At 65.8% G+C, this 56,755-nt stretch carries 49 protein-coding genes, 2 tRNA genes and 2 pseudogenes (2 of these 53 running past the window's edge); 27 read left to right on the top strand and 26 right to left on the bottom strand.

Annotated elements, in window-relative coordinates:
* On the bottom strand, positions 1 to 55 hold the beginning of the coding sequence (locus ACP694_RS15260; protein WP_426013717.1) for a TetR/AcrR family transcriptional regulator. 629 nt of this gene lie to the left of the window's left edge; the window shows 55 of its 684 coding nt (coding positions 1–55); it begins with the start codon at positions 53 to 55; its stop codon lies off the left edge, out of view.
* A 108-nt stretch (positions 56 to 163) separates the two neighbouring features.
* On the opposite strand from ACP694_RS15260, the gene ACP694_RS15255 reads away from it, so the two are divergent.
* On the top strand, positions 164 to 1,663 hold the full coding sequence (locus ACP694_RS15255) for an AAA family ATPase (RefSeq protein WP_426013715.1): 1,500 nt from the start codon (positions 164 to 166) through the stop codon (positions 1,661 to 1,663).
* A 1-nt stretch (position 1,664) separates the two neighbouring features.
* Here the strand turns inward: ACP694_RS15255 and ACP694_RS15250 are convergent, their stop codons facing one another.
* Complete coding sequence (locus tag ACP694_RS15250; RefSeq protein ID WP_426013713.1) at positions 1,665 to 3,431, bottom strand: response regulator; 1,767 nt, start codon at positions 3,429 to 3,431, stop codon at positions 1,665 to 1,667.
* Between the two features lie 205 nt (positions 3,432 to 3,636).
* Here ACP694_RS15250 and ACP694_RS15245 point away from each other — a divergent pair, with 205 nt between their 5' ends.
* Entirely contained in the window at positions 3,637 to 6,651 is a 3,015-nt protein-coding gene (locus tag ACP694_RS15245; RefSeq protein ID WP_426013711.1) for a long-chain-fatty-acid--CoA ligase, read from the top strand.
* A gap of 10 nt (positions 6,652 to 6,661) precedes the next feature.
* Here the strand turns inward: ACP694_RS15245 and ACP694_RS15240 are convergent, their stop codons facing one another.
* A complete protein-coding gene (locus tag ACP694_RS15240) occupies positions 6,662 to 7,555 on the bottom strand; it encodes an MBL fold metallo-hydrolase (RefSeq protein WP_426013709.1) in 894 nt (297 codons plus the stop codon).
* 70 nt (positions 7,556 to 7,625) lie between these two features.
* Between ACP694_RS15240 and ACP694_RS15235 the strand changes: the two genes are divergently transcribed.
* Entirely contained in the window at positions 7,626 to 7,778 is a 153-nt protein-coding gene (locus ACP694_RS15235; RefSeq protein ID WP_426013707.1) for a hypothetical protein, read from the top strand.
* 2 nt (positions 7,779 to 7,780) lie between these two features.
* Here the strand turns inward: ACP694_RS15235 and ACP694_RS15230 are convergent, their stop codons facing one another.
* On the bottom strand, positions 7,781 to 8,191 hold the full coding sequence (locus tag ACP694_RS15230; RefSeq protein ID WP_426013705.1) for a TIGR01244 family sulfur transferase: 411 nt from the start codon (positions 8,189 to 8,191) through the stop codon (positions 7,781 to 7,783).
* A 599-nt stretch (positions 8,192 to 8,790) separates the two neighbouring features.
* Here ACP694_RS15230 and ACP694_RS15225 point away from each other — a divergent pair.
* Positions 8,791 to 11,985, top strand: coding sequence for a TonB-dependent receptor (locus ACP694_RS15225; protein ID WP_426013703.1), 3,195 nt, complete (start codon positions 8,791 to 8,793; stop codon positions 11,983 to 11,985).
* 795 nt (positions 11,986 to 12,780) lie between these two features.
* On the opposite strand, the gene sppA is transcribed toward ACP694_RS15225, so the two are convergent.
* Positions 12,781 to 14,568, bottom strand: coding sequence for a signal peptide peptidase SppA (sppA, locus tag ACP694_RS15220; RefSeq protein ID WP_426013701.1), 1,788 nt, complete (start codon positions 14,566 to 14,568; stop codon positions 12,781 to 12,783).
* 150 nt (positions 14,569 to 14,718) lie between these two features.
* Positions 14,719 to 14,795, bottom strand: a tRNA-Pro gene (locus tag ACP694_RS15215).
* Between the two features lie 151 nt (positions 14,796 to 14,946).
* Here ACP694_RS15215 and ACP694_RS15210 point away from each other — a divergent pair.
* Both ACP694_RS15210 and ACP694_RS15205 read left to right on the top strand, forming a co-directional pair.
* Positions 14,947 to 15,020, top strand: a tRNA-Gln gene (locus ACP694_RS15210).
* A 593-nt stretch (positions 15,021 to 15,613) separates the two neighbouring features.
* Positions 15,614 to 16,042 (top strand): MucR family transcriptional regulator, encoded by a 429-nt coding sequence (locus tag ACP694_RS15205; RefSeq protein ID WP_426013699.1) that lies wholly within the window; start codon positions 15,614 to 15,616, stop codon positions 16,040 to 16,042.
* 65 nt (positions 16,043 to 16,107) lie between these two features.
* Here the strand turns inward: ACP694_RS15205 and ACP694_RS15200 are convergent, their stop codons facing one another.
* From ACP694_RS15200 to ACP694_RS15190, 3 genes are all read right to left on the bottom strand, one after another.
* Positions 16,108 to 16,959 (bottom strand): hypothetical protein, encoded by an 852-nt coding sequence (locus ACP694_RS15200; protein WP_426013698.1) that lies wholly within the window; start codon positions 16,957 to 16,959, stop codon positions 16,108 to 16,110.
* A gap of 22 nt (positions 16,960 to 16,981) precedes the next feature.
* The gene (locus ACP694_RS15195) at positions 16,982 to 17,533 is read right to left on the bottom strand and encodes a GNAT family N-acetyltransferase (RefSeq protein ID WP_426013696.1); all 552 of its coding nucleotides are present in this window, start codon (positions 17,531 to 17,533) and stop codon (positions 16,982 to 16,984) included.
* A gap of 136 nt (positions 17,534 to 17,669) precedes the next feature.
* Complete coding sequence (locus tag ACP694_RS15190) at positions 17,670 to 19,916, bottom strand: S9 family peptidase (RefSeq protein WP_426013694.1); 2,247 nt, start codon at positions 19,914 to 19,916, stop codon at positions 17,670 to 17,672.
* Between the two features lie 105 nt (positions 19,917 to 20,021).
* Between ACP694_RS15190 and ACP694_RS15185 the strand changes: the two genes are divergently transcribed.
* Both ACP694_RS15185 and ACP694_RS15180 read left to right on the top strand, forming a co-directional pair.
* On the top strand, positions 20,022 to 20,888 hold the full coding sequence (locus ACP694_RS15185; protein WP_426013692.1) for a trypsin-like serine peptidase: 867 nt from the start codon (positions 20,022 to 20,024) through the stop codon (positions 20,886 to 20,888).
* Positions 20,889 to 20,973: 85 nt separating this feature from the next.
* A pseudogene (locus ACP694_RS15180) lies at positions 20,974 to 21,161 on the top strand (CsbD family protein).
* Between the two features lie 61 nt (positions 21,162 to 21,222).
* On the opposite strand, the gene ACP694_RS15175 reads toward ACP694_RS15180, so the two are convergent.
* The 3 genes from ACP694_RS15175 to ACP694_RS15165 all read right to left on the bottom strand — a co-directional run bounded on the left by ACP694_RS15175 (position 21,223) and on the right by ACP694_RS15165 (position 23,679).
* Positions 21,223 to 21,669, bottom strand: a complete 447-nt coding sequence (locus tag ACP694_RS15175; RefSeq protein WP_426013691.1) for a MaoC family dehydratase — start codon at positions 21,667 to 21,669, stop codon at positions 21,223 to 21,225.
* 112 nt (positions 21,670 to 21,781) lie between these two features.
* Entirely contained in the window at positions 21,782 to 22,063 is a 282-nt protein-coding gene (locus ACP694_RS15170) for a hypothetical protein (protein ID WP_426013689.1), read from the bottom strand.
* Positions 22,064 to 22,140: 77 nt separating this feature from the next.
* Positions 22,141 to 23,679, bottom strand: coding sequence for an acyl-CoA synthetase (locus ACP694_RS15165; RefSeq protein ID WP_426013687.1), 1,539 nt, complete (start codon positions 23,677 to 23,679; stop codon positions 22,141 to 22,143).
* 65 nt (positions 23,680 to 23,744) lie between these two features.
* Between ACP694_RS15165 and ACP694_RS15160 the strand changes: the two genes are divergently transcribed.
* Both ACP694_RS15160 and ACP694_RS15155 read left to right on the top strand, forming a co-directional pair.
* On the top strand, positions 23,745 to 24,035 hold the full coding sequence (locus ACP694_RS15160) for a type II toxin-antitoxin system VapB family antitoxin (protein WP_426013686.1): 291 nt from the start codon (positions 23,745 to 23,747) through the stop codon (positions 24,033 to 24,035).
* Complete coding sequence (locus ACP694_RS15155; RefSeq protein WP_426013684.1) at positions 24,032 to 24,424, top strand: type II toxin-antitoxin system VapC family toxin; 393 nt, start codon at positions 24,032 to 24,034, stop codon at positions 24,422 to 24,424. Before ACP694_RS15160 ends, ACP694_RS15155 begins: the two co-directional genes overlap by 4 nt.
* A 5-nt stretch (positions 24,425 to 24,429) precedes the next feature.
* Here the strand turns inward: ACP694_RS15155 and ACP694_RS15150 are convergent, their stop codons facing one another.
* The gene (locus tag ACP694_RS15150) at positions 24,430 to 26,097 is read right to left on the bottom strand and encodes a GMC family oxidoreductase (RefSeq protein ID WP_426013682.1); all 1,668 of its coding nucleotides are present in this window, start codon (positions 26,095 to 26,097) and stop codon (positions 24,430 to 24,432) included.
* A gap of 181 nt (positions 26,098 to 26,278) precedes the next feature.
* Between ACP694_RS15150 and ACP694_RS15145 the strand changes: the two genes are divergently transcribed.
* From ACP694_RS15145 to ACP694_RS15110, 8 genes are all read left to right on the top strand, one after another.
* A complete protein-coding gene (locus ACP694_RS15145) occupies positions 26,279 to 27,163 on the top strand; it encodes a crotonase/enoyl-CoA hydratase family protein (RefSeq protein ID WP_426013680.1) in 885 nt (294 codons plus the stop codon).
* Between the two features lie 42 nt (positions 27,164 to 27,205).
* Positions 27,206 to 27,700, top strand: coding sequence for a GAF domain-containing protein (locus tag ACP694_RS15140; RefSeq protein ID WP_426013679.1), 495 nt, complete (start codon positions 27,206 to 27,208; stop codon positions 27,698 to 27,700).
* A gap of 85 nt (positions 27,701 to 27,785) precedes the next feature.
* On the top strand, positions 27,786 to 28,916 hold the full coding sequence (locus ACP694_RS15135) for a GNAT family N-acetyltransferase (RefSeq protein WP_426013677.1): 1,131 nt from the start codon (positions 27,786 to 27,788) through the stop codon (positions 28,914 to 28,916).
* Positions 28,917 to 28,941: 25 nt separating this feature from the next.
* Entirely contained in the window at positions 28,942 to 29,862 is a 921-nt protein-coding gene (locus ACP694_RS15130) for a glycosyltransferase family 2 protein (protein WP_426013675.1), read from the top strand.
* Positions 29,745 to 30,776 carry a hypothetical protein gene (locus ACP694_RS15125; protein WP_426013673.1) on the top strand — a complete coding sequence of 344 codons (1,032 nt, stop codon included), beginning with the start codon at positions 29,745 to 29,747 and terminating at the stop codon, positions 30,774 to 30,776. Before ACP694_RS15130 ends, ACP694_RS15125 begins: the two co-directional genes overlap by 118 nt.
* Before the next feature lie 187 nt (positions 30,777 to 30,963).
* On the top strand, positions 30,964 to 31,488 hold the full coding sequence (locus ACP694_RS15120; RefSeq protein WP_426013671.1) for a flavin reductase family protein: 525 nt from the start codon (positions 30,964 to 30,966) through the stop codon (positions 31,486 to 31,488).
* Positions 31,489 to 31,562: 74 nt separating this feature from the next.
* The gene (locus tag ACP694_RS15115) at positions 31,563 to 33,059 is read left to right on the top strand and encodes a CoA-acylating methylmalonate-semialdehyde dehydrogenase (protein ID WP_426013669.1); all 1,497 of its coding nucleotides are present in this window, start codon (positions 31,563 to 31,565) and stop codon (positions 33,057 to 33,059) included.
* Positions 33,060 to 33,086: 27 nt separating this feature from the next.
* Positions 33,087 to 34,061 (top strand): M15 family metallopeptidase, encoded by a 975-nt coding sequence (locus ACP694_RS15110; RefSeq protein ID WP_426013667.1) that lies wholly within the window; start codon positions 33,087 to 33,089, stop codon positions 34,059 to 34,061.
* On the opposite strand, the pseudogene ACP694_RS15105 reads toward ACP694_RS15110, so the two are convergent.
* The 3 genes and pseudogenes from ACP694_RS15105 to ACP694_RS15095 form a co-directional block, all read right to left on the bottom strand.
* A pseudogene (locus ACP694_RS15105) lies at positions 34,036 to 34,590 on the bottom strand (DUF72 domain-containing protein); the annotation flags it as partial. The gene ACP694_RS15110 and the pseudogene ACP694_RS15105 sit on opposite strands and share 26 nt — an antisense overlap.
* A gap of 116 nt (positions 34,591 to 34,706) precedes the next feature.
* Positions 34,707 to 35,435, bottom strand: a complete 729-nt coding sequence (locus tag ACP694_RS15100; protein WP_426013665.1) for an endonuclease III domain-containing protein — start codon at positions 35,433 to 35,435, stop codon at positions 34,707 to 34,709.
* 69 nt (positions 35,436 to 35,504) lie between these two features.
* A complete protein-coding gene (locus ACP694_RS15095; RefSeq protein WP_426013663.1) occupies positions 35,505 to 36,068 on the bottom strand; it encodes an NUDIX hydrolase in 564 nt (187 codons plus the stop codon).
* 523 nt (positions 36,069 to 36,591) lie between these two features.
* On the opposite strand from ACP694_RS15095, the gene ACP694_RS15090 reads away from it, so the two are divergent.
* Both ACP694_RS15090 and ACP694_RS15085 read left to right on the top strand, forming a co-directional pair.
* Entirely contained in the window at positions 36,592 to 37,941 is a 1,350-nt protein-coding gene (locus ACP694_RS15090; RefSeq protein WP_426013661.1) for an FAD-dependent oxidoreductase, read from the top strand.
* A gap of 305 nt (positions 37,942 to 38,246) precedes the next feature.
* The gene (locus ACP694_RS15085) at positions 38,247 to 39,620 is read left to right on the top strand and encodes a sugar MFS transporter (RefSeq protein ID WP_426013804.1); all 1,374 of its coding nucleotides are present in this window, start codon (positions 38,247 to 38,249) and stop codon (positions 39,618 to 39,620) included.
* A 152-nt stretch (positions 39,621 to 39,772) separates the two neighbouring features.
* Here the strand turns inward: ACP694_RS15085 and ACP694_RS15080 are convergent, their stop codons facing one another.
* The 5 genes from ACP694_RS15080 to ACP694_RS15060 all read right to left on the bottom strand — a co-directional run bounded on the left by ACP694_RS15080 (position 39,773) and on the right by ACP694_RS15060 (position 44,655).
* Entirely contained in the window at positions 39,773 to 40,030 is a 258-nt protein-coding gene (locus ACP694_RS15080; RefSeq protein WP_426013659.1) for a GlsB/YeaQ/YmgE family stress response membrane protein, read from the bottom strand.
* Between the two features lie 369 nt (positions 40,031 to 40,399).
* The gene (locus ACP694_RS15075; RefSeq protein ID WP_426013657.1) at positions 40,400 to 41,758 is read right to left on the bottom strand and encodes a PQQ-dependent sugar dehydrogenase; all 1,359 of its coding nucleotides are present in this window, start codon (positions 41,756 to 41,758) and stop codon (positions 40,400 to 40,402) included.
* A 66-nt stretch (positions 41,759 to 41,824) separates the two neighbouring features.
* Positions 41,825 to 42,271 (bottom strand): thioredoxin TrxC, encoded by a 447-nt coding sequence (trxC, locus tag ACP694_RS15070; protein WP_426013656.1) that lies wholly within the window; start codon positions 42,269 to 42,271, stop codon positions 41,825 to 41,827.
* A 159-nt stretch (positions 42,272 to 42,430) separates the two neighbouring features.
* Positions 42,431 to 43,585, bottom strand: coding sequence for a glycoside hydrolase family 88/105 protein (locus ACP694_RS15065; RefSeq protein ID WP_426013655.1), 1,155 nt, complete (start codon positions 43,583 to 43,585; stop codon positions 42,431 to 42,433).
* A gap of 308 nt (positions 43,586 to 43,893) precedes the next feature.
* On the bottom strand, positions 43,894 to 44,655 hold the full coding sequence (locus ACP694_RS15060; protein WP_426013653.1) for a FadR/GntR family transcriptional regulator: 762 nt from the start codon (positions 44,653 to 44,655) through the stop codon (positions 43,894 to 43,896).
* A 149-nt stretch (positions 44,656 to 44,804) separates the two neighbouring features.
* On the opposite strand from ACP694_RS15060, the gene manD reads away from it, so the two are divergent.
* Positions 44,805 to 46,016, top strand: coding sequence for a D-mannonate dehydratase ManD (gene manD / locus ACP694_RS15055; RefSeq protein WP_426013651.1), 1,212 nt, complete (start codon positions 44,805 to 44,807; stop codon positions 46,014 to 46,016).
* Positions 46,017 to 46,266: 250 nt separating this feature from the next.
* Positions 46,267 to 48,099 (top strand): hypothetical protein, encoded by a 1,833-nt coding sequence (locus tag ACP694_RS15050; protein ID WP_426013650.1) that lies wholly within the window; start codon positions 46,267 to 46,269, stop codon positions 48,097 to 48,099.
* 31 nt (positions 48,100 to 48,130) lie between these two features.
* Here ACP694_RS15050 and ACP694_RS15045 read toward each other — a convergent pair whose 3' ends face one another.
* The 5 genes from ACP694_RS15045 to flgF form a co-directional block, all read right to left on the bottom strand.
* Positions 48,131 to 48,631, bottom strand: a complete 501-nt coding sequence (locus ACP694_RS15045) for a hypothetical protein (RefSeq protein WP_426013649.1) — start codon at positions 48,629 to 48,631, stop codon at positions 48,131 to 48,133.
* A gap of 105 nt (positions 48,632 to 48,736) precedes the next feature.
* The gene (flgH, locus tag ACP694_RS15040; protein ID WP_426013648.1) at positions 48,737 to 49,456 is read right to left on the bottom strand and encodes a flagellar basal body L-ring protein FlgH; all 720 of its coding nucleotides are present in this window, start codon (positions 49,454 to 49,456) and stop codon (positions 48,737 to 48,739) included.
* 116 nt (positions 49,457 to 49,572) lie between these two features.
* Positions 49,573 to 50,325: a flagellar basal body P-ring formation chaperone FlgA gene (gene flgA, locus ACP694_RS15035; RefSeq protein ID WP_426013646.1), complete on the bottom strand. Its 753-nt coding sequence runs from the start codon at positions 50,323 to 50,325 to the stop codon at positions 49,573 to 49,575.
* Between the two features lie 4 nt (positions 50,326 to 50,329).
* Entirely contained in the window at positions 50,330 to 51,118 is a 789-nt protein-coding gene (gene flgG, locus ACP694_RS15030) for a flagellar basal-body rod protein FlgG (protein ID WP_426013644.1), read from the bottom strand.
* A gap of 13 nt (positions 51,119 to 51,131) precedes the next feature.
* Positions 51,132 to 51,869: a flagellar basal-body rod protein FlgF gene (gene flgF / locus ACP694_RS15025; protein WP_426013642.1), complete on the bottom strand. Its 738-nt coding sequence runs from the start codon at positions 51,867 to 51,869 to the stop codon at positions 51,132 to 51,134.
* A gap of 224 nt (positions 51,870 to 52,093) precedes the next feature.
* Between flgF and fliL the strand changes: the two genes are divergently transcribed.
* The 5 genes in view from fliL to ACP694_RS15000 are tightly spaced (at most 26 nt apart) and all read left to right on the top strand, a layout consistent with a single transcriptional unit that may run on beyond the window.
* On the top strand, positions 52,094 to 52,705 hold the full coding sequence (fliL, locus tag ACP694_RS15020; protein ID WP_426013641.1) for a flagellar basal body-associated protein FliL: 612 nt from the start codon (positions 52,094 to 52,096) through the stop codon (positions 52,703 to 52,705).
* Between the two features lie 26 nt (positions 52,706 to 52,731).
* Positions 52,732 to 53,862 carry a flagellar motor switch protein FliM gene (gene fliM, locus ACP694_RS15015; RefSeq protein WP_426013639.1) on the top strand — a complete coding sequence of 377 codons (1,131 nt, stop codon included), beginning with the start codon at positions 52,732 to 52,734 and terminating at the stop codon, positions 53,860 to 53,862.
* Complete coding sequence (locus ACP694_RS15010) at positions 53,859 to 54,443, top strand: DUF6468 domain-containing protein (protein WP_426013637.1); 585 nt, start codon at positions 53,859 to 53,861, stop codon at positions 54,441 to 54,443. The genes fliM and ACP694_RS15010 overlap by 4 nt, the downstream gene beginning before the upstream one ends.
* The gene (locus ACP694_RS15005) at positions 54,440 to 55,222 is read left to right on the top strand and encodes a MotE family protein (protein WP_426013635.1); all 783 of its coding nucleotides are present in this window, start codon (positions 54,440 to 54,442) and stop codon (positions 55,220 to 55,222) included. The genes ACP694_RS15010 and ACP694_RS15005 overlap by 4 nt, the downstream gene beginning before the upstream one ends.
* Positions 55,223 to 55,230: 8 nt before the next feature.
* Positions 55,231 to 56,755, top strand: partial view of a tetratricopeptide repeat protein gene (locus tag ACP694_RS15000; RefSeq protein ID WP_426013633.1) — the 5' portion only. Its footprint extends 1,358 nt past the window's final position; only the first 1,525 of its 2,883 coding nucleotides appear in the window; the start codon lies at positions 55,231 to 55,233; the stop codon falls past the right edge of the window.

Raw genomic sequence — 56,755 nt, 5'->3', positions numbered from 1 at the left:
TATTTAGTCCAGCGCCCATCAGCATGCGTTGCACTCGATCCAGGGTTAACTTCACCTTAGACGCTCAACTCACGCGCAAGCAAGCGTCGGGCGGCGACGTCGGCGGAAGTTTCCGCTATGGGACGCCGGCGCCGGCGTCGTGGCGCGAGAGACGGGGTACGGCGTGATCAAGGACGCGGAAACGGTTCGCGAGCAGGAAGTGGCCGCCTGGATGGGCGAGCGGGCCGATCGGGTGATCGAGACCTCCTGCGCCCGGGTCTTCCTGGTCGGCGAAGCGGCCTTCAAGGTCAAGCGGCCGGTCAATTTCGGCTTTCTGGATTATTCGACGCTGGAACTGCGCCGCTGGTCGCTGGAGCGCGAGCTCAGCTTCAACCGTTCGGCCGCGCCGGACATCTACCGGGCCGTGCGTCGCTTGACCCGCACCGAAGCCGGCGGGGTCGAGATCGACGGCGCGGGCGAGACGATCGAGTATGCGCTGGAGATGCGCCGCTTCGACGAGGAGGGCGTGCTGGCTTCGCAGCCCTGGGCGATCGACGACGCGCTTGAAGAGGCCCTGGGCCGAACCATCGCCCAGTTCCACGCCGTGGCGCCGCTGCGTCCGCAAGGCGGCGGGGTGGGGGCCCTGGGTTACACCATCGCGTCCAACGCCAAGCTGCTGCGCGGCCTGGCCCTGCGCCTTGGCTCGCTGGCCGTCGAGCGCTTGATCGCCGAGACCGACCTGGCGCTGGAAAGGCTGGGTCCGTTGCTCAACGGTCGGGCGGGGCAAGGCTTCGCGCGCCACTGTCACGGCGACCTGCATCTCGGCAACATCCTGATCGAGGACAGCAAGCCGATCCTGTTCGACTGCATCGAGTTCAACGACGCCCTGTCGGACATCGATATCCAGTACGACTTGGCCTTCCTGCTGATGGACCTGGATTTCCGCCGTCGCCGCGACGCGGCCGGCCGAGTGCTGAACGCCTATCTGGACGAGGCCGCTCGCACCTTCGACACCGGCCTGTGGACCGGGCTGGCCGCCTTGCCGCTAATGCTCAGCGTCCGCGCCGCCGTTCGCACCCACGTCTGGGCCTACAGCAATGACGACGAGGCCGCGCGGGCCTATCTGGCCACGGCGCTGGAGCACCTGGCCCCGCGGCCTGTCAGCCTGGTGGCGACGGGCGGGCTATCGGGCTCGGGCAAGTCGACCTTCGCGCGGGTCTGCGCGCCTGGCCTGGGCAGCGCGCCCGGCGCGGTGGTGCTGCGCACCGACGAGATCCGCAAGCGCCTGCTGGGCGTGCCGTCTCTGCAGCGCCTGCCCAAGGAGGCCTACACGCCGCAGATGAGCGAGCGGGTCTATGACGAGCTGTTCCGTGACGCGGGCCTGACCCTGGCGGCCGGCCGCTCGGTGGTGGTCGATGCGGTGTTCCTCAAGCCCGAGCAGCGCGCGCGCGCCGAGGCCTTGGCCAAGTCAGCCGACGTCGCCTTCCAGGGTGTGTGGCTCGATGCCCCGCCCGAGGTGCTGCGCGGTCGCGTCGCCGCCCGCGTCAACGACGCCTCGGACGCCGACGTCGCCGTGCTGGAGAGCCAACTGGCCCGCGACACAGGAGAAATCAGATGGCGCCGGGTCGATACGGTCAGCGCCTTCGAGGATGAGGCCCGCGCCCTGGCGGAGACGATGGGGTGAGTTAGGAACGCGCCGCTTCGGCCGGTCTGGCCCTGGGGCGCACCGCCGCGAGGATCGCCGTCAGCAGTTGAATCGGGCGGACGGGCTTGCCCAGATGATCGTCGAAGCCCATCGCCAGGAAGCGCTCGCGATCGCCTGACATCGCCGAGGCGGTAAGGGCGATGACCGGGATGGCCGGGTCGCCGGTCGCGCCGGCCCGGATGGCGGCCAGGGCGGTGATGCCGTCCATGACCGGCATGTTGATGTCCATCAGCACGGCGTCGAAGGTCCCGACCTGCAGCGCGGCCAGCGCCGCCTGGCCATCATCGACGATGGTCAGGGCCACGCCGGTCGCCTCAAGCATCGTGCGCACCACCACCTGGTTGATCGCGTTGTCCTCGGCCATCAGTATCCGCAACGAGTCCAGGTTCGGCATGTCGTCGTCGCGCTCGGTCTCGCACGGCGAAGAGGGCGACGCGATCGGCGTGGCCACCAGGGTGAAGGCGAAGGTCGCGCCGTCCAGGCCGCTTTCCAGCGCCAGGTCGCCGTCCATCTGACGCGCCAGGGCGCGCGCGATCGTCAGGCCCAGGCCCGTGCCGCCGTGGCTTCGGGAGACGGCGTCGTCGGCCTGGGTGAAGCTGTCGAAGATGCGTTCTTGGAAATGCTTGGCCACGCCGATGCCGCTGTCGATCACGCGTATCCGCACCAGCAGCGCGCCGTCGGGGCGGGGTGTAGCGGCGGCGAGCTGGAGGGTGACGCCGCCTTGCTGGGTGAACTTCAGCCCGTTGGAAATCAGGTTCATCACCACCTGGCGAATGCGCTGGGGGTCGGCCAGGACCCAGACCGGCGCGGACGGATCGATCTCGGTCTTGAGCCACAGGCCCTTTTCGGTGGCGGCGTCGCGCCAAGCGTCGCCCGCCGCCAACACCAGTTCGTGCAGGTTGGTGGCGGTGTGGTCGAGGTCGACCTTGCCAGCTTCGATCTTCGATAGGTCGAGCACGTCGTTTAGCACCTGCATCAGGCTGTCGCCCGACTTGATCATCAAGCGCACGTGACGGCGCTGGCTTTCGTTGAGGTTGCTGCGGTCCAGGGCGTAGGCCATGCCCAGCAGGCCGTTCATTGGGGTGCGCAGCTCATGGCTGGTGACGGCCACGAAGGTGGACTTGGCGCGGTTGGCCTCCAGGGCCCGCTCGCGTTCCTCGCGCAGGCTGCGGGTCAGGTCGTCCATGCGTCGGGCGGCGGCGCGGTTGCCGCGCATGACGTTGACCGTGGTCAGCACGACCATCAACAGGCCCCAGCGGGCGATATTGGGGCCGACGCCGTGGGCCTGGAAGAAGAACAGGGGAAAGACCACGAGGCTGAGCATCGGCGCGAAGGCGCTGACGATCAGCAGGGCGGCCGGTTGATGGCGGAAGTTCTGGGTGTAGACGATCTGCCCGACCCAGATGGAAACGGCCGCCAGCTTGAGTTCCGGGATTGGCGAGAGCCAAATCATCGCCGCTAGCCAGGCCCAGGTCAGGTTGATTGGCAGCGTCATCAGCACGAAGGCCGCGCGCTCGGCCGGAGAGGCGTCGACGCCCAACTTGAACCGACGGGTCGCCAGTCGCGCCAAGCCCTCGCTCAGGATGAAGCCCGCCAGCCAGGTCAAGGCCGTCATGGCGCCCAGCACCATTGACGTGATCGCCGTCGCCGCGATGGCCGGGATCAGGCGAGAGGGCAGCAGGCGGTGGGTGTCCAGCGCTACCTCGTCCAGCCGGTTATCGGCCCATGGCGCTTGGAACCATCGCACGTAAATTCGCCTTGCCCGTCGATCAGCGTCTGTGCGGACAAACCTAGCGGATCGCGACTACCAGCGGCTGAACGCAATCTGCGACGGATCAGCGCGGTTGGCTTTTAGACTTAAGGTTCGCTCAAAGCGCGCGCCGCGTTGCGTGGGCGTCGCGAGGCCGCTAGCCTTGGCTGAACAACGTTAACGAAGCGGGAGTGCGGGGCCGATGCAAGGCTTGATGCAACACGGGGCCTTGACGGTCGACAAGATCATCGACCACGCCGCCCAGTGGCACGGCGCGCGCGAGGTCGTCACCCGCTCCGTCGAAGGTCCCATCGTCCGCACGACCTACGCGGCCATTCACAACCGCGCCAAGCGCGTCTCCAACGCTCTGCTCGGCATGGGGATCAAGCCAGGCGATCGGGTCGGCACCCTGGCCTGGAACACCGCCCGCCATATGGAGGCCTGGTACGGCATCATGGGCATCGGGGCTGTGTGCCACACGCTGAACCCGCGCCTGTTTCCCGAGCAGATCGCGTGGATCGCCAATCACGGCGGCGACAGGGTGATCTTCACCGACCTGACCTTCCTGCCGATCATCGCCGGCATCGTCCAGCACCTGCCCAGTGTCGAGCATGTGGTGGTGTTCACCGATCGCGGGCACATGCCGGCCAACTTCCAGGTCGCCGGCGACGCCCCACACTTCAAGGGCCTTCTTTGCTTCGAAGACTTGGTCGCCGAGCACCATGCCGACTGCGCCTGGGGCGGCTTCGACGAGGGCACGGCTGCTGGTCTTTGCTACACTTCCGGCACGACGGGCGACCCCAAGGGGGTGATGTATTCGCACCGCTCCAACGTCCTGCACACCCTGATCACCCTTCAACCGGACGTGATGGGCCTGTCGCAGAAGGACGTGATCCTGCCGGTGGTGCCGATGTTCCACGCCAACGCCTGGGGCGTGGCCTTCTCGGCGCCCGGGACTGGGGCCAAGATGGTCATGCCCGGCGCCAAGATGGACGGGGCCTCGATCTACGAACTGCTCGACAGCGAGGGCGTCACCTTCTCGGCCGCCGTGCCCACCGTCTGGCAGATGCTGCTGCAGCACCTGCGCGAGACCGGGCTGAAGCTGCCGGTTCTAAAGAAGGTGGTCGTCGGCGGGGCGGCCTGTCCCGAGCACATCATCCGCGCTTTCCACGAGGACTACGACGTCGAGGTGGTCCATGCCTGGGGCATGACCGAGACCTCGCCGCTCGGCACCCTGTCGGTGATGACCGAGGACCTGGAAAAGCTGCCCTACGACCAGCAGATGCCCTACCGCCTGAAGCAGGGCCGGCCGCCGCTGGGCGTCGAGCTGAAGCTGACGGACGACGCGGGGAACCGCCTGCCGCACGACGGCAAGAGCTTCGGCAATCTCAAGATCCGCGGCCCGATCATCGCCGCCGAATATTTCCGGGGGGCCGGCGGCAAGATCCTCGACGAGGAAGGCTTCTTCGACACCGGCGACGTGGCGACGATCGATGACCACGGCTTTATGCAGATCACCGACCGGGCCAAGGACGTGGTCAAGTCGGGCGGCGAGTGGATCAGCACCATCGACATCGAGAACATCGCCCTGGGCCATCCCAAGGCGGCGATGACGGCGGTGATCGGCGTGGCCCATCCCAAGTGGGACGAGCGGCCGATCCTGCTGGTCAAGCTGAAGGAGGGCGAGACCGCCACCAAGCAGGAGTTCCTCGACTTCCTGCAGGGCAAGATCGCCAAGTGGTGGACGCCCGACGACGTGGTCTTCGTCGATGACATCCCGCTGGGCGCGACGGGCAAGATCGACAAGAAGCTGATCCGCCAGCGGATGAAGGACTATGTCCTGCCGAGCCTGGTCGCCGAGACCGTGGCGGAGGTCGCGCCTGGGCCGCAGGCCGGCCCGCCGGCCGGCGCCCCTACCCTGGCCGCCGCCGACGGCGCCCTGGCTGCGCGGATCTACGCCCCTGAACCCGAAGATTCGATCTCGGAACCGCCGCCCCTGCTTGAGCCCCTGGTCACCGAGGCGCTAGCTCAAGCGCCGGCCGAATCGGTGGCGCCGCCCGAACCCATCTTCGTCGCCGTCCACCTCGCCGAGGCCCAGCCAGCCGTGCTCGACACGCCCGAGACGGTCGAATCCCCCGTCGCGGAAGTCGTCGTCGAACCCGAGACCATCGCGCCGACCCAGGTCGCTGAGGCCGCTGTCGCGCCGATGGTGGTCGACCCTGTGGTGGCGCCGGCCTTCGAGGCCCGGGGCGAGACCGAGCCCTTCCCGGTCGGCCCCTTGCCGCCGGTCGCGGAGCCCGTGTTGGCCATGGTGCCCGAGGCGGCGTTCCACGCCGAGCCGACCTTCGTGACCGATGAGCCGCCTCTCGCCATGCCGCTGATCCCGCCGACCAAGAAGGCGCGCAAGAAGGCGGCGGCCAAGGTCAATGCCAAGGCCAAGTCCGGCGGCGGCGGAGGCGGCGTGCTGCTCGACCTGGCGGTGCTGATCGCCCTGGCGCCGGCCCTGCTGGTCGCCGCTGGCGCGGTGGGTGTGAAGCTTGGCCTGTTCGACCAGGCGATCGGCTACGACCTGATGACCCGCGACTGGGCGTCGAAGGTCGCGATGCTGGGCGTCGCCACCGGCGTCCTGGGTCTGATCGTGGCCCTGTTCGGCGGCTTCTCGAAGCTGTGGAAGAAGGCGCTGCTGGCCCTGGCGATCACCATCGCCACCCTGGGCGTGATGGTCGCCGCCAACGCCATCGGCGGCCGCGCCCCTCCCGTCCACGAGGTCTCCACCGACTGGAAGACCCCGTTGATGCCGTCCGACGCCGGCTTGGCCGCGCGAGGCGGCGACGCCCAGACGATTGAGGCGGACCCCAGCCTGCCGGTCGGTTCGCTGGCCTTCGCTGGCCGCCGCGTGGCCGACGTCAACGCCGAGACCTGCGCCGCGGCCAAGCCCTTGATCCTGGAACGCTCGCCCGCCGACGCCTACGAGGCGGCCAAGGCCGCCGTGCAGTCCGCCGGCCTGTCCATCGTCACTGACGATCCGATGGACGGCCGACTGGAGGCCACGGGCCAGAGCTTCTGGTACGGGCTGAAGGACGACCTGGTGGTGCGGGTGCGCCCCGACGCGGCCGGCGCCCGCGTGGACATGCGCTCGATCGGCCGCACGGCCGGCGGCGACATGGGCCGCAACTGCCGCCGGCTGGGCGGGTTGCTGGCGGCGGTGAAGGGGTAGGGGAAAGGCCTCAGGCCAGCCGATACACGCTGTCCAGCCCCGCCACGCCCGCGCAGGCCACGCGCCCCTGCTTCACCAGCAGCAGCATGTGGGCCAGCACCGACATGGCCGCCGCCGCGTGCAGGCGCGGATCCACGGCGGCGTAGAGAGTGGGGACCATGGCCTTGATCGTGATCGGCCCCTGCGACAGGGCCGCCAGCACCTGGGCCTCGCGCGCGCGCCGATGGTCGGCATAGGCCCGGATGAAGGGCTCGACCTCGCGAACCGGTGAGCCGTGGGTCGGCCACAGAGTGTCGAACCCCATCGCCTTCACCTTCTCCAGGCTGGCGAAATAGTCGCCCATGTCGCCGTCGGGCGGGGTGATCACCGTGGTCGACCAGCCCATCACGTGGTCGCCGCTGAACAGAGCGTTCTCCTCCGCCAGGGCGAAACAGACATGGTTGGAGGTGTGGCCCGGGGTGGTCACCGCCCGCAGCGTCCAGCCCGGACCCTCGAACACGGCGCCGTCGGTGATCTCGACATCGGGCCGGAAGCCCTCGTCGTCGCCAGCCTCGACCATCACGTCCGGCGAGACCTCGGCCAGATGCGGCGCGCGGCGGCCGTGGATGGTCGCACCGGTGACCTTGGCCAGCGGGCGGGCGAGGGGAGAGTGGTCGCTGTGATGGTGGGTGACCAGGATGTGGCTGACGATCTCGCCATCCAGCGCCGCCAGCAGAGCCTGCAAATGCCCGTCCTGGTCCGGCCCGGGATCGATCACCGCCACGGTCCCGCGCCCGACAACATAGGTGCCCGTGCCGGTATAGGTGAACGGCCCCGGATTGTCGGCGATCACCCGCCGGATCAGCGGCGAAACCTGGTCGCAGCGGCCGTATTCGAACTCGATCTCGCGAACGAAGGGGATCATCTGCACCTCTGGGCCTGTCACGGCGCCGGTCTTGCGATTAACGAGACGTAAACCAAACGGAGCACGGATCATGGCCGCCGACACAGCGATTTTTGTCTCAAAACGGCTCCAGCGCGCGGCCTTCGCCATCCTGTGTCTCATCACGGCCCAGTTCGTGCTGGCCAGTTGCGAACCCGAGCCTTCGGCGATGGCCGCCCGGGTGGCCCTGACCCACAACAACTGAGCCTAGCGGCCGAGCACGCCCGACAGGTCGTACCCGGCTTCAGCGCCTTGCCGCACCAGCACGTCGCGATCCGCAGCGCCGGATGTGGCCTGGCCGATCGACCAGGTGATGATCGAGCGCGTGCCCGAGCGGCAGAAGGCCAGCACCGGCCCCTCGACCGAGGCCACCGCCCGCCGAACCGCCTCGACCTGGTCCGGCGTGGGTCCGCCGTGCACGGGAATGTGGACATAGGCCAGGCCAACGGCCTGGGCGGCCGCCTCGACTTCGGCGCTGGACGGCTGGCCCGGCTCCTCGCCGTCGGGCCGATTATTGATCACCAGAACGAATCCCTCGTCCGCCACGCGGCTCAAATCCTCCAGGCCGATCTGCGGGCTGACCGAAAGCGAGTCGGTTACGCGTCGAAAGCTGGTCATAGGTGTCACTTTGCAACTGCGCCGAGGCGTCTTTGAAGGGCGCATCATCCCGGCTCGCGGGCCCCTGCGCAACGACCGTTGGCGGCAAAACCTGTCCGAACTTTAGACGATCTGCGAGAAAAAATTCTGATTCACACTGACATACGACAATTATAAACTAACGTTACCAACGAATGCCGGATGACTTTCGCGAAAGTCAATCAATCGCGGGGTGTTTTACCCGATTGAACGCTCGACCTCGCGGCGGAGGTTCGCGCGACGGCGTGTGGGTCGAATTTGCCTGTCCAACCAAGGGTCTATGGGGGGTGGGGGCCATGTTTTGGATCGCTTTGCGGAAAATCTGAGCGGTGTTCGTCAGAAATGCGGCGTTCGTGTTGCGATAATGCGACAGCCTGAGGCGATGTTATTACGGAATAGTAATGGCAATTGACCCATCGGCGGCGCGGCTCCTAACGTCAGACCAACCGGGGAAATGTTTTCCGGGACACCTAAGTTCTCGTGGTGGAGTTGGGGCGAAAATCCAGATTGACCGAACGTAACGTCCCCTTTCGGGGGTTCGTGCGGGCGGCAGGATGCTCCGCCGCGCTAGAGGGGATAATATGAAGATGATTTCCACCCAAGGCAGCGCTCGCGCGCGTCTCTTGGCGTCGACGCTGCTGGCCGGCCTGGCCACGATCGCCGCGCCGCTCGCCGTCACGGCGATCGCCACGGCCGTCCCGACCCTGGCCTCGGCGCAGGACTACACGAGCGGTACGCTGAGCGGCACCGTCCGCGACGCAAGCGGCGCGCCAGTTGCCGGCGCCGCCGTCACCGTCAAGTCACTCGGTCAAGGCTTCACCCGCGCCCTGACCACCGACGACAGCGGCCAGTTCCGCGTCCCGTTGGTGCCGCAAGGTGGCTACTCGGTCGCGATCGCGAAAGATGGCTTCCAGCCGACGAGCGACGGCTCGGTCGCCGTGCGTCCGGGTGGCGACAGCGCCTACAGCTTCACGCTGACCTCGGCTGACGCTTCGGTTTCGGAAGTGGTGGTGACCGCCACCGCCAACCCGCAGCTCGACTTTGCCGGCACCACCACCGGCCTATCGGTCGATCTGGAAACCCTGACTAAGCAGGTCCCGATCACCCGCAACATCACCAGCGTCGTGCTGCTGGCGCCGGGCGCGGTTCAGGGCAGCAACGCCAACTTCCGCGGCCAGCCGGCCATCGGCGGTTCGTCGGTCGCTGAAAACGCATTTTACGTTAACGGCCTGAACATCACCAACTTCGACAACTATCTCGGTGGTTCGACGGTTCCGTTCGACTTCTACAAGTCGGTTGACGTGAAGACCGGCGGCTATCCAGCCGAATTCGGTCGCTCCACCGGCGGCATCATCAGCGCCGTCACCAAGGCCGGCACCAACGAGTTCAAGTTCGCCATTCGTGGCCAATATGAGCCCGACGGCCTTCAGGAAGACCAAAAAGACACCTTTCTGCGTCGCGGCAAGCTAGCCAAGACCGACAACAAGTCGCTGACCCTGGAAGCTGGCGGTCCGATCATCAAGGACCGGCTGTTCTTCTTCGCCCTGGCTCAGCTGCGCGACCAAGAAAACCGCTTCGGCAACATCACCGGCGGGTCGTACAACGTTGACACCCAGCGCGACCCCTTCTACGGCGTCAAGCTGGACGGCTACATCACCGACCGTCAGCACCTTGAATTCACCTATTTCGACACCAAGGGCTCGCTCAAGCGCAAGACCCGCGACTACAACTTCGACGGCACCACCGACACCATCGGTGATCGCCTCGACGGCACGCTGTTCTCGCTAGGCGGCGCCAACTATGTCGGCAAGTACACGGGCACCTTCACCGATTGGTTCACCCTGTCGGCCGCCTATGGCGTGACCAAGGATGACTATCGCATCACCCCGCAAAACCTGTCGGGCAACTATGTGACGAACACCGCTGATCCGGCTCACCCCGGTGAAACCACGGTCATCAGCCGTCAAAAGACCAGCTCTTACGACTCAAGCTACGGTACCAAGCGCGAATTTTACCGCGTAGACGCTGACTTCTATTTCAGCCTGTTCGGCAAGCACCACATTCGCGTAGGCATGGACCACGAAGACCTGACGCTGGATCACGTGAACAAGTATCCCGGCCTGGGCACGGACTGGGACTTCCTCGCGGGCGGCGCGACTGACTCGCGTGGCGTTCCCGCAGGGCAGATCTACGTCAAGGGCCGGACGTTCAACACCGGCGGCGTTTTCGAGGGCCAGAACGAAGCCTATTACATCCAGGATTCGTGGGACGTGACCTCGAACCTGACCCTCAACCTGGGCGTCCGTAAGGACAAGTTCCAAAACAGCGGCGCTCGGACCTCAAAGGGCAGCGAAACCTTCATCGAGTTCAAAAACGAGATCGGTCCGCGTATCGGGTTCACCTACGATCCGTTCAGCACCGGCAACGACAAGGTGTTTGGCAACTTCGGCCGCTACTATTTGCCGGTTGCGTCGAACACGGCCTTTCGCCAGGCGACCGCCAGCTACGACATCGACACCTTCTTCACCGCGCCTCAAGGCGCGAAGTTGGGCGCTGACGGTACGCCGATCCGGGGCACCCAGATCACCGTCACGACCAATCCGGGCTTCACCTCGGCCGCCGCCTGCCCGGCGCCGGTCAATGGCGTGACGCCTCCCGGTATCACGGACGCGGTCGGCTGCGCCGTTCGTGGCGACGGTTCGCTGCAGCCGTTCGCGGCCAACACCAGCCACAACCTGAAGTCGACTCAGGAAGACGAATATATCATCGGGTACGAACACCAGTTCGACTCCCTGTGGAAGGCGAGTGCCACCCTGACCTACCGCAACCTGAACCGGGTTTCGGAAGACGTGGCGATCGACTCCTCCGTGCGTAACTACTGCACCAAGAACGGCATCGTTGGCTGCGGCGCGACCTACAATGTCGCCGTTCCGACCCCGGGTTGCACCACCTTCACGGCGGGCCCTCGCGCTGGCCAGACGCGGTGCCGCGGCTTCAGCGGTTTCCGTCAGTACACCATCATCAACCCGGGCGAAGCCTCGACCATCACCCTGCGCCAACCGCTGCCTGGTGAATCCACGGCTCGCACCATCAGCTTCTCCAGGGCTGATCTGGGCTATCCGGCCGTGAAGCGTGAATATCTCGGCCTGGAACTGCAGGTCGAACGCGCCTTCGACGGCAAGTGGGGCTTCCAAGGTTCGTACGTCCTGTCCGAATCGAAGGGCAATTACGAAGGCTTCGTGAAGTCTGACGCCGGCAACGGACAAACCGACTCAGGCATCACCCAGGACTTCGACCAGGTCAGCCTGACCGACGGCGCTTACGGCCTGTTGCCGAACCACCACGGCCACGTCTTCAAGGCCTTCGGTTCCTACGCGATCACCGACAGCCTGCTGATCGGCGCCAACGCTCTGGTGTTGTCGCCTAAGCACTACGGCTGTATTGGCCTGCACCCGACCGACGACATCGTCAACTCGGGCTACGGCGCTTCGTCGTTCGCCTGCGGCGGCAAGATCGTTCCGCGGGGCTCGTCCTTCGAAACGCCTTGGTCGGCGCGTCTGGACATGTCGGTGCGCTACCTTGTCCCGACCACCAAGTTCGTCCCGGGCGGTCTGACCCTCCGGGCCGACATCACCAACCTCCTGAACACTCGGACCATCACCGAGGCCTGGGAACTGGGTGAAGACGACTCGGGCAACACTGACTCGCACTACAGAAACCCGATCCAGTACGTGCCGGCTCGCGCCGTTCGGCTGGGCTTCGATTGGGAATTCTGATCGTCGCGACGGACCTTTGACGGAATGGCGGCGGGCTCCTTGGAGCCCGCCGTTTTTCTTTGGGCGGCCTCCAGCATACGGAGGGGCCGTCCATCCCCACTGCCGCCGAAAAGAAGCTCAATGATTTCGATAGTTTGCGGGAAAACGCAGGTTTCCGATCCTTGGGCTTCCCAATGGCCTCATACTCCTTGCACCTGAGAGCACGGGGAGGGCGCACGTACGGCGACCGAGGCGGCTTTCAGGGGTGGACGAGCGGGAAGGCTTGGCCGCCGTGCTCTCACAAGGAGCGCCCCAGGTCGGTTCGGAGCAGGTTCACCCTTGGTGACAAAACTCTGGCGCCCGGGGTAGGCGGGCAGGCCGACAGGTGCGGGCTGAAATCGCCCGCACGGTCCGGAAGGGTTAGCCGCCCTTCCGCCCGCCGGGGGCCCACTTCGAAAGCGGGTTAAGACCCCGCGCGTCGATGGCTCCCGTCTGAAGGCCACGCGAAGCGCTCGTCTTCGTCGAAACGGTACATCTACTGCAAAACCTCCGGGCGGAGCCCGGGCGCTTCGCACCCTCTCCAACCCATCGCAGCTTCGGCGCGTGAGCGTGAACCCGCGCCTGCTGACGGGGACAGGCGCATGCGCCTGTCCCCCATCGGATGCCGGGCGCCCATGATCGAAGACCCCAAACCTCCCCCCACCGGTCGCTGCGCGACCGCCTCCCCCACAGGGGCCCACAGGGGGAGGACCGCCAACGAAGAAGGGCCGCCCGATGATCGCTCGGACGGCCCTTCTTTCATCCCCAGGCGAAAGCCTACCGCACCGGCGTATCGGCCAGCACCGAGGCCCCGCTGGGCGAGGCGCGCAGCCGGGCCTTGGCCATTTCGTCCAGGATCGACTGCGAGCGGGGGTCGCCCAGCAGCCAGGCGGAGGCGGCCACGGTGCGCATCGAGGTCGAACTGACGCCCAGCACCTTCTCGATGGCCTCGAACGGCGAGTCCGAGCCGCCGATCTTCTTCAGCTTCACGTCGCCCTTGATATTGGCCAGGCTCTTGGCCTTGTCGACCGCCTCATAGAAGCCGCCCAGCTCATCGACCAGGCCCAGCTGCTGGGCCTGGACGCCCGTCCACACCCGGCCCTTGGCGATCTCGCGCACCCGTTCCGGCGGCAGCTTGCGGCCCTCGGCGACCCGGGCCACGAAGCCCGCATAGATCCGGTCCATCCAGCCGGCGAACTTGGCGCGCTGGTCGGGCGTGAAGCCCTGGCCCGTGCCGAACGCCCCGGCATAGTCGCCGCCGACATGGACCTCGCGGGTATCGACGCCGAACCGCGACAGGGCCTCGCCCAAAGCGAACTTGCCGCCGAACACGCCGATCGAGCCAGTCAGGGTGGTCGGCTCGGCGACGATCGCCGAGGCGCCCGAACTGATCCAGTAGCCGCCGGAGGCCGCATAGGTGCCCATGCTGACCACCACGGGTTTGCCCGCCTTCCTGGCGGCCTTGACGGCGGCCAGGATCTGCTCCGACGCCGTATCCGATCCGCCGGGCGAGGAAACGCGGAAGACGATCGCCTTGACGTCCTTGTCCTCGATCGCGTCGTAGAGGTCCTTGGCCACGTCGTCGGAATAGATCGTGCTCTCCCCGCCGAACGGCGAGCCGCCCGAGCCCGTGCCGGTCATGATCGCGCCTTCGGCGCCGACCACCGCGATGGTCGGACCGGTCTTGGCCGGCGGTCGCTTGCCGCGCGCAACATAGTCGTCGAAGTCCATCAGCTTTGCGCCCTTGCCGGCCTTGGCCAGCATGGCGTCCTGGATGTCCTTCACCTGGCCGACCTTGTCGATCAGGCCCTTGGCCTGGGCCTCCTGGGCGCTGTAAGGGCCCGCCTCGATGGTCTTGATCAGCATCGCGGGGTCCATCTTGCGATCCTGGGCGGCGGTGATCAGGGCGGTGTTATAGACCGACCCCATCCACGACAGCGTCGATTCCTGGTGGGCGGGCGTATAGTCGCTGTAGAGATAAGGATTGACCGCGTTCTTGTATTCGTAGCGCTGCTCGTAGTCGGCCTTGACGCCGTACTTGTCGAAAAAGCGCTTGAAGAACATTTCCTCGCTGGCCGCGCCGACCGCCTGCAGAGAGCTGTCAGGCTGCATCCAGAACTCGTTGGCCGCCGCGCCCAGCATGTAGGTCGAGGTGACCAGGCCCGAAGGATAGATCCCTTGGCTGTGGGCGAAGACCGGCTTCTTGCCGACCGTCTCGAAGTGCTTGAAGGCCCGGCGCAGCTCGTCGGCCGAGGCCGGGGCGATACCGCCCTCGGGCAGGCGCACCAGCACGCCCTTGACCTTGTCGTCGGTTTCAGCGCGGCGCAGGGTCTCGATGATCGACATCACCGACCGCCCGCCGCCGCCGCTGAAAGCCGCGAAGGGGCTCTGGGAGTCCTGGTCCGAAAGGCCCCCGCGCAGGTCGAGCTGCAGCACCGTGTGGGCGGGAACCGGGGCGGGGCGGGTCGCCGAGGCGGCCATGACAATCAGGAGGAAGGGGACGCCGACCAGAAACAACACCAGGCCGACGAAGACGCCGGCCACGGTCATGAGAAACTGCTTCATCGGACGTCCTGCTGCCTATTGTCGCGCAAGCTAGTAGCGACAGTTGCGGCGCGGTCAAATGAACAGCGCGCAACCTGGCCCCGGCGCGCCTAAAGACGTTCGCTCCGGAGGGGATAAGGATGCAGTTTTGGCGAATTTTCGGGAAAATGATGGTCGGAGTGGCAGGATTTGAACCTGCGACCCCTGCGTCCCGAACGCAGTGCTCTACCAGACTGAGCCACACTCCGACTTGGAGCGCGGCTTATAGAGGCGGCCCGACGCTCTCGCAAGCGACAAAAAACGCCCCGGAAAAAGAAGTTCAAAGCAACGTTGCATCCATCCGACTCCTGCGCTATCTCCACCGCCTCGCCGGGCCCTACGGGGTTTCGCCGTTCCTGCTGGGGAATGGTGTAATGGTAACACAGCGGTTTTTGGTACCGTCGTTCTAGGTTCGAGTCCTAGTTCCCCAGCCACTTCTCTTTCCTCCAAGATAAGCTTCCGCCTTTGGCGGCCTCCCGCAGGAGGTCGTTCCCGCGGCGTCCTGGAATTTTCCACAGCTTTTGCTTGAGCGTCTCGCATCCCCGCGGCTCGTCCCCGATGAACGGGCGGGAGGCCTTGGCCGGGAGCGCCGAATTCATCGCGCGGTAAAGGCGTCCTGAGGTCAGAACCCTCAAGCCAAGGGTCGCGAACAGGCGCTCAAGCGACCATGATCAAGCTGATCGAAAACCACAACACATCGACAAGTCTTTATGATTCAAGGCCAAGCGCGATTGACCATGACGGTCGCCCGCGCCGAACGTTGATCTTTGCCTGATCTGATCCGGCGGCGAATCATTGCAGCGGTGTAACTTTCGTTCGAACAACACCGGCCCAAGATCGGTTACCCCGATGGGAAAAGCCACGCTTCGCACGCCGCCTCTGGTTTAGTTCGCAGCGGGCTGTCTGGTTGCTGTTCTCAAGATTCGCTTGGCTGGCGATATTGGCCAAGGCGATTACCGAGATTGAGTACTTGTATTTCGGCGAGGTGGGTGTAATTGCAAGTCAAAGACACATCGGAGAGACACTCGTGGAAGACAAGGCAACCCTGATCGAGCTGACCGCCGAGATCGTCGCCAATTACGTCGCCAATAACAGCACGTCGATTTCCGACCTGCCGGCGCTGATTCGCGCGACTCATGATGCACTTGCCGGTATTGGTTCTCCTGAAGCCGCTCCCGTCGAGACGGTTACGAAGGCTACCGCAGCTCAAATCCGCCGCAGCATTACGCCGGACGCGCTGATCAGCTTCGAAGACGGCAAGCCGTACAAGACCCTGAAGCGTCACCTGACCACGCACGGCATGACCGTCGCGGAGTACAAGGCCAAGTGGGGCCTGCCCAACGACTATCCGACCACCGCCCCGGCCTATAGTGAAGCCCGCTCGGCCATGGCCAAGGCGCTCGGCCTGGGTCAAGGCGGCCGCAAGGCCAAGGCTCCGCGCGGTCGCAAGGGCTAAATCGACCTCTTCACGGGTCGTAAGATCAAAACCCCCGCTGGCCACAGCGGGGGTTTTTCTTGGCCTCAGCCGATCTTGAGTCGCACGAACGCCATCGTACTGGTCGGCTCGTCGTAGCCGAGCGACGCCGGGGCGTCGAAGGCGCTGACCAGGCCGCCAAAGCCGAGCTTGACGGTAGCTGACAACGGTATCTCGTAGATCGCTCCCACCGACAGCTTGCGCACGGTTGAGGCCCCGCCGTGATGGCCGGCCAGCTCGTCCTGTTCCACCTGCTCGGCGCGGGGGAAAATCGTCCAGTGCGGATTGGGCCGGATCGCGCCCTCGGCCAGCCAGGCCTGCAGAGCGTCGCCGGGGATGCGGTCCTTGCGAGCCCAGGCCAGGGTGGCGCTCAGGGAACCCTCGTCGCCGAGGGGGCGGACGTAGAGTGCGCTGAGCGAGGTGCGGGCCTCGTTGTCGTCAGGCTCAAGGGCCTCGGGACTGTTGATCCGCGCCCAGCTGGCCTGCAGCGCCCAGTTGGGGGGCGGGTTCCACGAGGCGCGGGCCGAGACGCTGTCCAATCGGCCGGTCTCGATATCGTAGCGGTTCTGATCGGGCTCGCGGCCGCGGAAGGCGCTGGTTTCCAGCTTCCAGCGGTCGCGCGATACACCGGCCGTTACAACACCGAAGGTGATGTGGGTCGAGTCGAACCAGTGATGGCTGATCGGGGCCTCGGGACTGTCCATCGCCGCCTGGCGGTGCATGAAGGCCGGCGGTCCGAACGCCGGCTCGCCGGGCAGACCAGCATACAGAGATCCGTCGAAACCGCCGCCCAGCGGATGGCTGTAGCTGGCCGACAGCTCCATGAAGAGATCGTGCGGATGCTGGCGATCGATCAAGCGGTTTACGCCATCCCCCGTCTCGCCAGCGGCCAGTAGCATCAGGGCCGCCGCGCGGAAGGCATCACACCCCGCTCAGCGCCATACCGGGCGCGTCCGGCTCGCGCGAGCCGCCGCCGTTCAGGGCGCGCTGCATCCAGACCAGGTCCACCCAGCGGTCGAACTTGTAGCCCATGGCGGGGAAGACGCCTTTCTGCTCGAAGCCGAGGGCGGCGTGGAGACCTATGGATGCCGCGTTGCCGCTGTCGCCGATCACCGCGCACATCTGGCGCAGGCCCTGGGCCTCGCAGGCGTTGATCAGGGCAGAGAGCAAGCCCTTGCCTACACCCCTGCCGACTGCATCGGGTCCGACATAGACGCTGTCCTCGACGGTGTAGCGATAGGCGGCACGCAGACGGAACGGGCCGGCATAGGCATAGCCCAGCACCACGCCGTCCTGCTCGGCCACCAGATAGGGCATGCCCTTGTCGAGGAAGCCCCCGCGTCGCCGAGTCATCTCGGTCAGGTCCGGCGGGATCTCCTCGAAGGTGCCCAAGCCGTTGAGCACGTTCCAGCCGTAGATGGCGGTAATGGCCGGCAGGTCGGCGTCGGTGGAGGGGCGGATCGTGACGGTCATGTAAGTCCTCCCCCTATGGGGGAGGTGTCGGCGAAGCCGACGGTGGGGGGAGTGATCCAGCGGCCGACGTATCCCCCCACCGGCGCTGCGCGCCGCCTGCCCCACAGGGGGAGGACCTTCGTGCGCGTCCCGTCCATCAAGCCTTCCATCCCTTGTCCACCGCCCAGACCGCGAACGCGTAGTCCAAGGCGATTTCCTTGAGGAAGTCGAACCGCCCCGACGCGCCGCCGTGGCCGGCCTCCATGTTGATCTTCAGCAGGATGGGGTCACCGCTGGTCGAATATTCTCGCAGCTTGGCGGTCCACTTCTCTGGCTCCCAATAGGTGACGCGCGGGTCCGACAATCCCCCGGTGGCGAGTACGGCCGGATAGGGCTTGGCCGAGACGTTGTCGTAGGGTGAATAGCTGGCGATGTAGTCGTAGGCTTCCTTGTCTTCCAGCGGGTTGCCCCATTCGGGCCATTCCGGCGGCGTCAAAGGCAGGGAGGTGTCGCTCATGGTGTTGAGCACATCGACGAACGGCACCGCCCCGATGATCCCGGCCCACAGGTCGGGGCGCAGGTTGGTGACCGCCCCCATCAGCATGCCGCCGGCCGAGCCGCCATAGGCCACCGTGCGGCCCGCCGCACCGTAGCCCTCGCCGTGCAGGTGCTCGGCGCAGGCGATGAAGTCGGTGAACGTCTTCTTCTTGGTGAACTTGCGACCGTCCAGGAACCAGCCATAGCCCTTTTCCGAACCGCCCCGCACGTGGGCGGTGGCCCAGATCCAGCCGCGGTCGACCAGGCTGAGATTGCGGATCGAGAACGACGGATCCATCGACATGCCATAGCTGCCATAGCCGTACAGCAGCAGCGGCGCCGAGCCGTCCAGCGACACGCCCTTCTTCATCAGCACGGTGACCGGCACCTCGGCGCCGTCAGCGGCCTTGGCGAAGAGCCGCCTGGTGACATAGGCGGCGGGATCATGGCCCGACGGGATTTCCTGGGTCTTGCGCAGCGTCCTCTCGCCCGTGGTCATGTCGTAGTCAAACCACTGACGGGGCGTGGTCGGTGACTGGTAGACATAGCGCATCACGGGGGTGTCGAACTCGTAGCCGCCCTCGAGGCTGAGGACATAGGCCTCTTCGTCGATGACGATCGGACGCTCGGTCCTGCCGGCTCGCTCGGTGATGATGATCCGGGTGTTGGCGCTCACCCGTTCCACGCGAACCAGATGGCCCTTGTAGGCCGACAGGCCGGTGATGAAATGGCCCGGCCTGTGGGCCACGAAGTCTTTCCAATGGGCGCGGCCGGGCGTTTCGACGGGGGCCTCGACCAGCTTGAAGTCAATGGCGTCGTCGGCGTTGGTCAGGATGACGAAGCGGCCGTCCCAGTGCTCCACCGAGTAACGCAAGCCCACGGTGCGCGGCTCGACCAAGGTGGGTGTGGCGGTGGGATCGCCGGCCGGGATGATCAGGGTCTCGGAGGTTTCGTGGTCGCCGGCGCTGATGAGGATGAAGGCCTCGGAGCTTGTGGTGCCGACGCTGACGAAGAAGCCGTCGTCGGGCTCTTCATAGATCAGCACATCGTCCTTCAAGCCGCCACGCGCCGGTCGGCGGTAGATCTTGTCGGAGCGGCCGTTGTCGTCGCGGTGGGTCCAGAAGAGCCATTGCGAGTCTGGCGACCAAGCGAAGTCGCCGGTGCTGCTTTCGACGGGCTCTTTTAGGATCTCGCCGGTCGCCAGGTCCTTCACATAGATGTGGTGGACCTCGGACCCCTGCGCGTCCTCGGCATAGGCCAGCAGCTTGTGGTCGGGGCTGTGGTCGGCGGCGCTGACCTGGCTATAGGCCTTGCCCTTGGCCAAGGCGTCGCAGTCGAGCAGGATTTCCTCCGTGCCTGCGACCTTCAGCCCGATCATGGGCGCACTGGGAACAGCGTCGGCCAAACGTTCTTCGATGCTGATCGGCCGGCGCGCGAAGATCGGATGCTGGCCGCCGATGGCGAAGCGCGAATAATATTCGAACGGCCCGTCGGGGGCGGGCACCGAGGCGTCGTCTTCCTTGATGCGGCCCTTCATCTCCTCGAACATCGCCTTCTGAAGCGGTTCGGTGGGCGCGAGCATCGCCTTGACATAGGCGTTCTCGGCCGTCAGGTGCGCCTTGACCTCGGGCTTGATCAGGGTCGGGTCGCGGAGGACCTTCTGCCAGTTGTCATCCTTCATCCAGGCATAGTCATCGACGCGCACCCGGCCCAGCTGCGTGGTGCGCAGCGGAATCTTGGTGGCGACGGGGGCGATCGGAGGCTTCGACTCAGGCATGGGACTCTCGGCTTGGGCGGCCCCAGGATGGATCGCCGATGCTGACGTAAGCACCGCTGCCGCGCTCGTCATCATTTTGCGCCGGTTCACGGGCAGATTTCCCTCACGGATGCGTCAGAACGCCAACTTGTGCGGGTTAACGACGCTGGTCAAACTGGCGCTCGCGTACAGTGAATCGGGGGCATGAGGGCGTAGATGGCTTGGGACCTGTCGGTCGATCTGATCCAGGCGACCGTGCAGCTTGAACAGTCGCTCGGTGACGGGTCGCGCACGGTCGGCACGGGGTTCCTGATCGAGGACCCCACACCTGACGGTCGTCCACGCACCATCCTGGTCACCGCCGCCCACGTGTTCGACAAGATGCCTGGCGTGTCGGCCAAGATCGGCTATCGCATCCAGAGCGCCGACGGCGTCTGGCGCTACGATCCCCACACCCTGAAGATCCGAGAAGGCGACCACCCGCTGTGGACCAAGCATCCCATGCGCGACATCGCCGCCATCGTCGTCGAAGCGCCGCCCGACTTCGCGAAGGCCGCGATCCCCCTGGCCTGGCTGGCCCAGGATGACACCTTCAACAAGTACAACCTGGGTCCTGGCGACGAGATGATGGCGCTGGGTTTCCCGCGCGGCCTCTCTGCCAATGCGGCCGGCTTCCCGATCCTGCGCTCGGGGCGCGTGGCGTCCTATCCCCTGGCCCCGGCGAGCGTGTTCCCGACCTTCCTGATGGACTTTTCGGTGTTCCCCGGCAATTCCGGTGGGCCGGTGTTCATGGCCCAGGGCGCGCGTCGCAGGCCTGGTTCGGCCGAGAGCCAGGAAGTGCAGTTCGTGGCCGGCATGCTGACCCAGCAGGTCGAGTTGTCGGGTGAGCGTCTCGAGATCGGCATCGTCACCCATGCCAAATATATCCGCGAGACCGCGGCCTTGATCGACAAGCTGGTCGCGCCGCCGCTCATCCAGGCCAAGCCCGCCAAACCCTCCGGCGCGCCTAGCCAGGCCGCCACGCGCGCCGCTACCCAGGCCGCCGCCGCCGTCTCCGCCACGGAGATGGCGGTCGGTCGCTAGGCTCCAAACCTAGGCTGTCCGACAAAGGAACCTTGCTCATAGGCCTCCGTTTCTACGGGGAGTTCAATTCCAACAGGAGCAAGTCATGAGCACCAATCGTGTTGAAGGCGCTATCGACAAGGGCGTGGGCGCCGTGAAGGAAGCCACCGGCAAGGCCACCGGCAATGAACGCCTGGAAGCCGAAGGCGTGGCCCAGAAGATCAAGGGCGACGTCCAGAACAAGGTCGGTCAGGCCCAGGACAAGATCGGCGACGCGATCAAGAAGTAGCTTGATCAACGTCTAGACAAGCTACCGGCCGCGGAGCGATCCGCGGCCGTTTTGTTTGGCCTGCATCTACCCGTAGATGATCGAAATTGTCTCGGCCACGCAGGCGGGGCGCTCCTCGCCCTCGATTTCGATGGTGCATTCGTTCTTCATCTGAAGGCCGCCAGCCTTTGGCTCGACGCTGAGCAGTTTTTGGCGCATGCGCACCTTCTTGCCCACGCGGACCATGCCGGTGAACCGCACCTTGTCGCAGCCATAGTTGATGCCCCGCGTCACGCCGGTGACCCGGAGGATCCCGGCGCCCAGCATCGGGATCAGAGACAGGGTCAGGAAGCCGTGGGCGATGGGACCGCCGATTTCCTTGGTGGCCCGTTCGACATCAACGTGGATCCACTGGTGGTCGCCGGTGGCCTGGGCAAACTGGTTGACCCGCTCCTGGCTGATCTCGACCCAGTCGGAAACCCCGATCTCTTGCCCGATCAGGCTGGCGATGTCGGCGTAAGCGACTTCCTTCATGGCGTTTCTCCCAAGCGCTCTAAACGTTTGTTTGATTGCTCGCATGGGGCGCGGCGACAGGCAAGCGTCAGCCTGATTGGCCGGCGAAGCCGGACCTGGGGACGCGAAGGCGTCAGTCGGCGCTATCGCACTGTCCTTGGGTCCACTGTTCTCCCGCATCCAGGCAGGTGTCGTGCGCGGTGAGCGGTGAGAAACGCAGGAAAAACACGCCGCCGATTGTCACCGTCGCGACCACCAACAGCAGTGAAATCAGGCGCTTGCAGAGGCGGCGTTTGGCGTCCCAGACCTCGAACGCGTGATCGAACTCAGGGCCAAACCACCTGGCGACGCGGTTCGGCGCGGCGCGGCGAAAAGCCTCTTGCCGGGCCGCGGGGTGATCATCTCTGAAAAGCATCAGTGTCGTGTATTAAACTTGAGCATAGGCCAAGGGTTAGCAATTCACACGCCAGCCAGGGGCCCGAGGGCCGCGTGTCAAACGACGCGGCCGTGCTCCTTGGCCCAGTAGGCGTCACGGATCAGTCGCTTGTAGAGCTTGCCTGTGGCGTGCCGGGGGAGTTCGGCCATGAAGTCGATCCGCCTCGGCGACTTGACGTGGCTCAGATTGGCGCGCGCGAAGGCCATCAGCTCCTCCGCCAGAAGCGCTTGGTCGACGTTCCAGTCCAACGGCTGGATCACCGCCACCACCTGTTCGCCCATTTCCTCGTGCGGGGCGCCGACCACGGCGGCGTCGGCGACCTTGGGATGGGTGATCAGCAGGTTCTCGATCTCTTGCGGATAAACGTTCACCCCGCCAGAGATGATCATGAAGCTCTTGCGGTCGGTCAGGTAGAGATAGCCCTCCTCGTCGACCCAGCCCACGTCGCCCAGCGTCGTCCAGCCATGCTGGTTGTAGCTCTCGGCCGTCTTCTCCGGGGCGTTGTGGTAGTTCACCGCAGGGCCGTTGGCGAAATAGACCGCGCCCTCGACACGCGGCGGCAGCGCCTCGCCGTCTTCGTCGCAGATCCGCAGTTCGCCCAGCACAGCCTGACCGACCGAACCCTTGTGAGCCAGCCAGTTCTGCGAATTGATCCAGCAGAACCCGTTGCCCTCGGTGCCTGCGTAATATTCGAAGATCACCGGCCCCCACCAGGCGATCATCTGTTCCTTGACCGGCACGGGGCAGGGGGCGGCGGCGTGGATCGCCGAGCGCATCGACGAGACATCGTACCGTGTCCGCACCGCCTCGGGCAATTTCAGCATTCGCACGAAGTGGGTCGGCACGAACTGGCCGCAACTGACCTGGTGCCGCTCGATCAGGGCCAGCGCGTCCTCGGGGTCGAACCTTTCCATCACCACCACCGTGCCGCCCAGCTTGTGCACGGTCATGCACCAGCGTAGCGGAGCGGCGTGGTAGAGTGGGGCGGGGGACAGATAGACGCTGTCGGCGGTGAAGCCGAACAGGCCCTGGGCCATCATCTGCAGGGCGTTGGGCGCGTCGATCGGCCCGCCGCTCAAGGCCGGCTTGACACCCTTGGGCCGTCCAGTGGTGCCTGACGAGTAGAGCATGTCCGACCCCGCCGTTTCGTCGGGGATCGGCGTCGAGGGCATGGCGTCCTGCGCCCCCTCGAAATCCTCGAAGGCGTCGCGCGCGCCGCCAACCCGAAACAGCCGCACGCCGACGATCAATGGCGCGACCGCTTCGGCGATGGCGTCGAGGCCAGGGCTGATGATCAGCACCCGGGCCCCGCAATCCTTGACGATGTACTCGACCTCGCTGGGCGTCAGCTTGGTGGAGACACAGGTGTAGTAGAGCCCCGCGCGCTGCGCCGCCCAGGCGATTTCGAAGAAGCGCGGAGTATTGTCCATCAGCAGGGCGATGACGTCGCCCGGGTTCAGGCCCAGCGACCGGAACAACTGCGCCCCCTGGTTCGATCGGGCGTCTAGCTGGCCGTAGGTCACCGTTTCGCCAGAGCTGGCCATCACGTAGGCAGGCTTGTCGGGCTGGGTCTGGGCGTGGATCGAAGGGTGCATCTTGGCGTCTCGGTGACTTTGACGGAAAATAGGTCTAGATTGGCTTTCTAGAAACGGAGCCGAACATGGCGCTCAGCATCAAGACGCGAGAGGCCGACCAACTGGCGCGAGACCTAGCCAAGCTCACCGGCGAGACCATGACGCAGGCCGTGACGGTTGCGTTGAAGGAGCGGCTTGAGCGCGAGACGTCGGCACGAACCGAGACGCCGGAAGCGTTCGTCGCGCGGATCAGGAACCTCGTGTCCAGTTGGAGCGACGTTGATCGAAGGCCAGTCACTGAGGAAGAGTGGATTGAGGCGGGTGGAGACGACCGGGATCTGACCATGCTGGCGGCTGAGCGAGCGGCGCGAACGTGATCGTCGTCGACACGTCGGTGATTGTCGCCATCGCGCTGGACGAGCCTATCGCAACGGTTTTGCTGACCTGTCTCATGAGCACAACGGCGCGGGAGCTGTCGATGGCCAGCTATGTCGAAGCCGCGACGGTCCTCACACCTCGTGGCGTAACCCACGCCCGCATCGACGACCTGCTTGGCCAACTCGATATCGCCCTGATCCCCGTCGACGAGACCCAAGGCCGCGAAGCGATCCGCGCCCGTATCGCCTATGGCAAGGGCTCCGGCCATCCCGCCCAACTGAACTTCGGCGACACCTTCACCTACGCCCTGGCCAAGACCCGAGGCGCGCCGCTGCTTTTTGTCGGCGACGACTTTTCGCGGACTGATCTGATCGACGCCCGCGCCTAGGACCATCAGGCGGCGACCATCGCGGTGGCGTCCTGCAGGATCATCGCCGCGCCCTTCTCGCCGATCATGATGGTCGGTGCGTTGGTGTTGCCCGAGACCAGGCGTGGCATGATCGAGGCGTCTATGACCCGAAGGCCGGTGACGCCGCGCACGCGCAGCCGCTCATCGACCACCGCCATCGGTCCGGACCCCATCTGGCAGCTGCCGACCGGGTGATAGATCGTCGAACCCGAGGCGCGCGCATAGGCCAGCAGCATCTCGTCGCTCTCGAACTCGGGTCCAGGGTTCATCTCATGATCAATCAGCGGAGCTATGGCCGGCTGGGCCGCGATCTTGCGGGCCCAGCGCAGGCCGGCCACCGTCACCTCCTGATCCAGCGGGTCGGACAGGTAGTTGGCGAAGATCGCCGGATGGGCCGCCGGGTCGGCCGACTTGATGCGGATGTGGCCCCGGCTCTCGGGGCGTAGCTGACAGGGCGCGATGGTCAGGCCTGGCGCGCTCTCCAGCTCCATCTTCTGCTCGTTGAACAGCTTTTCGAGATCCATGGTGGCCGGCAGGATATGGAACTGGATGTCGGGGCCGGCCAGGTCCGGCCGAGACTTGCAGAAGGCCGCCACATGGGCCGCCGAAAGGGTTAGCAGGCCCTTGCGGGTGAACAGGTATTTCAGCGCTTCCCCAGCCAGCCGCGCGCCCTTGCTCTGCTCATTGACCGAGATCGTCCCGGCCTTCAGGCGAAAGCGCGCGCCGGTGACATAGTGGTCCTGCAGGTTCTCGCCAACGCCGGGCAGGTCGCGGATCACCGCGATCCCATGCTCGGCCAGCAAGGCGCCCGGGCCGATCCCGGAGAGTTGAAGAAGTTGGGGGGAATTGACCGCCCCGCCCGCCAGGATCACTTCGGCGCGCGCCTTGGCGGTGACATTGACGCCGTTCTGGCGGAACTGGACGCCGACGGCGCGCTTGCCCTCGAACAGCACCCGGCTGGCCAAGGCGTTGGTCTCGACCCGTAGGTTGCGCCTGCTCATGGCCGGATGCAGATAGGCCACCGCCGCCGAGCAGCGCGCGCCGTTCTTCTGGGTGACCTGGAACCAGGTCGCGCCCTCCTGCTCCTCGCCGTTCAGGTCGACGATGCTGGGGATGCCGGCCTGATGACAGGCGTCGATCAGCCGTTGCGAAACCGCGTGGTTGTCGCGCATGTCGGCGACGTTCAGCGGACCGCCAGTGGCGTGCAGGTCAGAGTCGCCGCGTTCCTGGTGCTGGGACTTGCGGAAATAGGGCAGGACGTCGTCCCACCCCCAGCCCGCCGCGCCCATCTGCCGCCAGCCGTCATAGTCGGCCCGCTGGCCGCGCACATAGAGCATGGCGTTGATCGAGGACGAGCCGCCCAGCACCTTGCCGCGCGGCCAGACGTGCGAGCGACCGCCGGTGCCGGGGTCCGGCTCGGTCTCATATAGCCAGTTGACCTTGGGATCCTTCAGGGTCGTCGCATAGCCGACCGGGATGTGGATCATCAGGTTGGACATGAACTGCGAAAGGTTCTTGGTCGGCCGGTCGTCGCCGCCAGCTTCCAGCAACAGCACCTTGTGCCGGCCGTCCTCCGACAGCCGCGCCGCCACCACGCAACCGGCTGAGCCGGCGCCCACCACGATGTAGTCGGCCTCGATGATCGATGTCATCGGATCCTCCCTGTTTCTTCCCTTGATCCGTCCCGCGTGTTTCTGCGTGATCGGCGTTCACCAGACAATGCGCAGGTCTGACGGGAAGTCCAAGGGTGTCGTCACGGAAGCAGGTATGCGGTAGTTGCCGCTGGTTCATACGCGTGTTTGAGTAGCGCTGAAATCAGGAGGAAAAACACCCATGGCCGCCCCCAGCTTCGAGACCCTGCTCTATGCCGTCGAGGACGGGATCGCGACCATCACCCTGAACCGCCCTGAGAAGCTCAACGCCTTCACCGCCCGGATGATGAAAGAACTGATCGACGTCTTCGACCTGACCGACGGCGACGACGCGGTGCGGGTGGTGATCGTCACCGGGGCCGGCCGGGCGTTCTGCGCGGGCGCCGACCTGTCGGGCGGTGGCGCCACCTTCGACCGCACCTCGCCCCAGGCCCTGGAGCGCGAGGAGGGCAAGGTCGGCGACATCTATCGCGACGGCGGCGGCCGGGTGGTGCTGCGGATGTACGAAAGCCTCAAGCCGATCATCGCCGCCGTCAACGGCGCCGCCGTGGGCGTGGGGGTGACGATGCAACTGCCGATGGATATCCGCCTGGCCTCGACCGACGCCAAGTTCGGCTTCGTCTTCGCGCGGCGGGGCATCACACCGGAGGCCTGCTCATCTTGGTTCTTGCCGCGTCTGGTCGGCATGCAGACGGCGCTGGAATGGTGCTTCACCGGTCGGGTGTTCAGCGCCCAAGAGGCCCTTGATCGCGGTTTGGTCCGCTCGCTGCACGCACCGGAGGACCTGCTTTCGGCCGCCCGCGCCTTGGCCCGCGAGATCGCTGATAACACCGCTCCGGTCTCCGTCGCCCTGTCGCGGCAACTGCTCTGGCGCATGGCCGGCGCCGATCATCCGATGGAAGCCCACAAGGCCGATAGCCGGGCCATCCAGTCGCGCGGCGCGGCCGGCGACGCCAAGGAAGGCGTCAGCTCGTTCCTCGAAAAGCGCCAGCCGGCTTATCCGGACAAGATCTCCGCCGACCTCCCCGACATCTGGCCGGCCTGGGGCGAGCACCCGTTCAAATAGCCCGCCTTTGGCGCGGGGCGGGGAACGCGCTATATCCCCGCCATGGCCGAAGCTTTCAATGACAAGATCCTAGCCGGCGACAAGTCGGCCCGCTACGCCGAGGTAGCCGACGAGATCGCCTCGGTGCTGGACGGCGAGACCAACCTCACCGCGCGCATGGCCACGGTGGCCTCGATGCTGGCCGGCAGCTTCGACCACTATTTCTGGACCGGTTTCTACGTGATTGATCCGCTGAAGGATCGCGAGTTGGTGGTAGGCCCCTATCAGGGCACGTTGGGCTGCCTGCGCATCGCCTATGGCCGCGGCGTCTGCGGCGCGGCGGCGGAAACCGGCCAGACCCAGTTGGTCGAGAATGTCCATGCCTTCCCCGGTCACATCGCCTGCGACAGCCGCTCGGAAAGCGAGATCGTCGTGCCGGTGTTCAATGCGAATGGAACCCTGCTGGCGGTGTTCGACGTCGACTCCGATAAGCCCGCTGCTTTTGACCTTGTCGATCAGCGGGGCATCGAGGCTATTCTCAAGGCGACCTTCGCCTAGACGTGGCCCAGCCGAGGGTGCTGGCCCAGGGGTTGCAATCCAACCTGCATCTTTCCCTAACCGGATCGGATTAGGACATATGGCGATGCTGGACGTTGAAACTCTTCACCCTCGCGCGTTGGCTTCGGCTGATCTGCAGATGTGGCGTGACATGGCGGCGGCCGAGCCGGCGTTCAGCAGCCCGTTGATGGGGCCCGACTTCGCCCTGGCCGTGGGCGCCGTTCGCGACGACGCCCGGGTGGCGGTGCTTCGTGGTCGCGGCGAGACCTTGGGTTACCTGGCCTATCATCGCCGTCCCGGCGCGGTGGCTCGCCCGATCGGCTCGCCTTTATCGGACTATCACGGCCTCGTCTCGCGACGGGACGCCGGCCTGACCGGACCCGAGGTGCTGCGCGCCGCCGATCTGACCTCGCTTCGCTACACCGGCCTGATCGACCCCTACGGCGTGTTCGGCAAGGCCCAGCAGAAGACGGCGCACGTCATCGCCTTGGCCGATACCGACGCCGAAACCTATCTGGAGGCCGTGCGCGCGGCCAGCCCGAAGAAGATCAAGAATTGGCGCCGTCTCGACAACAAGCTCGAGCGCGAGATGGGGACGATCACGCTGATCGGCGCCGATCGATCGCCCGTCGCCTTCGACCAGTTGATCGCCTGGAAGCGCGAGCAGCTCGAACGCACCGGCGTTCACGATTTCTTGCGTCCAGACTGGACGCGAAACCTGATGCTGGACCTGTTCGCCAAGCGAGACGGTCCGCTGCAGGGGCTGATGATCAACCTGTACGCTGGCGGTGAGTTGGTCAGCGGTCATTTCGGCGTGCGGGCCGGCGGCGTTTATCATCCGTGGATCGCCTCGACCAATCCGGCCTATGCGGAATGGTCGCCGGGCCAGATCTTCTTCATGCGAGCGATCGCCGCCATGCCGGGCCTGGGCCTGACCCGCTACGACCTGGGTCCTGGGCATGACCACTACAAGGGCGCCTATGCGCTCAATCAGATCCAGATCGGCGAAGGCACGGCCACCGCCTCCAGCATGGCTGGCCGCGTCGCCAGCTCGCTGGACAGTGTCTGGGACCTGGCAGGCGGGAAGGGTCCCGGCCCTGTCGGCAAGCTGCGTCGGCGCATGGACGCCATCGCCAGCGTCGAGCTGACCCTTGGCGGGCGGGTGCGGGGCCTGGCCCACGCCTTCGCTAACCAAGCGCAAAGGCAAGCCGGGTAACACTGCGGGAAAGTCTGGAGCCCGCATGCGCGTTACGGTCATGATCCCTACTCAGCGGCGCCTCGGCGGCCTCGCCGTCGCGGCGCGCTCGGTGTTCGCCCAGGCCGGCGTCTTGAGCGGCGATCTGGAGCTGGTGATCGTCGACAACGACCAGGCGCCATCGGCCCAGGCCACGGCCGTCAAGCTGGCGATCGAGGCGCCGTTCCCGATTCATTATGTCCATGAGGCACGCCCCGGCGTGGCCTACGCCCGCAACGCCGGCATGGTCAAGGCGAGCGGCGATCTGATCGCCTTCCTCGACGACGACGAAGAGGCGCCAGCCGGCTGGCTGTCGGCCCTGCTGGCGGCCCAGCTCCGCTATGAGGCCGATGTCGTCTTCGGCCCGGTCCGGGCTCGCGCGCCGCTCAGCGTGGTGTCGCATCGCGACTATCTGGAGCGGTTCTTCTCGCGCGAGGGACAGGCCGAGGCCGGCGTCATCGACCACTATTACGGCTGCGGCGACAGCCTCCTGCGCCGCGCCGCCTTACCCGACCCCGTCGCGCCCTTCGCGATCGAACGCAACCACATCGGTGGCGAGGACGACATGCTGTTTGGCCAAATGCAGGCCCGCGGCGCGATCTTCGCCTGGGAGCCGGCCGCCTGGGTCTGGGAAGACCCCGTGCCCGGCCGCCTGACCCTAGGCTACACGATCGCCCGCGCCTTCGCCTATGGCCAGGGTCCGACCTCGCACTGCGCCGCCGCGAGCCCGCCCGATTGGCTCGGCGTTGCCCGCTGGATGGCGGTAGGCGTCGTCCAGGCCGTGCTGTTTGGCGCGATGGCGGGCTTGAAATGGCTGACCCAGGCCCACGACCGCGCCGAATGGCTCGACCGCGCCGCGCGCGGCCTAGGCAAGACCCTGTGGTGGGGACCCTTCAAGATCCAGTTCTACGGAAGGACCGCGTCGTGAGCATCATAAGCGACTGGACCGAAGCCAAGGCGACGGCCTTCGGCCGGAAGAACCTGGTCTTCCAGCACGACCTGCACGAGCGGCCGATGTTCGACGACGAGGGTTTGGCGCGGCTGCTGGACCAGTATCCGCGCGACCAACTGGGCGTCTTCACCATGGGCGAGGACCCCAAGGCCTGGACCACCTGGCGCAAGGGCGCGGCGGGCAATCTGAGCGGCGACCAACTTCTGGAGGCGGCCAAGACCGGCCGCATCTGGCTGAACCTGCGCCACACCAACGACTTTGTGGCGGAATACGCAGCCCTCTGCGACGAGATCTTCGCCGAGAAGGAGGCCCGCGTGCCGGGCCTGCGCACTTTCAAGCGGGATCTGGGCATGCTGATCAGCAGCGCCAACGCCCAGGTGTTCTACCATCTCGACGTGCCGCTGGTGTCGCTGTGGCAGATCCGGGGACAGAAGAAGGTCTGGGTCTATCCGGTGGCCGACCCCTATGTCGGCGAGCTGGCGCTGGAGAAGATCGTGCTCAAGGAAACCGCCGAGCAGTTCGCCTTCGAACCCGCCTGGGACGCCGGCGCCCAGTGCGTCGACATGGTCCCTGGGACGATGGTCACCTGGAAGCAGAACGCGCCGCATCGGATCGAGAACGGGCCGATGCTCAACGTCTCGATCTCGATCGAATTCATGACTCCGCCGGCCCTGATGCGCGCCAATGTCATCTACGCCAACGGCGTGCTGCGTCGGCGGCTAGGGGCGCGACCCCGAATCCAGAACGGTTTTGGTCCGATGGCCCTGGGCAAGCTGGCCGTGGCGCGCGGCGCCAAGGCGCTGAACCTGCAGACCCCGCACGTGCGCCACCTGCCGGTGACGTTCGGGCTGGATGCAGCGCGACCGGGGTTTTTGGTGGAGCGGGTTTAACAAGTCCACCCCCTGTGGGGCAAGCGATCGCGCAGCGATCGGTGGGGGAGTTAACTGGTCGTTGATGAGGGACCCGGCCGCCTGCCGATCACTCCACCTCCGTCGGCTTTGCCGACACCTCCCCCCCACGGGGGGAGGACTGTTCAAACCCTTGCCCCGACGCAGACTTTGCGCCACTTGTGCGTGGATGAGTCAGGCGGTCACGATTGAACTAGGCGAGGGCGCGGCACATGACGCGCGGGCGTTAAGAAGCGCCTTTGGCTGCTTCACCACCGGTGTGACGGTGATCACCACCACAGGGGAGGGCGGCCGCCGCGTCGGCTTGACGGCCAATAGCTTCACCTCGGTGTCGCTCGACCCGCCCCTGGCCTTGGTCTGCGTCGACCTGAACTCGCGCAGCCTGTCGGCGCTCGACGCCGCGGGCCTGTTCACCGTCAATGTCCTGCACGCCGACCAGCAGGCCATCGCCCGGCAGTTCGTGCAGAAGGACGGCGACCGCTTCGCCGGCATCGACACCGAAACCTGGATCACCGGGGCCCCGATCCTGCCGGGCTGCATGGCCAATTTCGAATGCGTCACCCACCACGTCTTCGACGCTGGCGACCACCGTGTCTATGTCGGGCGGGTCGTGAAGCTGCGCTACGATCCCGACCACGAGCCACTGGTCTATCTGCAGGGCCGGTTCCGCCGGGTGCACGTCGACGCCGCGTAGCGGGCAGATTTCGCGCGATACGGCGGGAATTCCGGATGCTATTGACGCGCAAAACAAGATCTAGGGAGCGCTTCATGCGTAGCATCGCCCATTTCGTGAACGGACAGGCCCTCGCGGGCGCCTCGGGCCGGTTCGGCGACGTCTTCAATCCCAACACCGGCGAGGTCCAGGCCCGTGTGCCGCTGGCCACCGACGCGGAACTCGACGCCGCCGTGCAGGCCGCGGCCGCCGCCCAGATCGGCTGGGCTGCCACCAATCCGCAACGCCGCGCCCGGGTGATGTTCGACTTCAAGCGCTTGATCGAGCGCGACATGAACAGCCTGGCCGAGATCCTGTCGTCCGAGCACGGCAAGGTCATCGCCGACAGCAAGGGCGACATCCAGCGCGGCCTTGAAGTCATCGAGTTCGCCTGCGGCATACCTCACATTCTGAAGGGCGACTATACCGAGGGCGCGGGTCCCGGCATCGACGTCTATTCGATGCGCCAGCCTCTGGGTGTCTGCGCGGGGATCACCCCGTTCAACTTCCCGGCCATGATCCCGATGTGGATGTTCGGCATCTCGATCGCCGTGGGCAACACCTTCATCCTCAAGCCGTCGGAGAAGGACCCGACCGTGCCGGTCAAGCTGGCCGAGCTGATGATGGAGGCCGGCGCGCCCGCCGGCGTCCTGAATGTGGTCCACGGCGACAAGACCTGCGTTGACGCCATCCTGACCCACCCGCTGATCCGCGCCATCAGCTTCGTCGGCAGTTCCGACATCGCCCACTATGTCTACCAGACGGGCACGGCGCATGGAAAACGCGTCCAGGCGATGGGCGGCGCCAAGAACCACGGCGTCGTGCTTCCCGACGCCGACATGGATCAGGTCGTCAAGGACCTGTCGGGCGCGGCCTTCGGCTCGGCCGGCGAGCGTTGCATGGCCCTGCCGGTGGTGGTGCCGGTGGGCAAGGCGACGGCTGACGAGCTGCGCGAGCGAATGGTCGCCGAGATCCAGACCCTGAAGGTCGGCGTCTCCAACGATCTGGACGCCCACTACGGCCCCGTGGTCAGCGCCCAGCACCGCGCCAAGATTGTCGACTACATCCAGATCGGCGTCGATGAGGGCGCGGAACTGGTGGTCGATGGCCGCGACTTCGCGCTGCAGGGCTTTGAAAAAGGTTTCTTCATCGGGCCGTCGCTGTTCGACGGTGTCAAGAAGGGCATGAAGACCTATCAGGAAGAGATCTTCGGCCCCGTGCTGCAGATCGTCCGCGCCGAGACCTTCGAGGAAGCCTTGGCCCTGCCCTCTGAGCACCAGTATGGGAATGGGGTGGCGATCTTCACGCGCAACGGCCGCGCTGCGCGCGAGTTCGCATCCCGGGTCAATGTGGGTATGGTCGGCATCAATGTGCCGATCCCGGTGCCTGTGGCCTATCACACGTTCGGCGGCTGGAAGCGCAGCGCATTTGGCGACACCAACCAGCACGGCGTTGAAGGCGTGAAGTTCTACACCAAGGTCAAGACCATCACCGCGCGTTGGCCTGAGGGCGAGATCGAGGACTCGGCCTTCGTCATTCCGACGATGAAGTAGGTCAAGGGGGCACGGGCGATGCGTGGAATGGTTCGAGTCTTCAATGTCATCGCCGCCGGCCTCATGGGGCTGATCCTGACCAGCACCGCCTTTGCCCAGTCGCTGGACGCCGCCGAGATGGTGGCGGTCGGCCAGTATGGCGAACCCGGTGCGCCGCTGACGGTGTTCGAGCGCGACGGCGTTCTGCGCATCGATGGTCAAGGCCATGCCGACGCGAAACTGACGCCGCTCGGGCGAGGTCGCTACGGCGTCGAGGACGGCGGCGAACTGATGCTGGAACCTGTCGCCGTGCGGCTGGACGGCGCGCGCCTGGCTCGCCACGATTTTGGCGCCGAGGTCGAGGCCGGGATCCGCAAGGCCGTGCGGGCCGATCCGGAGGCTCTGCGGGCCAGGGCCTTGGCCGCGACGCCGCCGGTCGAGATGGCCGAACATCGGCCTGCCGACCTGGTCGATCTGGCGACCCTCGACCCCGCGATCCGTTTCGACATTCGCTATGCCGGCCATGACAATTTCATGGGGCTGCCCCTGTACGAACGCCCGGCGGCTTACCTGCAGCGTCCGGCGGCCGAGGCCTTGGCCCGCGCCGCCAAGGCGCTGGAAGCCCGGGGTTACGGCCTGCTGATCCACGACGCCTATCGCCCCTGGTTCGTCACCTGGATGTTCTGGGAAGCCACGCCGCCCGAAGACCACATGTTCGTGGCCGATCCCGCCAAGGGTTCGCGCCACAACCGGGGCTGCGCCGTGGACCTGACGCTCTACGACCTGAAGACCGGCAAGCCGGTCGAGATGCCCAGCCGCTATGACGAGATGTCGGGCCGCTCCTATGCCGACTTCATTGGCGGCGCCACGAAACAGCGGGCCCTGCGCGCCACCCTCCGCGAGGCGATGGTTGATCAGGGCTTCGAGGTCTATCCCGAGGAATGGTGGCATTTCGACTTCAGGGAATGGCGCAGTTACGGCATCGGGACGAAGACCTTCAGCGCGCTGGCGCAGGCGAATTAGACGCCATCAGCTTCAGGGCGTCCGTGGTCGCCGCGCTCCGTTGGGTATTGTCAAAGATCACCCAAGCCTCGGGCGACTGCTCTTCGGCCATCTGGCTGGCCAGCGCTTCCAACCGCCCGTCATCGTAAGAGGTCTTGTAGATCGTTTGCGAGCCGCGCACGCGGCGATAGGTCAGACCAGGCCAACCCCCTGGCGAGGCTGCGTCTGGAATCACGGCGGGATCGGCGGCGACCCGGGCCACCCGGAAGGCGTCCAGCAGGGCGTCAGCTTGGGGCAAAAACCAGCTGTCGTGACGCGGTTCCAGGACACTCGCCGCCGTCGTCGCCTCTCGCCATACGCTTAGAAAGCGCTCGACGGGCTCGGGGTCGAACTTGAGACTCGGCGGCAATTGGATCAGCAGCGGTCCGAGCCGGTCACCCAGCGCGCCGCATTCCCCAAGGAACGTGGCCAGCGGCTCCGCCACATCGACCAAGCGCCGCTCATGGGTGATCGTTTTCGGAGCCTTCACGGCGAACCGAAAGTTCGCGGGCGTCGAGGCCGCCTAGAGCATTTTTCGAGCGAAGTGGTTCCGGTTCGCGTGAAGAAAAATGCGTCAAAACAACAGATTAGAGCTCACGGCCTGACGCAGTCAGGTCGGGAAATGCTCTAGCGGCGCGGCTTCCAGGCCAGGATGTCCGCGCTGCGCGCCACGCCCGCCCGCGCGCAGCCTCCGTTCAGCGCGCAAGCTCCACAGCGCGGCGCGTGCTGGGCGCATAGCAGCTGTCCCAGCCCCTTCATCAGCCAGTGCAGCTCGTACAGGTCCTCGGGGGTCCAGCGATCTGGCACGAGATCCATCAGCGCGCGATAGGCGTGGGCGGTGTCATAACTGGCGGGGATCAGCCCATAGCGGCTAGCCACGCGGTGCACGTGGGTGTCGATCACCAGGGCCCGCATGTTGAGCGGGCTGAAGTTCAAAACCGAGGCGGCGACCTTGACGCCCACCCCCGGCAGGCCCTGCAGCCACCAGCGGGCGCTGTCGAGCTCCAGTTCGCTGAGATGATCGAGCGACAGCTTCCAGCCGCTGCGCACCTGGATCAGGCGCAGGGCGTGTGGCAGATGACGCGCCTTTTCCTCGGGGTAGGTGACGTCCTTGATCAGCTCAAGCACGACGCCTTCGGGCGCCTCGACCAAGTCTTCCCAGGTCGCGAAGCGGTCCCTCAGACGGTGATAGGCGGCCCAGGACGCGGCATCGGGGCTGCGCCCGCCAATCATCGACCGCACCAGTTGCGACACCGGATCGAGCCGTTTCGTCGGCCGCTGGGGGCCGAAGGTTTTCAGCAAACCGTCGCGCAGGGTTTCGAGCGGCGAGGTCGCGAGGTCGAGGGAAAGCTGCATGCTGATTCTCGTTCGGAACAGAACAAGAACCTAGTGTCTCTTGGCGGGTTTGTCGAGTTATCCCCAGGCTCAACGCCGAGGGCGGCCCCACAGCGCCGTGACTCGGCGGCGCAGGCGTTGAATGGCCACCTGCACCGGCGTGGGGGCCGGAGCGAGCTCGGGGCGTTCCTCGGCCGGAAGCTCCACGCCGGCGAAGCGGGCGATCAGGTCGCGCAGTTCCGGCTCCTGCACCGCCAGGGCGGCCTCGACGGGGCTCATCCATTTCAGGGTGCGTTGGCCTTTTTCCGGCCAGGTCGCGTGCTCGCCGGTGACCTCGAGCGGAAAGACATCGACCGTCACCGCGCGGGCCACACCGCTCTTCAGGCGCTTGAGATAGGGATAGTCGCCGACGGATTGCTCGACGATGCAACCGTCTAGGCCGGCTTCCTCATAGGCCTCCTGGGCGGCCGCCTGGTGATCGAGCTTGCCCTTCATCGGCCAGCCCTTGGGGATCACCCAGCGGCGGGTCTCGCGGGATGACACCAGCAGGATCTCAAGTCCGGCGGCCGAGGCGCGCCAGGGCAGGGCGGCCACCTGGCGGCGTCGCTGTCCGGACTTGCCCCCGCCTTGCTTGCTCTCCGCCTGATTGGTCACTTCATCCAGAACCCTAGGTAAGACAACGCCGCCGCGACCAAGCCGGCCGCGGGCAAAGTGACGATCCAGGTGATCACGATGCTCTTGGCCGCGCCCAACGGACGGTCGAAACCCAGCGCGAGGCGCCGAGATCGACAATAGCGCCCCTGATCGTCTGAGTCGTCGAGACCGGAACGTCAAATATGGGTCACCAAGAACAAAGTAATCGCTCCACCGGTCTCCGCGCAGAAAATCCTGCATCGGCGTCAGGTGGGCGATCCTGCTGCCCACGGTGGAAAGTCTACGAAGAATCTCCCCGCAGACAAAACCGTCTGGAGAACCGCACCCAGACGATAGTCGATTGAGTAGAGGGGGTCGTGCGGACCGTGATCAAGTCAAGGCCTAGGGCGGTGGCGAGCGAGCCTGATCGGCCTCGCCGCGACACAACGCCTCAATGGTGAAGTTTAGGCCGGGTTCACCACGTCCGACCGCGCGATTTTAACCCTATTTCGCGACGATGCTTCGCGAATGGGGAGCGAAGTCGATGGGGTGTCACGTCGAAACCTTGGTGATCGGGGCCGGTCCGGCCGGCCTGACCGCCGCCTACGTCCTGGCCAAGGCGGGCCGCGAGGTCACCGTCCTGGAGATGGATGATCAGGTCGGCGGCGCAAGCCGCACGATCGTCCACGATGGTTTTCGCATTGATCTGAGCGGGGAGGCCTTCGACTCCGCCTCGCCGCGAGTGACTGACCTGTGGTCCAGCATCCTGCCGGGCGGCTTCGTCGAACAGCCTCGGACTTCGCGACTCTATCATCGCGACCGCTTCTACGCCTATCCGCTGAAGACGCTGGAGGCCCTGGCCCACCTGGGGCTCCGCCGTGGCGCGGCGTGCCTGGCCTCACTGGGCCTGGCCAGGATCCGCCCAATCAAAGCGCCCAAGACGTTCCGCGACGAGGTTCGAAACCGCTTTGGCGAAAAACTATCCTCGACGCTGTTCAAACCGTACGCCGAGAAGGTGTCGGGCCTGGCCTGCGACCAGATGCCGCTCGGCTGGACAGGCGGGACCCGGCCGTTGGCCAGTTTTCGCTACCCCCGTGACGGCGCCGGCGCTGTCTGGGAGGCCGCCGCGAGCCAGATCGCGGCCTCGGGGGGCAAGGTTCGCCTGGGGCGGAAGGTCGAGGACCTTCGCTTCGACACAGACAGCAAGCTATGGACGGCGACGGTCCGACGCGCCGATGGCGCCCACGAGATCCACACCGCCGACCATGTCGTCTCGACCGCGCCATTGCGCGACCTGATGAATACTTTGCGTTCGACGCCGATCAGCCTGTTCCATGCTGGCGAGCTGATGTACCGCGACCAGATCACCGTTGCCTTGGTGGGCCCAACCCGCACGCCGCTGCGCGAGACCGCGATCGAGGTCCACGACGCCGGGCTCAAGGTCGGTCGCGTTCAGAACTACAGCGCCTGGTCGCCGGCCATGGCGCCCGAGGGTGACGCCAGCTGCCTTGGCCTCGAATATTACTGCTTCGAGGGCGACGATCTGTGGACCGCCAGCGATGAGGCTCTTGTCGCCTTGGCCCGGCAAGAGGCCGCCGCCATGGGTCTGATGGACCCCGAAGCTCTGCGCGGCGCCCAAGTCATCCGCCGGCGAAAGGCCCTGCCAATCGAGGACGAGGACTGCGCCGAGCATCTGAAAATGATCCGGCTGGACCTGAAGATGCATTTCCCGGGTCTGTATCTGGCGGGCCGCAACGGTCTGCACAAGGCCGGCGGGCGAGACCTGGCGACGCTCAGCGGCCTGCTCATGGCCGACAACATCCTGGCCGGCGAGCCGTGCCATGATGCGTGGGGAGGGCCAACGGTTCCGGCGCTGACCCAAAAGGCCGCCTAGGACACCCGGCGCGCGCGTCCCGCTGGTTCAGTGAGTGCGCCACGCCGCGGTGCAGGGGATTGATGGCGTCAACGACGCCGATAAACGTGACCAGTCAACAGGCTCGAACCCCGAGGTGGAGATTGACAGGCACGACCTTCCCCGGACGTTTGGCGTTTTCTGATCAGCCGCCGAATCGTGCGACCGGTTTCCATCCGGGACGTCTGGTCGGCGCGTTTTCGCCTCTCCGCTTGACAACGTTGTCACCGTTGGAGTGGATGTCCCGTCCCGCAACGTCGGACAGGGAGTGAAATCAAATGGCAGGTATGGGTGCAGGCGCGCCAGTGAGCGGCGCCGCGAATACAGGGGGCAAGTCAGGGGGCGGTTTGGTCCTGGCGATCGTCTACGTCACAGCCCTGTTCTTTATCTGGGCGCTGGTCACCAACCTGCTCGACCCCCTGCTGAAGACCATGAAGACGGTTTTCACCCTGACCCCGGTCGAGGCGAGCCTCACCGGTTTCGCCTTTTTCATCGCCTATGGCGTGATGTCGCTGCCCTCGGCGGCGTTCCTGTCCAAGATCGGCTATGCCAAGTCGGTGATGATCGGCCTAGGCGGCATTGTCGCTGGCTGCTTCATCGCCATCCTCGCGGCCAAGCTGCACACCTTCGGCATATTCCTCATCGGCCTGTTCGTCATGGCGTCCGGCGTCACCCTGCTGCAGGTGGCCGCCAATCCGCTGATCGCCTCGATGGGCAAGCCGGAAGACTCGTCCTTCCGCCTTAACCTTTCGCAAGCCTTCAACTCACTGGGCGCGGCTTGCGGCCTGTGGTTCGGCGCCAACTTCCTGCTCAAGGGTGACATCTTCGCCAAGGACGCGGTGATCACCGACGCCCTGCGCGAACAGGCGCTGGGTTTCGTCTCCAACGTCTATCTGGCGATCGGCGTAGGTCTGGCCCTCTTCATCGTGGCCATCTATCTGGTCCGGCACAAGATCACCGAAGCCGCGCCCAAGACCGGCCATCTGGTCAGCCCATTTTCCGCCTTGGGGTCGAAGTGGGCCAATCTCGGCGCGATCGGCATCTTTCTCTATGTCGGGGCAGAGGTGGCGATCTCGCTAAATCTGCTGCTGTTCATTGAGCAGAGCCACGTTCTAAACATCCCCGCCGAACAGGCCGGCAAGCTGACGACCTTCTACATGGTCTTCGCCATGATCGGGCGTTTCGCCGGCTCGGCCCTGCTGAAGGCGGTAAAGGACTATGTGCTGCTGACGCTCGTCGCCGTGGGCGCCATTGCGCTGTGCGTGGTCGTGATCCTTACTAAGGACATGACACCGACGGCGCACACGGGAACGCTGAACCTGCTGTTGGCCAGCGTGCCGCTGACCAGCGGTCTGATCCCGGCTTTCGCCGCCCTGCTGATTGGTCTCTTCAACTCGATCATGTTCCCGACGATCTTTACCCTAACCTTGCAACGGTCCTCGGCGCCGACCTCGGCCACATCGGGCCTGTTGTGCATGGCCATTGTGGGTGGGGCGTTCCTGCCTCTGATTTTCGCCAAGATCGAGGAAATGACTGGTTCGAAGTCGCTGGCCTTCATCGCACCGCTCGCCTGCTACCTGTATGTTCTGTGGTTCTCGTTCGTGGCCAAGTCGGCTCCGATCCACGCCATCCAGGAGGACGTTGTCGCCGGCGGCCACTAGGTCTATCCAGCCAAGCAAGGCCTAGCCCGGGCGTCCACAGCGTCCGGGCTATTTCTTGCCATTCGGGTCGCCCGGCACAGTGCGACGCGCATGAAAAAGCGCCTCCGGCAGTGGCCGAAGGCGCTGTTCCGTATCGGTGTCAATGAGCGACGTTAGACCGCTCGGCGACCGGTGAAGGCGTGATAGATCGCCAGGACAACAACCGCGCCGATCACCGCGACCAGCAGGCTGTAGAGGTTCAGTCCCGAGACGCCAGCGGCGCCGAACTGATTGAACAGAAAGCCGCCGACGACGGCGCCGATGATCCCCAGCACCAGATCCACGACCAAGCTGCCGCCACTGCGGCTGACAAGCTTGCTGGCGATGAAACCGGCCACGAGACCCAGCACGACCCACGCTAGAATAGACATGAACGCCTCCTTGGCATCGTTGGGCGTGCGAACCGCGCGCCGATGCAAAATAAAGGCCTACGCCTAGACTTCGTTCCGGAACGCTTGCGTGTTTGTCGGCACGAAAACCTTGGCGACGGTGTGATGCTTTTGGCCGAAAGCTAGCGCGGCTTGCCGATCACGGTCTGCAAGGCCTCAACCAGCTTCTGGGCTGGACCGCGCCCAAGCACGATGAAAACGCCTGAGCCGATACAGGCGCCGATCAGAAAGGTCAGGCTCATAGGGTCCCCGGAAAGCTGAAAGCTGCGACTGTCCCTTCCTAGCGCCATGGCGGCATGGCCGCCATGTGACACGCCGACGCCGGGGCGCCTACCGGTTCGGCCAAGACGATTAGGGCGCGGGCTTGGCGCCGGGCGTGTTCTTCGTCGCGGTGACCCGCCAGATCACATTGCCGACATCATCGGCTACCAACAGGGCTCCGCTCTTTTCGATAGCCACGCCCACAGGACGGCCGAGGGCTTCACCCTGGGCGTTGAGGAAGCCGGTCAAGAAGTCTTCCGGCTTTCCCGACGGCATACCATTGGCGAAGGGCACGAAGGTCACCTTGTACCCATTGACCGGCTTGCGGTTCCACGAGCCGTGCTGGCCGATGAACGCACCACCCTTATAGCGCGCCGGGAAGGCGCTGGCGTCGTAGAAGGTCAGTCCCAACGAGGCGGTATGGGCCCCCAGAGCGTAGTCGGGCTTGATCGCCCTGGCCACCAGGTCAGGGCGGCTCGGCTTGACGCGGGCGTCCACCGTCTGACCGTAATAGCTGTAGGGCCAGCCATAGAAGCCGCCGTCCTGGACCGAGGTCATGTAGTCGGGAACGAGGTCGTTGCCGATCTCGTCGCGCTCATTGACGCTAGTCCATAGCTTGCCGCTTTGCGGTTGCCAGGCCATGCCGTTGGGATTGCGGAGGCCCGAGGCGAATACCCGGCTGGCGCCCGTGGCCGGGTCGATCTCCAGGATGCCCGCCCGCCGCTCCTCGGCGGCCATGCCGTTCTCGCCGACATTGCTGTTGGAGCCGACGGTCACATACAGCTTGGACCCGTCCGGGCTGGCGATGACGTTCTTGGTCCAGTGGTGGTTGATCGGGCCGGCGGGCAGGTCGACGACCTTGCGCGGGGCGGTGGTGATCTGGGTCTGGCCGGCCTGGTAGGGGAAGGCCAGCAAGGCGTCGCTGTCGGCGACATAGAAGGTGTCGCCGACCAGGGCCATGCCGAACGGCGAGCTGAGATTGGCCAGGAAGACCGTGCGAACCTCGGGCGTGCCGTCATTATTGGCGTCGCGCACCAGGGTGATGCGATTGGCCGAGGGCACGGTGGCGCCAGCTCGGCCCATGACGATCTTCTGAACGAAACCCCGGATGCCCTTGCCGTCCTCGGGCTTGGGCGGGGCGTTGGTCTCGGCGATCAGCACATCGCCATTGGGAAGGACGTACAGCCACCTCGGGTGGTCGAGGTCGCGGACCAGGGCGGTGACCACGAAGCCGGGGGCTGCGTCGGGCGTCTGGCCATTGGCCCAGCCGACAGCGGGGGCGATCTTCATGACCGGAAACGCCTGCTTCTTGGCTGCGGGCAATGTGGGATTGGCGCCGTAACCCTGGTCGGTCGGCAAGGCCGGCCCGCCGCCGCATGCCGACAGCAGAAGCACCGCCGGGGCGCCGATCAGCGCGGCGCGATAAGTCTTGGACAGGGCCTTGGTCATGGCGGTCTTTCTCCCTCTATGTTGTCTGGAAACTAAACGCGAAGCCGAGCCACGAGGTCCGGTCCGTCAGGCGGGGGCGGGGGCGTGCTCGTCGAGCCAGCGGCGGAAGACACCGGGATCGGGCAGGCCCGCCTGGTGCGCGGCGACCTTACCGTCCTTGAACAGGAACAGCGATGGAATGCCGCGCACGCCGTGGGCCTGGGAGAGGGCGGGCTCCGCATCGACATCGATCTTCACGAACCGGGCGCGGGGCTCCAGATCAACGGCGGCCTTGGCGAAGATCGGGGCGACAGCCTTGCAGGGCCCGCACCAGGCGGCCCAGAAATCGGCGACGATGGGGATCTGGCTGGCTGACAAGTGCTTGCGGAAGCGCGCGGTGGTCAGATTGACCGGCTGCCCCTCGAACAACGGCTTGGTGCAGCGGCCGCACTTCGCGGCCTTGGCGTCGCGCGCCGCAGGCAGGCGATTGGTGGCGTCGCAATGCGGGCAGACGATGTTGACGGTCTTGATCATGGGGATCCTTGAGCGCGTTCGGCCCCCTTCAGATGGGAAGACGCGGGGGCCGGTTCTAGAGCATTTCCCGACCTGACTGCGTCAGGCCGCGAGCTCTAATCTTCTGTTTTGACGTATTTTTCTTCACGCGAACCGGAACCACTTCGCTCGAAAAATGCTCTAGCGCGCTCCGACCTCAGAGGCGGCCAGCAGGAAGGCCCCGACGCCGTAGAGCTGGGTGTCGTCGGCGCGGACCTCGTCCGGCGCGTAACCGACCTGCTGCACCCAACCCAGCTTGCCGTCGGACTGGACGGCCCCGGCCAGAGCCGTCCAGCCCTTGGCCACGGCCGCCTTGTATTCAGGACCCTTCAACAGGCCATGGTTCACGCCATAGGCCAGGCCATAGACGAAGAAGCCGGTGCCGCTGGTTTCTGGCGGGGCGTGCTCAGGGGCCAGTAGGGACGGGGCCCAATAGCCGTCCGCTTTCTGCAGGGTGATGAGCCGCGCCGACATTTTCCGAAACAGCGCCTCGTAGCGTGGGCGCGAGGGATAGTCGGCGGGGAGGGTCTTGAGGATGTCGACGACGCCGGCATAGACCCAGCCATTCCCCCGGCTCCAGAAGATCTTGCGGCCCTTGTCGTCTCGGCGATCGAAGTAGCGGCTATCGCGGTAGTAGAGATGCTCCTTCTCGTCGAACAGCCAGTCGGTGGCGGCCCAGAACTCCGTGTCGCCATAGGCCGCATAGCGCGGGTCGCCGGTAGCCTGGGACAGGCCGGTCCAGCCAGCGGGTCCCATGAACAGCGCGTCGCTCCAGCACCAGCGAAGCTGGCAGGGTTGGTCTTCCGTGCCTTCGATGAAGGTCAGGTCGGCCTGCTGTGGCGGTGCGGCCAGAATTGCGTCGAAGCGAGCGCGCAGGGCCGCGATCTGGGCGGGGTCGTGGTCCTTGGAATAGACCCATAGCCAGGACTGGCCGATTACATGGTCGTCGGCGTGCAAGGGGCGGCGGCCTAGCCCCCAGTTCTGCGAAACCCCGTGGGCGCGCACGGCCTGGGCGTAGCGCGAGTCGCCGGTACGCTCGGCCAAGGCGGACAGGCCCACGAACAGCGCACCTTGGATCCAGCCTTTCGGATCGACTGTCTTGGCCAGGTGGGCGCGTGTGTAGTCAAAGCTGTCCATGTGCGACAGCTGCCAGTCGGCGACCTGGCGGCCCAAGGCCAGCGCCTGGTGCGCCGTGACCCGATCCGTTGCTGGGACGGGCGAGGCCGGCTTGGCTTGGGCCGCGCCGCCGGCGATGAGGGCCAAGGCGGCAAGGGCGATGGTCAGGCTCGCGCGCATGTGTCGATTTCCCCAGGGCCGCATGGCTTATGCGGCCACGTCTGTCACTAGTGCTAGGTCTGTTTGATGGCCGGTCAAGGGGAAGACAGCCATACGCCGCCTAGCAAGGCGCCCTGGCCAATCCGCGAGCCCACTAAATACGGTCAGGCCAATTATCTTGCACGACGAGGGAACATGGATATGCTGATCCACAGAACCTCGTCGGCCCGCGCGGTGGACTTGTCCTTCACCGCACCTCCTCCCGGGGTCGGCCGGCGACGGGCGGCTGGGTCCTTCCCCCAGTCGCCCATCCTATCTTCCCAAAGCGGCTAGATCAGCGAGCGACGCGCCAGCTCGTTGCGACGGGCGGCAACCTCGCTACGGGCCTGCTGCATGGCGTCGATCTCGGTGGCGGTCAGCAGGTTGTCGATGACGCGGCCCAGGTGCTCGCGCATCGCATTGCGCGCCGCCTTGGGGTCGCGCCCCTGCAGGGCGGTGAGGATTTCCTGGTGGTCATCGATCAGCGGGCGGACGCCCACCTGGCGAGCGCGTTCCAGCATGGCCCGGCACAGCGGTGACTTGTAGCGCAGGTCCCAGAGGTTCTCGACCACGGTGACGAGGGCGCTGTTGCGGGTGGCCCGGGCAATGGTGACGTGAAAACGACGGTCGGCGAGATCGCCGCGCACGTCGTGCTCGTTCTCCTCGACCATGTCGTCGACGATCTTTTCCAGGTCGATCAGTTCCTGGTCTGTGATGGTGGTGGCCGCCAGGGCGCAGGACTCGCCCTCGATCAGCCGGCGGGCTTCGGTCAGTTCGAACGCGCCGATGTCGAGCTCGGGGGCGGGGGCTTCGACCGGCGCGGCCTCGGTGACATACACGCCCGACCCGTGGCGGGCCTCGACCAGGCCTCGGATCTCCAGGGCGATCATCGCTTCGCGCACGGTGGGGCGGCTGACCTTGTAGTCTTCCGCCAGATCACGCTCCGACGGTAGCCGGTGACCGGGCTGGAAGGCCCCGTCGCGGATCGAGGCGGCGATCGCGTTGGCGACCTGCTGGTAGAGCTTACGGGTTTCTGCGGTCGACGTGGTCATGCGACTTTCCCGCCCAGCGCGCATCGCGGGGCCAGCGCCAAGGTAGAGCAAGGTCGCACGAGACGCCACGCCGCTTCGCACTGGCGCAATTGTATTATCGTCGCTATGGATTGGTCAGACCACTTCGACAGCGCAGACATAGCGGTTCCATGCTCAAGATTCTAGACGCCAAGGTTATCGTCACCTGCCCAGGGCGTAACTTCATCACCTTGAAGATCACCACGTCCGAAGGCGTCTATGGCGTGGGCGACGCGACCCTCAACGGCCGTGAAATGGCCGTGGTCAGCTTTTTGCGCGATCACATGATTCCCTGCCTGATCGGCAGGGACGCACACCGGATCGAGGATATCTGGCAGTTCTTCTATCGCGGTTCCTATTGGCGCGGTGGCCCGGTGGCGATGACCGCCCTGGCGGCGGTGGACATGGCGCTATGGGACATCAAGGCCAAGGTCGCCGGCTTGCCGCTGTACCAACTTCTCGGCGGCGCCTGCCGCGAGGGCGTCACGGTCTATGGCCACGCCAATGGCGAGACGATCGAGGACACAATCGCCGAAGCCCAAAAATACAAGGCCTTGGGCTACAAGGCCATTCGCCTGCAGACGGGCGTACCGGGTCTCGCCAGCACCTATGGCGTGTCGGGCGACAAGATGTACTACGAGCCGGCCGACGGCGCCTTGCCCACCGAGAACCTCTGGTCAACGGCCCGGTATCTCAAGCACGCCCCCAAGCTGTTCGAGGCGGCGCGCGAGGCGCTGGGCGACGACATCCATCTGCTGCACGACGTCCACCATCGCCTGACGCCGATCGAAGCTGGCCGTCTTGGCAAGGACCTGGAGCCGTACCGTCTGTTCTGGCTGGAAGACGCGGTGCCCGCCGAGAACCAGGCCGGGTTCCGTTTGATCCGCCAGCACACCACCACGCCACTCGCGGTGGGCGAGATCTTCAGTCATGTCTGGGACTGCAAGACGCTGATCGAGGAGCAACTGATAGACTATCTGCGCGCCACGGTGTTGCACGCAGGCGGTATTACCAATCTGCGCAAGATCGCCGCCTTCGCCGACCTGCACCATGTGCGCACGGGCTGCCACGGCGCCACGGACCTATCGCCGATCACCATGGCCGCCGCCTTGCATTTCGACCTGTCGGTCAGCAATTTCGGCCTGCAAGAATATATGCGCCATAAGCCAGAAACCGACGCGGTCTTCCCCCATGCCTACAGCTTCAAGGACGGCATGTTGCACCCCGGCGAGCGACCCGGCCTCGGCGTGGATATCGACGAGACCTTGGCGGAAAAATATCCCTACAAGCGCGCCTACCTGCCAGTAAATCGGCTGGAGGACGGGACCATGTTCAACTGGTAGCCAAGGGAATCAGGCTTCACTGGCCTGACCGGAGGTGCCTGAATTCTGAAATTGGCTTGACAATAAACACTTTTATCGCTGCAAATGGTCGAGCCAATAAGAGGAAGCGCCCCGACCAAGGCGGCGTGGGGAAACCATGCCAATCAAGTTCGCGCCGCGTGTATCGGCGCCACCGCCTATGGTCGGCTCCATCCTGCCGTTGCGCTTGCTCATACCTAACGCGAAACGTCTGACTTTGACGGCGGCCGTCATGGCTGTCATCGCGTCTCCTGTCTTGGCCGCGACCGGGGCGCCTGCCGACGCGCGTGGCCAAGTCTACGTCACCGCGCCGCCGATGAACCGCACGGTCGAGACCCGTTTACTTCCGCAGATGGCGGTTCTTCTCGACAAGCTGATGGTCGAAAAACGCGAAATGACGCTGGACAGCGTCAAAGTGTTCGACGCCGATGACAAATTCCTGCCAGGCAAGGTGGCGATCGGCCTGGCCTATCTGTTGATTGACACACCGCGCGATGATCCGAAATTCAAGCTCTACCTGGAGGGTTATCGCCAGATCGCCGAGATGACGGTGGACGACACCAACAACACCTGGGGTGTCTACTACTACTGCCAGGCCCTGCACATGCTGCAAGAGGCCGGCCTGCTGGAGCAGGCGGTGTCGCCGCAGACTCTGGCCAAGCTGAAGGTCAAGCTGGACTGGCGGCGGTTCGTTGGCGCTGACGACCTGGCCCTCATCGACCTGCCCAACAACTATTATGGCGTGGCCTTCAGCGTGGCGCGGCTGCGCTACCAGTTGGGTTGGGAAGACGCCTCGGCCAGCGAGGCGCTGCTGGGCCGGACGCTCGACCACTATCGCAAATATTCCGGCGAATACGGCTTCGCCGACGAGACCGACGGGGAAGGGCGGTTCGACCGCTACAGCGTGCTGCTGATCGGCGAGATCAGCCACCGCCTGATCGAGGCGGGCATGCCCGCCACGCCGGAGGTCAAGGCTTGGCTGCGCAAGTCGGTCGATCTGATGCTGCCCCGCCTCAACGAACGCGGCGAGGGTTTCGAGTATGGCCGCAGCATCGGGACCTACGGCGAGACCGCATTCCTGGAGGTGCTGACTGCGGCGGCCAAGCTGGACGTGCTGACCCCGGAGGAAAAGGTCATGGCCTACGCCTTTTCCTCGCGCGTCACGGCCCGCTATATGGACTTTTGGTTCGATCCGAAGATGGGTTCCGTGAACCTGTGGGAGCATGGTCGGCGCACCGACGACTATCGCGGCAAGCATCGGATCCTGGGCGAGAACCTCAGCCTGGCGCGGCAGCACATCTACACAAACGCCATCTGGAACGAGTTGGGCTTCAAGGAGCAGGCGCCCGACGCGGGCTACGCGGCCTGGCTCGACACCTTGCCCAAGCGCACCCTCACCTGGTTCGCCAGGGGCGAGCACGATCGGCTGGTCGTCACCCTGCGCGACGGCAAGCGGGTCATCGCCCTGCCGATCATCAATGGCGGCAAGAGCCAGCACGAGAACTCTCCCTATTATCCCATCCCGTTCTCGCCCGGCCTGCTCGCCGGGGTCGCGGATGGAGAGTTCCCGCAACTTCTGCCGCGCATCACCCTGGCGGATGGCGCGCGCCTGACCCCGCTGGCTTATGCGAGCCACGTTAAGGTCGTGGAGAAGGGCGCCAAGACCATCGTCACCTACGATCAGTCCCAACTCGACAAGTTGGGAACCGACGTGCCTATCGCCGATGACCGGTTCAGCGTCAGGACCACCTACGTGCTGGAGCCCGGCAAAATCAGCCGCACGGACGTGTTTACGCCCAAGGGGTCGCGGGCGGTGAGCGCCGTGGACCTGGCGTTCGGGTCGTTTTCGTCGGGGCCAGCCAGCAAGGGCGGGGCGACGACGTTCGAAAAGGGCGATGTGCGAGGCTTCAAGGTGAGGGGTTTGACCTGCAAGTCCCGCCCTCTGAAGAATGAGAAGGCCTACCGCACCCCGACCGGGGCGTTCGCCAGCCTGACCGAATGCTCAAGCGGAGCGGCCACGGTTTCGGCGCCGCTAACGGTGAGCTGGAGCTTGAGCTACCGATAATTCCTTCTCCCACGCGGGAGAAGGTAAGATCCTACTTCACCCGCTTGAGGGTCAGCGTCTGGTCCGGCGGGCCCGGCTTGCCGTCGATGTCCTGTTCGACGAGCAGCGTATCGGGATTGATCCGTGTCACCTTCATCGACTGATGACGTGCGCCGCCCTCGCCGTGGGTGGTCACGGTCACCGCGCTCTGGCCGACGCGATCGACGCTGATGGTCACACGGGTGAGATTGACCACGGCCTTGGTCGGCGTGCCGTCCAGGCGGGCGTCGGCGAACTGCAGGGCGGCCACGCCCGCCTCGTCCTCCTCGACCAGTGTCCAGGCGAGGGTCTTGCCGTCGTCGATGGTGACATCCAGTTCGCCGCTCAAGGGCGCGGGGCCGGTCAGGGCGGTGTTGAAATTGGAACGGGGCAGGTCGATTGCCCAACGTCCGGCCACGCCCATCGGGCCGCTGAAGGGCTGGGCCTGGGCGGCGAGGGGCAGGGCGGTCGCCAGCAGGGCGGCCCCGACCAAGGCAGTGAGGGGGGTGCGCATGAGGCCCGGCTCCGAAGTCAGGGCCCGGCGAGTCCGGGCGAACGCTGTGACACCCGACAAGGTGGTCCCGCGCATCCGCCCGATCAAGTGTTCAGGACCAAGCCTTTAGAAGGGCGAGAATTTCTCGACCAGCGACTGGCCGGCCGGGGTCTTTTGCACGCGGCTGATGTCGCCGCGGCCGCCGTAGCTGATGCGGGCCTCGGCGATCTGGGTGTGCTTGATGGTGTTGGCCGAGGAGATGTCTTCAGGCCGCACGATGCCGGCCACGGTCAGTTGGCGCAATTCGGTATTGGTGCGCACCTCTTGCGTGCCCTGGATCACCAGGTTGCCGTTGGGCAGCACGCCCGAGACAACGGCGGCGATGGTCAGGCTGATCTTTTCCGAACGGTTCACCGCCCCGGCCCCGGCGTTGGAATTGCCCGACTTGGTGTTGACCATGTTGGCGGGATCGAAGCCGCCCGGCAGGATCTTCCCGAGGCTTGACTCCAGGCCCAGGAAGTTAGGCACCCCCAGCGAACTGTTGGAGGTGCGCGACGACGAGGTCTGGTTCTTGGTCGTGGCGCTGTCATCGATGTCGATATTGACGGTCAGGATGTCGCCGACCTTGCTGGCGCGCTGGTCGTTGAAGAAGGCGCGGGCGCCGGTGCGCCATAGCGAGTTGGACGAGGCGGCCGGAGGCGGGCTCATGATCTGCTGGGTCATTGGCGCCAGTTGCGCGGGGTAACCCACGGGGGCCAGTTCCGGACCCTTCACCGCCTCGGTGACGGTGGAGCAGGCGGCGAGCGGCAACAGGGCGAGGGCGAGAACGACGAGGGCGGGGCGCATGAGCAGGACCTTCTAGAGCATTTTTCGAGCGAAGTGGTTCCGGTTCGCGTGCAGAAAAATGCGTCAAAACAAAAGATTAGAGCTCACGGCCTGACGCAGTCAGGTCGGGAAATGCTCTAGCGAGCGGCGTAGCGCAGGGTGTTGCGAGAGGCCCTCAAGCGCTGGGCCTGGGGACCGACGGCGGTGGAGCCCGGGCCGGTGACCACGGTCTCGATGATCTTCTTGCTGGCGGTGTTCTGGACCATCAGGCTATCGCCCACGGCCCCAGCCGCCATGGCCTTGCCTTGCAAGGTTAACGCCACGCCGGCGTCCTCGTAGGTCACCGCGACAATATCGCCCGCCTTGATCACCGTTGGGGTGGAAACATCTCGGAGGCTAGCGGCGGCGCCTTCGCGCAAAGGTCGCTTGGCGCTCATGCCGATCACGTCGTCGGCGTCGCGCGGCGCGTCGTTGGGCGCGGCGGCGACCTTGACCCAGACCAGGTCTTCCGGCTGGACGATTTCGCCGGTCGCCAGGCTGCGAGCATAGGCAAGAACTTCCACATTGCCCCGCGGGGCGCCGGTCAGGCCGCCGCTGGACCCGCCCTCGGCGCCCCCGCGGACGATGATCCGGCGGATGCCTGCGGGATTGGACCAGTCGAGTCCCGCCCGTCGGGCGGCCATCTGCACTTGAGAGGCGTCGAGCACGGCGGTCGGGCCCACGCGGGTGGCCACGACCATGCCCGAAGCAGCGCCCGCGCCGTCGAACAGTTCGCCCAGCGTGACCCGACCGTCGGCGTCGGTGGTGTCCGATCGCAACGAGACGGCGTTCCCGGCCAGGGCGGGCGTGGCGGCCAAGAAAGCCGCGAGGGAAAGGACGAGCGCTTTCATCAGCTTAGGACCTCAGGTTCGAGGTGGTCTGCAGCATCTGGTCTGCGGTGGTGATGACCTTGGAGTTCATCTCGTAGGCGCGCTGGGCGACGATCAGCGAGGTGATTTCGCTGACCGAGTCGACGTTCGACGCCTCGGTGTAGTTCTGCAGCAGGGTGCCAAAGCCCGGCTGGCCGGGGGCGGCGATATTGGCCGCGCCCGAGGCGGCGGTCTCCATGTACATGTTGTCGCCGACCGCCTCGAGGCCGCCTTCGTTCATGAAGTTGGCCAGTTCCAGCTGACCCACGGTCTGCGGAACGGGATTGCCTTGCATCGTCACCTGCACAAGGCCGGTCTTGCTGATGGTCGTGGCCACGGCGTTCTGAGGGATCGTGATGCCGGGCTGGACGGTGTAGCCGTCCTCGGTGACGATCTGGCCTTGGTCATTGGTCGCGAAATTGCCGGCCCGGGTGTAGGCGGTTTCGCCCGAGGGCAGCAGGATCTGCAGAAAGCCCTTGCCCTGGATGGCCACGTCGAACTCGTTGTTGGTCATGGTCGGGGTGCCCTGCTCGTGGATCCGATAGACCGAGCCGGCCTTGACGCCGCCGCCGACCTGGACCCCGGTTGGCACCACGTTGCCACTGCTGGACGACTGCGCGCCGGCCCGCTCGATGGTCTGATAGATCAGATCCTGGAACTCGGCCCGGCCACGCTTGAAGCCGATGGTGTTCATGTTGGCGATGTTGTTCGAGATGACCTCGACGTTCAGCTGCTGGGCGGCCATGCCCGTAGCGGCGGTGCGGAGCGCTTGCATCTTCAGTTATCCCTTACTGGACCTTGCCCATCCGCTCGACGGCGGATCGGGAAAGCTCGGCGGTTTGGTCCATCATCTTGGCCACGCTCTCGTAGGCGCGGTTCACTTCGATGAGCTTGACGATCTGCTTGAGCGACTGGACGTTGGAGGCTTCCAGCATGCCCTGGTGGATCACGGCATCCGTGGCCGCCTGGGGCGTGTCGTTGGAAATGTTGCGATAGAGGTTGTCGCCGTCCTTGCGCAGCGAGGCGAGGTCGGCCATCCGCACAACGGCGATCTTGCCGGCGCGCTCGGCGCCCTGGCTGACCGTGCCGTCCTTGGCGATGGTGACGGGGCCCTTGAGCGGATCCAGCAGGATCTCGCCGCCGCCGTCGTCCAGAACGGCATTGCCGTTCTGGGCTAGCAGCTTGCCGTCGGCGCCCATGGTGAAGCGGCCGTCGCGCGTGTAGCGCTCGCCGCTGCCGGTCGAAACCTTGAAAAACCCGTTGCCCTCGATGGCTAGGTCGAAGTCGCCGTCGGTCTTGCTCAGCGCGCCCTGGCCGAAATCGCGGGCCACGCCGTCGTCGAGCACGAATTTCACTGGGTATGAACCGCCGGCGGTGCGGGCCGGCCTGGCGGGTTCGGTGCGCACCATCAGCTGCTCGACCTTGAAACCGGTCGTATTGGCGTTGGCGATGTTGTTGGCGACGACGTCGAGCTCGCGGCGCAGAGTCATCTGCCGCGAAAGTCCCACATACAGTGCGTTGTCCATGACCGGTTACCGAGACGGCTAGCGCGACAAATGCGCTGCGTCCTCACAAGCAACCCTTGTGCCAACTCAGAAAAATCAACGATTTCAACAAAAAAGAAGGTTAACGACGGGCTGCGGCCAGAGTCTGCCGGGCAGATTCAGCCTGCGGCGAAATGGCGTTCAAAAGGGATCGTTAACCATGCTCCACGCATGACTAGATCCATAGATTCCAAGGAACCGCGCGCGTGGCCAAGAAACCTCCCCAGGAAGCTCCCGCCCCCGAAGGCGAAGAGGGCGCCGTCGAGGGCGAAGCTCCTGCCAAGAAGAAGCCGCCGATGATGATCATCATCGCGGCCGCAGCGGCCGTCGTGCTGATCGGCGGTGGCGTCACGACGTTCCTGCTGCTGAAGCCCAAGCCCGAGGCGCACGCCGAGAAGGGTCACGAAAAGCCGAAGAAGAAAGAAAAGAAGGAAGAGAAGAAGGGTGGCCATGGCGGCGGCGAAGCCGCAGCTCCGGCTGCGGGCGCGCCGGTGATCAAAGAGGGGCCCGACGGCGTGGTGTTCTACACCCTGCCCGACATCGTGGTGAACATGCAGGCGGCCGACGGCCGCTCGACCTTCCTGAAGCTGAAGCTGACCTTCGAGCTGCCCGACGAGGAGACGGCCGAGAACCTGACGCCGAACCTCCCGCGCCTGCAGGACATGTTCCAGACCTTCCTGCGCGAACTGCGCCCCGAAGATCTCAACGGCAGCCAGGGCAGCTACCAGCTGCGGGCCGAGCTGCTGCGTCGCGTGAACCTAGTCGCCGCACCCTCCAAGGTGAATGCAGTCCTGATCGAGGAGATGCTGATCAACTAGCCTGCGGGCTGGTTGGGGCGAACCATATGGCTGACGAAATCGACGATCAGGCCGCGATGGCCCAGTGGGCCGAGGAGAACCCGCCCGGCGGCGCCGGCGGCGGCGGCAACCAGTTTGGCGACTTCAGCGGCGGCATGGGCGGCTGGGACGACGGCGGCGGCGACGCCATGGGCGCCGAGCGTATCCTGAACCAGGACGAGATCGACAGCCTGCTGGGCTTCGATATGTCCGGCGACGGCAATGACGACCGCACCGGCATTCGCGCCATCATCAACTCGGCGCTGGTGTCGTACGAGCGCCTGCCGATGCTTGAAATCGTCTTCGACCGCCTGGTGCGGTTGATGACGACCAGCTTGCGCAACTTCACCTCCGACAATGTCGAGGTCAGCCTCGACAACATCAGCTCGATCCGCTTCGGCGACTATCTAAACTCCATCCCGCTGCCGGCCATCCTGGCCGTGTTCCGGGCCGAGGAGCTGGACAATTATGGCCTGCTGACGGTCGATTCCAACCTGATCTACTCGATCGTCGATGTGTTGCTGGGCGGCCGTCGCGGCACTGCGGCCATGCGCATCGAGGGGCGTCCCTACACCACCATCGAACGGGTGCTGGTGCAGCGGATGGTCGAGGTGGTGCTGCACGACGCCAAGGCGGCGTTCGAACCGCTGCATCCCGTCAGCTTTACGCTTGACCGCCTGGAGACCAATCCACGCTTCGCCGCCATCGCCCGCCCGGCCAACGCCGCGATTCTGGTCAAGCTTCGCATCGACATGGAAGACCGGGGCGGTCGAATCGAGCTTCTGCTGCCCTATGCGACCCTCGAACCCATCCGCAAGATGCTGCTCCAGCAGTTCATGGGCGAGAAGTTCGGCCGCGACAACATCTGGGAAGGCCACTTGGCCACCGAACTCTGGACCACCCAGATGGAGGTGCGCGCCGTGCTAGACGAACAGCAACTGCCCCTGAGCAGGGTTCTGGACCTGAAGGTCGGTGACACCCTGATGCTCAACGCCACGACCGATAGCTTGATAGAGCTGCGCGCCGGTTCGATCCCATTGACCCGCGGCCGCATGGGTCGCCGCAACCACTCGATCGCCGTGCGGGCCGAGGCCCCCCTGACCTCGTCGGCCCGGAAAGCGGTGCAGAAACTGAAATGAGCATGACGGCCATCGCCCTCAACGGTCTCCTGGCTGTGCTGCTGCTGCTCGCGCTGATATTCGGCGTGCGCCTGGAGCGTCGCCTCAAGAATCTGCGCGACAGCCACGAAGGCTTCGCCAAGGCCGTGGCCGATCTTGACCGCGCCGCGATGCGGGCTGAACAGGGCTTGGCCGACCTGCGCGCCGCCACCGACGAGGCAGCCGATACCCTGGGCGACCGCATTACCCAGGCCAAGGCCCTGGCCGCCCAGCTGGATGAGCGCCTGAACCGTCCGATGGTCACGCCGCCGCCCGGCGCGATGTCCGAGCGTTCCACCCCGCGTCCCGCCGCGCCCCCGCGTCCGGTGCGGGCGCCGGAGCCCGCGACCTCGCCCGAAGCCGCCCGCCGGCTGAAGGCCGAGGACTTCGAAAAGCTGCTGGACCGCGAGGCCCGCATCCCCCGCGACGCTCCGCCACCTGCCGCCGCCCGCTCATCTGGGCCAAAGGAAACCCCGCGTTCACGCGCGCGGATCGATGATGATCTGTTCGATGGTCCGGAAGAGTCTCCGCGACCGGGTTCGAGTTTTAGAGGCCGCCGATGAAAAACGTTCCGCGCATCCTGCCCATCGTCGGGATCGCCGTGGTCGGCGTGCTGGCCGTCAACGCCCTGGCCGGGGCCAAGTCGCTGCCTAACATGCTGAGCGGAGCCAAGGCCTTCGCCGAGGGCGTGGTCAAGCCGGAGAGCGACAAGGCCCCATCGGCCGCCGACGTGGGGAAGGACGCGGCCGCCCAAGCCTTGCCGCCCCGCGTCTGCGCGCCCTCGGCTAACGACCTGGCCAAGGAAGCGGGCCTGTCGCCCGCCGAGCTGCGTGTGCTGCAAAGCCTGGGGACCCGTCGTGGCCAACTAGATCAGCGCGAACAGGATATCGACGTCCAACTGCAACTGCTGGCCGCCGCAGAGGCCAAGCTCGACACCAAGATGAAGGCCCTGAACGGCATGAAGGGCGAGATCCAGGGCCTGCTCGGCCAGGCCGACGCCCAGAAGGAGGCCGAGGCCGGCCGCCTGGTGCTGGTCTATTCGGCCATGAAGCCCAAGGATGCCGGCGCGCGGATGGCCCTGCTGGACGACTCCGTGCGCCTGCCGATCGCCGCCAAGATGAAGGAGCGGACGCTCAGCATGATCCTGGCCAACATGTCGCCAAATGAAGCCAAAATTCTGACTGAGCGCCTCGCCAACCGGATGTCGGCCGACGCCATCGCCAAGGGTCGCGCCGCCCTGGCCGCCGTCAATGCGCCGCCCGCCGCCGCCGCCCCAGCTTCCCAGGCGGCCGCCGCGCCGCTGGCCGGCGCCGCTCCGGCCGCGCCAAAGAAAACCGGCTAAGGCCAGGAATGAGGCTGGGGGCATTGCTAAGATCGAGCGTTGCGGCGATCTGCATTTTCGGGGTCGTGACCCCGTCGGTGTCGATCTCCGCCGCGCCGCGTCGTGCCCCCAATCCCCCGCCGCTCGAGGCGTCCGCCTCGACGTCTTCGCGGGGTCTTGAGGTTCGCGTCGCCCAAGCGCCCGACTTCACGCGACTGGAGTTCCCCGGCTCGCGCGGCATGCAGGCCCATCGCGAAGGTGCGACCTTGGTGCTGCGCTTCCGGCGAGACGCCAATCCCAACCTCACCGTCCTGAAAGTTTCGCCGCCGCGCTGGGTGCGCTCGGCCGAGGCCCGCCACGTCGGCGGCGTGGTCGAGATCGCTATCACCCTCAGCGACGACGCCGACTTCCGGGCCGGAAACGCGGACGGCGACGACTTCGTCAATCTGTTCGCTCGCCAGCAGGCCGCCAATGCGCCGGCGCCGGCGGCCGAGACCGCCGCGGCCGCCGCGCGCCGCCCCAGCCCGATGCCTGCGGGCGGCGTTGTGCCGGTCAAGTTCTCCAAGGCCGGCGGTCAGATCCAGCTGAGTTTCGAATGGGCCAATCCCGCCGGCGCCGCCGTCTTCCGCAGGGGCGAGGCGGTGTGGGTGGTGTTCGACACGCCGGCCCGGCTCGACATCGGCAAGCTGCCTTCCGGCACGCCGCAGTACCGCAGCATCCAGGCGTTCAAGGGACCCGACTACACCGCCCTGCGCATCAGCACCCCGCAAGGGACGCCGTTCTACGCCGACGGCGTGGGCGGCGGATGGACGATCGCCTTGGGCGCGGGCGTCCAGGATGCGCCCGATCTGATCCGGGTGGCTCGCGACGACAACGCCGCCCCCGCGACCCTTACCGCCAATGTCGCGGGCACGACCAAGACCCTATGGGTGGCCGACCCGGCCGTTGGCGATAACATCGCCGTCGCCACCGCCCTGGCGCCGTCCAAGGGCCTGCCGTCGCGCCGCGACTATGTCGAGATGGCCTTGCTGCAATCGGCTACCGGCTTGGCTGTCGAAAGCTATTCCGGCGACCTGCAGATGAGCGCCGAAGGCGACATCGTCCGCATCGGCCGCCCAAAGGGTCTGCTCCTGTCGTCAGCCGCCAGCGGTCAACAGTCCGACAACATGGTCGGAGCGCCCCAGGCCATGGCCATGCCCGCCCTGATCGACCCCGAACACTGGGCCAAGACCGGCTCGGGCGGCTTCATGGCCCGCTACGACGCCCTGCTCAGCGCCATTCCGGCGGCCAGCGACGGTTCGGGCAAGGGTGACGACACCGCGCCCCGCATGGCCCTGGCTCGGTTCCTCATCGGCTCGAACCTGTCGTACGAAGCGATCGGCGTGCTCAATGCCGCTGGTCGCGCGCACCAGACCCTGATGGGCGACGCCGAATTCCGCGGCCTGCGTGGTGTGGCCAAGGTGATGGCCCGCCGCTACACCGAGGCAGAGGCCGACTTCGCCTCGCCCGTCCTGGCCGATGATCCCTCCGCGGCCCTGTGGCGTGGCTATGTCG

Origin of the sequence: Caulobacter sp. DWR2-3-1b2, assembly GCF_049896345.1 — a bacterium.
Classification (GTDB): Bacteria; Pseudomonadota; Alphaproteobacteria; order Caulobacterales; family Caulobacteraceae; genus Caulobacter.
This window is presented reverse-complemented; position numbering and strand designations above follow the sequence as displayed.

Bases quoted from the DNA above. Each gene is read 5' to 3' on its own strand.
- ACP694_RS15245 (WP_426013711.1), top strand. From the start codon at position 3,637: ATGCAAGGCTTGATGCAACACGGGGCCTTGACGGTCGACAAGATCATC.
- ACP694_RS15240 (WP_426013709.1), bottom strand. From the start codon at position 7,555: ATGATCCCCTTCGTTCGCGAGATCGAGTTCGAATACGGCCGCTGCGAC.
- ACP694_RS15235 (WP_426013707.1), top strand. From the start codon at position 7,626: ATGGCCGCCGACACAGCGATTTTTGTCTCAAAACGGCTCCAGCGCGCG.
- ACP694_RS15230 (WP_426013705.1), bottom strand. From the start codon at position 8,191: ATGACCAGCTTTCGACGCGTAACCGACTCGCTTTCGGTCAGCCCGCAG.
- ACP694_RS15225 (WP_426013703.1), top strand. From the start codon at position 8,791: ATGAAGATGATTTCCACCCAAGGCAGCGCTCGCGCGCGTCTCTTGGCG.
- sppA (WP_426013701.1), bottom strand. From the start codon at position 14,568: ATGAAGCAGTTTCTCATGACCGTGGCCGGCGTCTTCGTCGGCCTGGTG.
- ACP694_RS15200 (WP_426013698.1), bottom strand. From the start codon at position 16,959: ATGCTACTGGCCGCTGGCGAGACGGGGGATGGCGTAAACCGCTTGATC.
- ACP694_RS15195 (WP_426013696.1), bottom strand. From the start codon at position 17,533: ATGACCGTCACGATCCGCCCCTCCACCGACGCCGACCTGCCGGCCATT.
- ACP694_RS15185 (WP_426013692.1), top strand. From the start codon at position 20,022: ATGGCTTGGGACCTGTCGGTCGATCTGATCCAGGCGACCGTGCAGCTT.
- ACP694_RS15175 (WP_426013691.1), bottom strand. From the start codon at position 21,669: ATGAAGGAAGTCGCTTACGCCGACATCGCCAGCCTGATCGGGCAAGAG.
- ACP694_RS15170 (WP_426013689.1), bottom strand. From the start codon at position 22,063: ATGCTTTTCAGAGATGATCACCCCGCGGCCCGGCAAGAGGCTTTTCGC.
- ACP694_RS15165 (WP_426013687.1), bottom strand. From the start codon at position 23,679: ATGCACCCTTCGATCCACGCCCAGACCCAGCCCGACAAGCCTGCCTAC.
- ACP694_RS15160 (WP_426013686.1), top strand. From the start codon at position 23,745: ATGGCGCTCAGCATCAAGACGCGAGAGGCCGACCAACTGGCGCGAGAC.
- ACP694_RS15150 (WP_426013682.1), bottom strand. From the start codon at position 26,097: ATGACATCGATCATCGAGGCCGACTACATCGTGGTGGGCGCCGGCTCA.
- ACP694_RS15145 (WP_426013680.1), top strand. From the start codon at position 26,279: ATGGCCGCCCCCAGCTTCGAGACCCTGCTCTATGCCGTCGAGGACGGG.
- ACP694_RS15140 (WP_426013679.1), top strand. From the start codon at position 27,206: ATGGCCGAAGCTTTCAATGACAAGATCCTAGCCGGCGACAAGTCGGCC.
- ACP694_RS15135 (WP_426013677.1), top strand. From the start codon at position 27,786: ATGCTGGACGTTGAAACTCTTCACCCTCGCGCGTTGGCTTCGGCTGAT.
- ACP694_RS15130 (WP_426013675.1), top strand. From the start codon at position 28,942: ATGCGCGTTACGGTCATGATCCCTACTCAGCGGCGCCTCGGCGGCCTC.
- ACP694_RS15125 (WP_426013673.1), top strand. From the start codon at position 29,745: ATGGCTGACCCAGGCCCACGACCGCGCCGAATGGCTCGACCGCGCCGC.
- ACP694_RS15120 (WP_426013671.1), top strand. From the start codon at position 30,964: ATGAGTCAGGCGGTCACGATTGAACTAGGCGAGGGCGCGGCACATGAC.
- ACP694_RS15115 (WP_426013669.1), top strand. From the start codon at position 31,563: ATGCGTAGCATCGCCCATTTCGTGAACGGACAGGCCCTCGCGGGCGCC.
- ACP694_RS15110 (WP_426013667.1), top strand. From the start codon at position 33,087: ATGGTTCGAGTCTTCAATGTCATCGCCGCCGGCCTCATGGGGCTGATC.
- ACP694_RS15100 (WP_426013665.1), bottom strand. From the start codon at position 35,435: ATGCAGCTTTCCCTCGACCTCGCGACCTCGCCGCTCGAAACCCTGCGC.
- ACP694_RS15090 (WP_426013661.1), top strand. From the start codon at position 36,592: ATGGGGTGTCACGTCGAAACCTTGGTGATCGGGGCCGGTCCGGCCGGC.
- ACP694_RS15085 (WP_426013804.1), top strand. From the start codon at position 38,247: ATGGGTGCAGGCGCGCCAGTGAGCGGCGCCGCGAATACAGGGGGCAAG.
- ACP694_RS15080 (WP_426013659.1), bottom strand. From the start codon at position 40,030: ATGTCTATTCTAGCGTGGGTCGTGCTGGGTCTCGTGGCCGGTTTCATC.
- ACP694_RS15075 (WP_426013657.1), bottom strand. From the start codon at position 41,758: ATGACCAAGGCCCTGTCCAAGACTTATCGCGCCGCGCTGATCGGCGCC.
- trxC (WP_426013656.1), bottom strand. From the start codon at position 42,271: ATGATCAAGACCGTCAACATCGTCTGCCCGCATTGCGACGCCACCAAT.
- ACP694_RS15065 (WP_426013655.1), bottom strand. From the start codon at position 43,585: ATGCGCGCGAGCCTGACCATCGCCCTTGCCGCCTTGGCCCTCATCGCC.
- ACP694_RS15060 (WP_426013653.1), bottom strand. From the start codon at position 44,655: ATGACCACGTCGACCGCAGAAACCCGTAAGCTCTACCAGCAGGTCGCC.
- manD (WP_426013651.1), top strand. From the start codon at position 44,805: ATGCTCAAGATTCTAGACGCCAAGGTTATCGTCACCTGCCCAGGGCGT.
- ACP694_RS15050 (WP_426013650.1), top strand. From the start codon at position 46,267: ATGGCTGTCATCGCGTCTCCTGTCTTGGCCGCGACCGGGGCGCCTGCC.
- ACP694_RS15045 (WP_426013649.1), bottom strand. From the start codon at position 48,631: ATGCGCACCCCCCTCACTGCCTTGGTCGGGGCCGCCCTGCTGGCGACC.
- flgH (WP_426013648.1), bottom strand. From the start codon at position 49,456: ATGCGCCCCGCCCTCGTCGTTCTCGCCCTCGCCCTGTTGCCGCTCGCC.
- flgA (WP_426013646.1), bottom strand. From the start codon at position 50,325: ATGAAAGCGCTCGTCCTTTCCCTCGCGGCTTTCTTGGCCGCCACGCCC.
- flgG (WP_426013644.1), bottom strand. From the start codon at position 51,118: ATGCAAGCGCTCCGCACCGCCGCTACGGGCATGGCCGCCCAGCAGCTG.
- flgF (WP_426013642.1), bottom strand. From the start codon at position 51,869: ATGGACAACGCACTGTATGTGGGACTTTCGCGGCAGATGACTCTGCGC.
- fliM (WP_426013639.1), top strand. From the start codon at position 52,732: ATGGCTGACGAAATCGACGATCAGGCCGCGATGGCCCAGTGGGCCGAG.
- ACP694_RS15010 (WP_426013637.1), top strand. From the start codon at position 53,859: ATGAGCATGACGGCCATCGCCCTCAACGGTCTCCTGGCTGTGCTGCTG.
- ACP694_RS15005 (WP_426013635.1), top strand. From the start codon at position 54,440: ATGAAAAACGTTCCGCGCATCCTGCCCATCGTCGGGATCGCCGTGGTC.